This is a genomic window from Streptomyces sp. NPDC104367, assembly GCF_055583825.1.
Genome location: NZ_JBVJND010000006.1, coordinates 57,296 through 113,759 on the forward strand (window position 1 = coordinate 57,296; position 56,464 = coordinate 113,759).

Annotated in this window: 48 protein-coding genes (1 of these 48 only partly in view); 25 read left to right on the top strand and 23 right to left on the bottom strand. The window is 72.4% G+C overall.

The features are described from left to right. The first annotated feature begins 450 nt into the window (after positions 1-450). The 6 genes from ACZ619_RS10885 to ACZ619_RS10910 all read left to right on the top strand — a co-directional run bounded on the left by ACZ619_RS10885 (position 451) and on the right by ACZ619_RS10910 (position 9,578). Positions 451-1,353: a S1 family peptidase gene (locus ACZ619_RS10885; RefSeq protein WP_469596883.1), complete on the top strand. Its 903-nt coding sequence runs from the start codon at positions 451-453 to the stop codon at positions 1,351-1,353. 116 nt (positions 1,354-1,469) lie between these two features. Further along, entirely contained in the window at positions 1,470-2,297 is an 828-nt protein-coding gene (locus ACZ619_RS10890; RefSeq protein WP_469596885.1) for a slipin family protein, read from the top strand. Between the two features lie 225 nt (positions 2,298-2,522). After that, positions 2,523-3,602 (top strand): S1 family peptidase, encoded by a 1,080-nt coding sequence (locus ACZ619_RS10895; protein WP_469596887.1) that lies wholly within the window; start codon positions 2,523-2,525, stop codon positions 3,600-3,602. A 303-nt stretch (positions 3,603-3,905) separates the two neighbouring features. After that, the gene (locus ACZ619_RS10900) at positions 3,906-7,427 is read left to right on the top strand and encodes a DNA polymerase III subunit alpha (RefSeq protein WP_469596890.1); all 3,522 of its coding nucleotides are present in this window, start codon (positions 3,906-3,908) and stop codon (positions 7,425-7,427) included. Then, the gene (locus tag ACZ619_RS10905) at positions 7,424-8,398 is read left to right on the top strand and encodes a DNA polymerase Y family protein (RefSeq protein ID WP_469596892.1); all 975 of its coding nucleotides are present in this window, start codon (positions 7,424-7,426) and stop codon (positions 8,396-8,398) included. The genes ACZ619_RS10900 and ACZ619_RS10905 overlap by 4 nt, the downstream gene beginning before the upstream one ends. Before the next feature lie 319 nt (positions 8,399-8,717). Next, positions 8,718-9,578, top strand: coding sequence for an esterase/lipase family protein (locus tag ACZ619_RS10910; protein WP_469596895.1), 861 nt, complete (start codon positions 8,718-8,720; stop codon positions 9,576-9,578). Positions 9,579-9,666: 88 nt separating this feature from the next. Here the strand turns inward: ACZ619_RS10910 and ACZ619_RS10915 are convergent, their stop codons facing one another. Together ACZ619_RS10915 and ACZ619_RS10920 are read right to left on the bottom strand one after the other, a co-directional pair. Then, complete coding sequence (locus tag ACZ619_RS10915) at positions 9,667-10,656, bottom strand: lytic polysaccharide monooxygenase auxiliary activity family 9 protein (RefSeq protein WP_469596898.1); 990 nt, start codon at positions 10,654-10,656, stop codon at positions 9,667-9,669. A 251-nt stretch (positions 10,657-10,907) separates the two neighbouring features. Then, on the bottom strand, positions 10,908-11,042 hold the full coding sequence (locus tag ACZ619_RS10920; RefSeq protein ID WP_469596899.1) for a hypothetical protein: 135 nt from the start codon (positions 11,040-11,042) through the stop codon (positions 10,908-10,910). Between the two features lie 141 nt (positions 11,043-11,183). Here ACZ619_RS10920 and ACZ619_RS10925 point away from each other — a divergent pair, with 141 nt between their 5' ends. Continuing rightward, entirely contained in the window at positions 11,184-11,798 is a 615-nt protein-coding gene (locus ACZ619_RS10925) for a class I SAM-dependent methyltransferase (protein WP_469596902.1), read from the top strand. A 22-nt stretch (positions 11,799-11,820) separates the two neighbouring features. Here ACZ619_RS10925 and ACZ619_RS10930 read toward each other — a convergent pair whose 3' ends face one another. Continuing rightward, positions 11,821-12,324 carry a ribonuclease FAU-1 family protein gene (locus tag ACZ619_RS10930; protein ID WP_469596905.1) on the bottom strand — a complete coding sequence of 168 codons (504 nt, stop codon included), beginning with the start codon at positions 12,322-12,324 and terminating at the stop codon, positions 11,821-11,823. A 175-nt stretch (positions 12,325-12,499) separates the two neighbouring features. Here ACZ619_RS10930 and ACZ619_RS10935 point away from each other — a divergent pair, with 175 nt between their 5' ends. Further along, positions 12,500-12,868 (top strand): GntR family transcriptional regulator, encoded by a 369-nt coding sequence (locus ACZ619_RS10935; RefSeq protein WP_469596908.1) that lies wholly within the window; start codon positions 12,500-12,502, stop codon positions 12,866-12,868. A 285-nt stretch (positions 12,869-13,153) separates the two neighbouring features. Here the strand turns inward: ACZ619_RS10935 and ACZ619_RS10940 are convergent, their stop codons facing one another. Together ACZ619_RS10940 and ACZ619_RS10945 are read right to left on the bottom strand one after the other, a co-directional pair. Continuing rightward, a complete protein-coding gene (locus tag ACZ619_RS10940) occupies positions 13,154-13,924 on the bottom strand; it encodes a DUF72 domain-containing protein (RefSeq protein WP_469596909.1) in 771 nt (256 codons plus the stop codon). Between the two features lie 15 nt (positions 13,925-13,939). Next, positions 13,940-15,034: a DUF5925 domain-containing protein gene (locus ACZ619_RS10945; RefSeq protein ID WP_469596912.1), complete on the bottom strand. Its 1,095-nt coding sequence runs from the start codon at positions 15,032-15,034 to the stop codon at positions 13,940-13,942. 174 nt (positions 15,035-15,208) lie between these two features. On the opposite strand from ACZ619_RS10945, the gene ACZ619_RS10950 reads away from it, so the two are divergent. Continuing rightward, positions 15,209-16,630: a GH39 family glycosyl hydrolase gene (locus ACZ619_RS10950; protein ID WP_469596914.1), complete on the top strand. Its 1,422-nt coding sequence runs from the start codon at positions 15,209-15,211 to the stop codon at positions 16,628-16,630. An 18-nt stretch (positions 16,631-16,648) separates the two neighbouring features. Here ACZ619_RS10950 and ACZ619_RS10955 read toward each other — a convergent pair whose 3' ends face one another. The 6 genes from ACZ619_RS10955 to ACZ619_RS10980 form a co-directional block, all read right to left on the bottom strand. After that, the gene (locus tag ACZ619_RS10955) at positions 16,649-20,449 is read right to left on the bottom strand and encodes a lipopolysaccharide biosynthesis protein (RefSeq protein ID WP_469596917.1); all 3,801 of its coding nucleotides are present in this window, start codon (positions 20,447-20,449) and stop codon (positions 16,649-16,651) included. Continuing rightward, the gene (locus ACZ619_RS10960) at positions 20,442-21,242 is read right to left on the bottom strand and encodes a polysaccharide deacetylase family protein (RefSeq protein WP_469596920.1); all 801 of its coding nucleotides are present in this window, start codon (positions 21,240-21,242) and stop codon (positions 20,442-20,444) included. Before ACZ619_RS10960 ends, ACZ619_RS10955 begins: the two co-directional genes overlap by 8 nt. After that, positions 21,235-22,224, bottom strand: a complete 990-nt coding sequence (locus tag ACZ619_RS10965; RefSeq protein WP_469596922.1) for a glycosyltransferase family 2 protein — start codon at positions 22,222-22,224, stop codon at positions 21,235-21,237. Before ACZ619_RS10965 ends, ACZ619_RS10960 begins: the two co-directional genes overlap by 8 nt. Further along, a complete protein-coding gene (locus ACZ619_RS10970; RefSeq protein WP_469596924.1) occupies positions 22,221-23,042 on the bottom strand; it encodes a glycosyltransferase family 2 protein in 822 nt (273 codons plus the stop codon). Before ACZ619_RS10970 ends, ACZ619_RS10965 begins: the two co-directional genes overlap by 4 nt. A gap of 404 nt (positions 23,043-23,446) precedes the next feature. After that, on the bottom strand, positions 23,447-23,881 hold the full coding sequence (locus tag ACZ619_RS10975) for a hypothetical protein (RefSeq protein WP_469596927.1): 435 nt from the start codon (positions 23,879-23,881) through the stop codon (positions 23,447-23,449). 156 nt (positions 23,882-24,037) lie between these two features. Then, complete coding sequence (locus ACZ619_RS10980) at positions 24,038-25,246, bottom strand: S8 family peptidase (RefSeq protein WP_469596929.1); 1,209 nt, start codon at positions 25,244-25,246, stop codon at positions 24,038-24,040. Between the two features lie 327 nt (positions 25,247-25,573). On the opposite strand from ACZ619_RS10980, the gene ACZ619_RS10985 reads away from it, so the two are divergent. After that, on the top strand, positions 25,574-26,377 hold the full coding sequence (locus ACZ619_RS10985; protein ID WP_469596932.1) for an SGNH/GDSL hydrolase family protein: 804 nt from the start codon (positions 25,574-25,576) through the stop codon (positions 26,375-26,377). Between the two features lie 3 nt (positions 26,378-26,380). On the opposite strand, the gene ACZ619_RS10990 is transcribed toward ACZ619_RS10985, so the two are convergent. From ACZ619_RS10990 to ACZ619_RS11005, 4 genes are all read right to left on the bottom strand, one after another. Then, positions 26,381-27,961, bottom strand: a complete 1,581-nt coding sequence (locus ACZ619_RS10990) for a serine/threonine-protein kinase (protein ID WP_469596935.1) — start codon at positions 27,959-27,961, stop codon at positions 26,381-26,383. A 45-nt stretch (positions 27,962-28,006) separates the two neighbouring features. Beyond that, complete coding sequence (locus ACZ619_RS10995; RefSeq protein WP_469596938.1) at positions 28,007-29,740, bottom strand: urease accessory protein UreH domain-containing protein; 1,734 nt, start codon at positions 29,738-29,740, stop codon at positions 28,007-28,009. Next, positions 29,737-31,146, bottom strand: a complete 1,410-nt coding sequence (locus tag ACZ619_RS11000; RefSeq protein WP_469596941.1) for a tetratricopeptide repeat protein — start codon at positions 31,144-31,146, stop codon at positions 29,737-29,739. Before ACZ619_RS11000 ends, ACZ619_RS10995 begins: the two co-directional genes overlap by 4 nt. Before the next feature lie 108 nt (positions 31,147-31,254). Next, positions 31,255-32,781: a DUF4331 domain-containing protein gene (locus ACZ619_RS11005; RefSeq protein WP_469596944.1), complete on the bottom strand. Its 1,527-nt coding sequence runs from the start codon at positions 32,779-32,781 to the stop codon at positions 31,255-31,257. A gap of 207 nt (positions 32,782-32,988) precedes the next feature. Between ACZ619_RS11005 and ACZ619_RS11010 the strand changes: the two genes are divergently transcribed. The 3 genes from ACZ619_RS11010 (at position 32,989) to ACZ619_RS11020 (ending at position 34,742) form a co-directional block, all read left to right on the top strand. Further along, entirely contained in the window at positions 32,989-33,531 is a 543-nt protein-coding gene (locus ACZ619_RS11010; protein ID WP_469596946.1) for a sigma-70 family RNA polymerase sigma factor, read from the top strand. Continuing rightward, positions 33,528-34,346: an anti-sigma factor gene (locus ACZ619_RS11015; RefSeq protein ID WP_469596949.1), complete on the top strand. Its 819-nt coding sequence runs from the start codon at positions 33,528-33,530 to the stop codon at positions 34,344-34,346. Before ACZ619_RS11010 ends, ACZ619_RS11015 begins: the two co-directional genes overlap by 4 nt. A gap of 126 nt (positions 34,347-34,472) precedes the next feature. After that, positions 34,473-34,742, top strand: a complete 270-nt coding sequence (locus tag ACZ619_RS11020) for a hypothetical protein (RefSeq protein ID WP_469596952.1) — start codon at positions 34,473-34,475, stop codon at positions 34,740-34,742. Positions 34,743-34,765: 23 nt separating this feature from the next. Here the strand turns inward: ACZ619_RS11020 and ACZ619_RS11025 are convergent, their stop codons facing one another. The 4 genes from ACZ619_RS11025 to hmgA form a co-directional block, all read right to left on the bottom strand. Continuing rightward, a complete protein-coding gene (locus ACZ619_RS11025; protein ID WP_469596955.1) occupies positions 34,766-35,962 on the bottom strand; it encodes a CaiB/BaiF CoA transferase family protein in 1,197 nt (398 codons plus the stop codon). Positions 35,963-36,049: 87 nt separating this feature from the next. Then, positions 36,050-37,201 carry a type ISP restriction/modification enzyme gene (locus ACZ619_RS11030; RefSeq protein WP_469596958.1) on the bottom strand — a complete coding sequence of 384 codons (1,152 nt, stop codon included), beginning with the start codon at positions 37,199-37,201 and terminating at the stop codon, positions 36,050-36,052. Positions 37,202-37,213: 12 nt separating this feature from the next. Further along, on the bottom strand, positions 37,214-37,963 hold the full coding sequence (locus tag ACZ619_RS11035) for a GntR family transcriptional regulator (protein ID WP_469596960.1): 750 nt from the start codon (positions 37,961-37,963) through the stop codon (positions 37,214-37,216). Between the two features lie 26 nt (positions 37,964-37,989). Then, entirely contained in the window at positions 37,990-39,318 is a 1,329-nt protein-coding gene (hmgA, locus tag ACZ619_RS11040; protein WP_469596962.1) for a homogentisate 1,2-dioxygenase, read from the bottom strand. Between the two features lie 158 nt (positions 39,319-39,476). On the opposite strand from hmgA, the gene ACZ619_RS11045 reads away from it, so the two are divergent. From ACZ619_RS11045 to ACZ619_RS11075, 7 genes are all read left to right on the top strand, one after another. Then, positions 39,477-40,040 (top strand): hypothetical protein, encoded by a 564-nt coding sequence (locus ACZ619_RS11045; RefSeq protein ID WP_469596965.1) that lies wholly within the window; start codon positions 39,477-39,479, stop codon positions 40,038-40,040. 64 nt (positions 40,041-40,104) lie between these two features. Next, complete coding sequence (locus tag ACZ619_RS11050; protein WP_469596967.1) at positions 40,105-40,722, top strand: TetR/AcrR family transcriptional regulator; 618 nt, start codon at positions 40,105-40,107, stop codon at positions 40,720-40,722. Positions 40,723-40,882: 160 nt separating this feature from the next. Further along, complete coding sequence (locus tag ACZ619_RS11055; RefSeq protein WP_469596969.1) at positions 40,883-43,114, top strand: molybdopterin oxidoreductase family protein; 2,232 nt, start codon at positions 40,883-40,885, stop codon at positions 43,112-43,114. A 287-nt stretch (positions 43,115-43,401) separates the two neighbouring features. Continuing rightward, positions 43,402-44,733 carry an ABC transporter ATP-binding protein gene (locus ACZ619_RS11060; protein WP_469596971.1) on the top strand — a complete coding sequence of 444 codons (1,332 nt, stop codon included), beginning with the start codon at positions 43,402-43,404 and terminating at the stop codon, positions 44,731-44,733. Positions 44,734-44,784: 51 nt separating this feature from the next. Next, positions 44,785-45,237, top strand: coding sequence for a DUF3574 domain-containing protein (locus ACZ619_RS11065; RefSeq protein ID WP_469596973.1), 453 nt, complete (start codon positions 44,785-44,787; stop codon positions 45,235-45,237). 84 nt (positions 45,238-45,321) lie between these two features. Beyond that, positions 45,322-46,710 (top strand): aldehyde dehydrogenase family protein, encoded by a 1,389-nt coding sequence (locus ACZ619_RS11070; RefSeq protein WP_469596975.1) that lies wholly within the window; start codon positions 45,322-45,324, stop codon positions 46,708-46,710. Positions 46,711-46,723: 13 nt separating this feature from the next. Next, on the top strand, positions 46,724-47,812 hold the full coding sequence (locus ACZ619_RS11075; protein WP_469596977.1) for a zinc-binding dehydrogenase: 1,089 nt from the start codon (positions 46,724-46,726) through the stop codon (positions 47,810-47,812). 16 nt (positions 47,813-47,828) lie between these two features. Here ACZ619_RS11075 and ACZ619_RS11080 read toward each other — a convergent pair whose 3' ends face one another. Further along, positions 47,829-48,794 carry a DMT family transporter gene (locus tag ACZ619_RS11080; RefSeq protein ID WP_469596979.1) on the bottom strand — a complete coding sequence of 322 codons (966 nt, stop codon included), beginning with the start codon at positions 48,792-48,794 and terminating at the stop codon, positions 47,829-47,831. Positions 48,795-48,873: 79 nt separating this feature from the next. Next, complete coding sequence (locus ACZ619_RS11085) at positions 48,874-49,527, bottom strand: TetR/AcrR family transcriptional regulator (RefSeq protein ID WP_469596982.1); 654 nt, start codon at positions 49,525-49,527, stop codon at positions 48,874-48,876. A gap of 63 nt (positions 49,528-49,590) precedes the next feature. Between ACZ619_RS11085 and ACZ619_RS11090 the strand changes: the two genes are divergently transcribed. The 3 genes from ACZ619_RS11090 (at position 49,591) to ACZ619_RS11100 (ending at position 51,836) form a co-directional block, all read left to right on the top strand. Further along, positions 49,591-50,742 (top strand): acyl-CoA dehydrogenase family protein, encoded by a 1,152-nt coding sequence (locus ACZ619_RS11090; protein ID WP_469597506.1) that lies wholly within the window; start codon positions 49,591-49,593, stop codon positions 50,740-50,742. A gap of 81 nt (positions 50,743-50,823) precedes the next feature. Next, positions 50,824-51,111 (top strand): YiaA/YiaB family inner membrane protein, encoded by a 288-nt coding sequence (locus ACZ619_RS11095; RefSeq protein WP_469596985.1) that lies wholly within the window; start codon positions 50,824-50,826, stop codon positions 51,109-51,111. Between the two features lie 101 nt (positions 51,112-51,212). Beyond that, positions 51,213-51,836, top strand: a complete 624-nt coding sequence (locus ACZ619_RS11100) for a TetR/AcrR family transcriptional regulator (protein ID WP_469596988.1) — start codon at positions 51,213-51,215, stop codon at positions 51,834-51,836. Positions 51,837-51,849: 13 nt separating this feature from the next. On the opposite strand, the gene ACZ619_RS11105 is transcribed toward ACZ619_RS11100, so the two are convergent. Beyond that, positions 51,850-52,311: a MaoC family dehydratase gene (locus ACZ619_RS11105; RefSeq protein ID WP_469596991.1), complete on the bottom strand. Its 462-nt coding sequence runs from the start codon at positions 52,309-52,311 to the stop codon at positions 51,850-51,852. A gap of 114 nt (positions 52,312-52,425) precedes the next feature. Here ACZ619_RS11105 and soxR point away from each other — a divergent pair, with 114 nt between their 5' ends. After that, a complete protein-coding gene (gene soxR / locus ACZ619_RS11110) occupies positions 52,426-52,887 on the top strand; it encodes a redox-sensitive transcriptional activator SoxR (RefSeq protein ID WP_469596994.1) in 462 nt (153 codons plus the stop codon). Between the two features lie 118 nt (positions 52,888-53,005). Here soxR and ACZ619_RS11115 read toward each other — a convergent pair whose 3' ends face one another. Further along, positions 53,006-53,608 (bottom strand): hypothetical protein, encoded by a 603-nt coding sequence (locus ACZ619_RS11115; RefSeq protein ID WP_469596997.1) that lies wholly within the window; start codon positions 53,606-53,608, stop codon positions 53,006-53,008. Between the two features lie 267 nt (positions 53,609-53,875). On the opposite strand from ACZ619_RS11115, the gene ACZ619_RS11120 reads away from it, so the two are divergent. Beyond that, a protein-coding gene (locus tag ACZ619_RS11120) for a penicillin acylase family protein (RefSeq protein ID WP_469597000.1) crosses the window boundary here: on the top strand, positions 53,876-56,464 show its 5' portion. It continues 195 nt past the right edge of the window; 2,589 of the gene's 2,784 nt are visible here — the first part of the coding sequence; the start codon lies at positions 53,876-53,878; the stop codon falls past the right edge of the window.

Here is a 56,464-nt window from a genome sequence, read left to right on the forward strand (position 1 = left end):
AGTGCGACGCGGCTGGGCGGCCACGGTTCGGGGACCGACCGGAAGGACGGCTTCCGGCCACCCCCGGGGGCCGGGTGCCCGACGGCGCGGGGGCGCCTGGGGCGTAGGCCGACGGGCGGTTGCGGGCGACTGCCGCCGTACGCTTTCGCGGACCGCTTCAACTGCCCCTTCCCGCCGCCCGGGAACAGGCCGGACCACGCGGCCGGGGCGGGGGAGCGCCGGCCGGCCCGAGGGGCCCGACCGCGCCAGGATCGCACAAACTCGCCACAGTTCACACACAGTCGCACGGCCGAAAGGCGCCCTTGCGGCTACCTGTCGTTCGCCCGAATACTCCCCCACAGCGCTTGTCAGGGGCATTGCGTGTCCGGAATCCGGGCGCCACCCCCTGGCTGCGCCTCACGGGCCCCGACCCCACGCGGGCCCCCGACTTCCCCTGGGAGGGAACGACAAGTGAGGATCAAGCGCACGACCCCCCGCAGCGGTATCACGAGACGGACCCGGCTGATCGCCGTGGGCACCGGCTTCCTGGCCGCGGCAGCGTTCGCCGTCCCCACCGCGAGCGCGAGCAACGCGCACACCTTCAGCGCGACCCAGTTGAAGGCTGTGAACAGCTCCGTTCTGAAGGCGGACATCCCCGGCACCGCCTGGGCCGTCGACAGCAAGACCAACCGCGTCGTGGTCACCGTCGACTCGACGGTCTCCAAGGCCGAGATCGCCAAGATCAAGCGGCAGGCGGGCGCCGACGCCGAGGCGCTCACCATCAAGCACACCTCCGGCACGTTCAACAAGCTGATCGCCGGCGGCGACGCCATCTACGGCGGCTCCTACCGCTGCTCGCTCGGCTTCAACGTGGTCAGCGGCAGCACCTACTACTTCCTCACCGCGGGCCACTGCGGCGAGGTGGCCTCGACCTGGTACTCCAACTCGGGCCACACGACCACGCTGGGCACGAACGTCGGCTACAGCTTCCCGACCAACGACTACGCGCTGGTCAAGTACACCAACAGCTCGATCACCAAGTCCGGCACCGCGGGCAACACGGACATCACCAGCTCCGGCACACCCAGTGTCGGCGCCACGGTCTACCGTGACGGCTCGACCACCGGCATCCACAGCGGCACCGTCACCGCGCTCAACGCCACCGTCAACTACGGCAGCGGGGAGATCGTCTACGGCCTGATCCAGACCACGGTCTGCGCCGAGAGCGGTGACTCCGGCGGTCCGCTGTACTCCTCCGGCGGTGTCGCCTACGGTCTGACCTCCGGCGGCAGCGGCGACTGCACCTCCGGTGGCACGACCTTCTTCCAGCCGGTCGTGGAGGCCCTGAGCGCCTACGGCGTCAGCGTCTACTAGGGACCCCGGCCGCACTCGGGCGGGCCCCCGTACGCAACTCGCGTACGGGGGCTCGCCCTTGTACGGACGCGGGGTTACCGTCGAAGGACATCCGAAGTCACCCCTTGGGGGTCGGCATGGTCGAGGCGCTGGTGGCGGCCGGAGCCGCTCTCGTGTCCGTCGGGGCGGTCTACGCGCTGGCCGCGGCACGGGTCGTCAGACAGTACGAGCGAGGTGTGGTGTTCCGCCTCGGCCGGCTGCGACCGGCGGTGCGCGGACCGGGGTTCACCATGGTCGTGCCGTTCGTGGACCGGCTGCAGAAGGTCAACATGCAGATCGTCACGATGCCCGTGCCCGCGCAGGAGGGCATCACCCGGGACAACGTGACCGTGCGGGTCGACGCCGTCGTCTACTTCAGGGTGACCGCGCCCGCCGAGGCGGTGGTCCGGGTCGAGGACTACCGGTTCGCGGTCTCGCAGATGGCGCAGACCTCGCTGCGGTCCATCATCGGCAAGAGCGAGCTGGACGACCTGCTTTCGAACCGCGAGAAGCTCAACCAGGGGCTGGAGCTGATGATCGACAGTCCGGCCGTGGAGTGGGGCGTCACCATCGACCGCGTCGACATCAAGGACGTCTCGCTGCCCGAGACCATGAAGCGCTCCATGGCCCGGCAGGCCGAGGCCGACCGGGAGCGCCGGGCCCGGGTCATCAACGCCGACGCCGAACTCCAGGCCTCCAAGAAGCTCGCGGAGGCCGCCAAGGAGATGTCGGAGCAGCCCGCCGCGCTGCAACTGCGGCTGTTGCAGACGGTGGTGGCGGTCGCCGCGGAGAAGAACTCGACCCTGGTGCTGCCGTTCCCGGTGGAGCTCCTCAGGTTCCTGGAGCGGGCCCAGCAGCAACTGCCCCCGACGGCAGGGACCGATGGGGCCGGCGGGTCGGCAGGGACCGACTCCGGCCAGGGGTAGTCGCCACCGTCCGCCTCCCGCCACTCGCACGTGGTGTTTGCGGTGCGAATCCTCCGAGGGCGCCGCGAACGGCCCGGCGCAGGGGGCGCGCGGCAGCCGCGTACGCGCGTCCCGAAGTCGACCTTGTGTGCTCCCTGCGCGTCTCGGAATAGTGGGCGCCCGTCAACCGGCCTTCCGGCTCCCGAGATCCCCACAGTCCCGCGGGCCCCCACAGGAGGACAAGAGTTGAAGCACCGACGCATACCCCGGCGCCGGGCGGTGCTCGCGGGGGCGGGCGCCGTCGCGCTCGTCGTCGCCGGAGTGACCTTCCAGAGTGCGAACGCGAGCGAGCCCGCCGGGGCCGCCGCACCCCGGACCCTGTCCGCCCCGGCGGCCGGAAAGCTCGCCTCGACGCTCGTCGCCGGCCTCGGCGCCGACGCGGCGGGCGCGTACTACGACACCCGGTCGGGGAACCTCGTCGTCAACGTGGTCGACGACGCCTCCGCCAGGGCCGTCGAGGCGGCCGGGGCCAGGGCGAGACTCGTCGCCAACTCCCTCGCCCAACTCGACGGCGCGCGCACCACGCTGAAGCGGGACGCCGCCGTCCCCGGCACCTCGTGGTCGACCGACCCGGTCGGCGACAAGATCGTGGTCACCGCCGACAGAACCGTCACCGGGGCGGGGCTCGCCAGACTCGCCAAGGTCGTCGACGGGCTCGGCGGGAAGGCCGAACTGCGGCACTCGAAGGGAGAGTTCAAGACCTTCATCGCGGGCGGCGACGCCATCGGCGGCTCGGGCGGGCGCTGTTCGCTCGGCTTCAACGTGGTCAAGGACGGCGAGCCGTACTTCCTGACCGCCGGCCACTGCACCGCTGCCATCTCCACCTGGTCGGACTCCTCCGGTGCGGTGATCGGCCGCAACGCCCGGTCCAGTTTCCCGGGCGACGACTTCGGGCTCGTCAGGTACAGCTCCGGCGTCCCCCGCCCGAGCGAGGTCGACCTCTACGACGGCTCCACCCGGGAGATCACGGGCGCGGCCGAGGCCACCGTGGGCATGAAGGTCACCCGCAGCGGCTCCACCACCCACGTCCACGACGGCACGGTCACCGGTCTCGACGCCACCGTGAACTACTCCGAGGGCACGGTGAGCGGGCTCATCCAGACCGACGTGTGCGCCGAGCCGGGCGACAGCGGCGGCTCGCTCTTCTCGGGCGGCGAGGCGATCGGCCTCACCTCCGGCGGCAGCGGCGACTGCGCCTCCGGCGGCGAGACGTTCTTCCAGCCGGTGACGGAGGCGCTGTCGGCCACGGGCACCCGGATCGGCTGACACCCCGAGGCGCCCCCGCCGCCTTCCGGCGCGGGCGTGCCCCGCCGCCCCCGCCGTCTCTCGCCGTCCCCGCCGTCCCTCGTCATCCCCGTCGTCCCTCGTCATCCCCGTCGCCCTCGCCGCCCCTCGCGATCCGTGCCCCGAGGCCTGGGCTTCGGGTGTTTGCGCAGGTGGGAGGTGCTCCGGTGGTTGTCGTACGCATGTTCGAAAATGGAGGTATGGTGGGGGTGAGGAAGTTGGGAACTGATGTTCGATAACTCTGTTCGGGCAGCCCCGCGGGGCTCATGAGTGCGGGAGGTGCGGATGCCGGGCTTCACGCATCTGCACACCGTCTCCGGCTACTCCCTGCGCTACGGCGCCTCGCACCCGGAGCGGCTCGCCGAGCGCGCCTTTGAGCGGGGCATGGACGCCCTCGCCCTCACGGACCGCGACACCCTGGCCGGCACCGTCCGCTTCGCCAAGGCCGCCGCCGGTGCCGGGGTCCGCCCCCTCTTCGGGGTGAACCTCGCGGCGGCCCCGGTGGAGGCGGCGCGACGCGAGAAGCGCCGTGTCCCGGTCCGCGGCGGCGCCTTCGTCGACGAGTCGACACCCCGGGTCACCTACCTCGCCCGCGACGGCGCCCGGGGCTGGGCCGACCTGTGCCGGCTGGTCACCGCCGCCCACCGGGCGGCGGGCCCGCCGCTGCTGTCCTGGCCCGACAACCACGGCGACGGCCTGACCGTGCTGCTCGGCCCCGCCTCCGACGTCGGCCGCGCCCTGGCCGCGGGCCGCCCCGACCGCGCCGCGAGACTCCTCGCCCCCTGGCGCGAGGTCTACGGCGACGCCCTGCGTCTGGAAGCCGTCTGGCACGGCCGCACGGGTACGGGGTCCGGCTCCCTGCGGCTCGCCGCCCGCACCGTCGGCTTCGCCGCCGAACAGCGGGTCCGCCCGGTGCTCAGCAACGCCGTCCGGTACGCCGACCCCGGCCAGGGCCCGGTCGCCGACGTGCTGGACGCGGCCCGCCGCCTGGTCCCGATCGACCCCGCGAAGGAACTCGACTCGGGGGAGGCCTGGCTCAAGGACGCGGCCGCCATGCTCCGGGCGGCCGAGCGGATCGTGGAGGCCGCGGGCTACCGGCGCGACACCGCCCACCGGCTGCTGGAGCGGACCCGGGCGACGGCCGCCGAGTGCCTGGTCGACCCCGAGGACGACCTCGGCATCGGCACCGTCCACTTCCCCGAACCGCACCTCGTCGGCGCCGGCCGCCGCACCGCCCAGCGGGCGCTGGCCTCGCGGGCGGCGGCCGGGATGGTGCTGCGCGGCCACGCCGGGAAGCGCGCGTACTGGGAGCGGATGCACCGCGAGCTGGACATCATCGCCCACCACGGCTTCGCCTCCTACTTCCTGACGGTCGCTCAGGTGGTGGACGACGTCAGGGAGATGGGTATCCGGGTGGCGGCGCGCGGCTCCGGCGCGGGCTCGCTGGTCAACCACCTCCTCGGCATCGCGAACGCCGACCCCGTCGAGCACGGGCTGCTGATGGAGCGCTTCCTGTCCAAGGAGCGGGTCGTGCTGCCCGACATCGACATCGACGTGGAGTCCGCGCGCCGCCTGGAGGTCTACCGGGCGATCATCGGCCGGTTCGGCGAGGAACGGGTCGCGACCGTCTCCATGCCGGAGACCTACCGGGTCCGGCACGCCGTCCGCGACGTGGGCGCGGCCCTGTCCATGGACCCGGCCGACATCGACCGCATCGCCAAGTCCTTCCCGCACATCCGGGCCCGGGACGCCCGCGCGGCCCTGGCGGAACTGCCCGAACTCCGCGAACTGGCGGGGGAGTCCCGGCGCGAAGGGAAGAGGTACGGCCGGCTCTGGGAACTGGTCGAGCAACTGGACGCCCTCCCGCGCGGCACCGCCATGCACCCGTGCGGGGTGCTGCTCTCCGACGCCTCCCTGCTCTCCCGTACGCCGGTCGTGCCGACCAGCGGCGAAGGGCTGCCCATGTCGCAGTTCGACAAGGAGGACGTGGAGGACCTCGGGCTGCTCAAGCTGGACGTGCTCGGGGTGCGGATGCAGTCGGCGATGGCGCACGCGGTCGCCGAGGTGGAGCGGGCCACGGGCACCAGGGTCGACCTGGACTCCGTACCGCCGGGCGATCCGTCGACGTACCGGCTCATCCGGTCCGCCGAGACGCTGGGCTGCTTCCAGATCGAGTCGCCGGGCCAGCGGGACCTGGTGGGGCGGTTGCAGCCGGCCACCTTCCACGACCTCGTCGTCGACATCTCGCTGTTCCGGCCGGGGCCGGTCGCCGCCGACATGGTGCGGCCGTTCATCGAGGCGCGGCACGGGCGCGCGCCCGTCAGGTACCCCCATCCCGACCTGGCGGAACCGCTGAAGGGGACGTACGGGGTCGTCGTCTTCCACGAGCAGGTCATCGACATCGTCGCCGTCATGACCGGCTGCGGACGGGGCGAGGCGGACCGGGTGCGGCGCGGGCTGTCCGACCCGGAGTCGCAGGGGCGGATCAGGGTGTGGTTCGCGCAGCACGCGGCGGCCCGCGGCTATGACGCGGAAACCATCGGGCGGACCTGGGAGATCGTCGAGGCCTTCGGTTCGTACGGCTTCTGCAAGGCGCACGCGGTGGCGTTCGCCGTGCCCACCTACCAGTCGGCGTGGCTGAAGGCGCACCACCCGGCCGCCTTCTACGCCGGGCTGCTCACCCACGACCCCGGGATGTATCCGAAGCGGCTGCTGCTGGCGGACGCGCGGCGGCGCGGGGTGCCGATCCTGCCGCTGGACGTGAACCGGTCGGCGGTCGCCCATCGGATCGAACTGGTGTCTGATTCAGGGGTCTGGGGGCTGCGGCTGGCCCTCTCCGACGTGCACGGCATCAGCGAGGCCGAGGCGGCGCGGATCGCGGACGGGCAGCCGTACGCCTCGCTGCTCGACTTCTGGGAGCGGGCCCGGCCGAGCCGCCCATTGGCCGGACGCCTCGCGCAGGTCGGCGCGTTGGACGCGTTCGGCGCCAACCGCCGTGATCTGCAACTGCACCTGGCCGAGCTGCACCGGGGTGCCCGGGGCGCGGGCGGCGGCCAACTTCCCCTGGCGGGCGGCCGGAAGACGGCGCCGGCCGGACTCCCCGACCTGTCCTCCGCGGAGAGGCTGAGCGCCGAGCTCGGCGTGCTGTCGATGGACGCCTCCCGCAACCTGATGGACGACCACCAGGTGTTCCTCAAGGAGCTGGGCGTGGTGTCGGCGCGGCGGCTGCGCGAGACCCGGCACGGGGAGACGGTGCTGGTGGCCGGGGCCAAGGCGGCCACCCAGACCCCGCCGATCCGCTCCGGCAAGCGGGTCGTCTTCACCACCCTGGACGACGGCACCGGCCTGGTCGACCTGGCCTTCTTCGACGACTCGCACGACGCCTGCGCCCACACCGTCTTCCACTCCTGGCTGCTGCTGGTGCGCGGGGTGGTGCAGCGGCGCGGCCCGCGCAGCCTCAGCGTGGTCGGCTCGGCCGCCTGGAACCTCGCCGAACTCGTCGAACTGCGCGCCGAGGGCGGCCTGGACGAGGTCGCGGCACGGCTGGCGGAGCCGGCGCGGAGGCCGGCGGGGACACCGGCGGGGCCGCGGGACGGGGCACCGGAGGAGACGCCGGAAGGGACGTCGGAGGAGGCGCCGGGCGGGGATCCTGCGCACGGGGATCCGACGCACGGTCGCCGTATCCGGCTGTCGACCGGCTACGAACTGCACCCGTGGGCCGATCTGCGCCCCGCGGGTGGGGAGGTCTCGCAAGGGCCCTCCGTGAAAAGGAAGTTGTGGCACCAGAGTCCGGGGAGTGCGGGATGACCATCCTCTGCGTACGTTTCCAGCTGCCGCCGATGCGCGAGGCCGCGTTCCCCGCGCTGCTCGGCCTCGTCGAGGAGTTCACCCCGGTGGTCGAGGCCCTGCCGCCGGACGGGGTGCTGGCCGATCTGCGGGCCGCCGAGCGCTACTTCGGGCGCGGCGCGGTCGAGCTGGCGTCGGTGATCCGGGTCCGCGCCCTCGCCCTGCACGGCGTCGACTGCGTGATCGGCGCCGGGCCCGGCCCGATGCTGGCCCGGATGGCGCTGGCGGCGGCCCGGCCCGGGGTGACCTGCGAGGTCCCGGCCGGCCCGGAGGGCGGCGCGGCCTTCCTCGCGGACCGGCCGGTGACCGCGCTGCCCGGCGTCGGTACGGCGACCGCCCGCGTCCTGTGCGAGTACGGCCTGGACACCCTCGGTCTGGTCGCCGCCGCACCGCTCGCCACGCTCCAGCGGCTGATCGGCGCCAGGGCGGGCCGCGAGCTGCGCGAGAAGGCGAACGGCGTCGACCGCGGCCGGGTCGTGCCGAACGCGGTCTCCCGCTCCCTCGCCACGGAACGGCCCTTCGAGCGGGACGAGCTGGACCCGGACCGGCACCGCCGCGCGCTGCTCTCCGCCGCCGAGGAACTGGGCGCCCGGCTGCGCGCCCTGGAGAAGGTCTGCGGCACCCTGACCCTCACCGTCCGCTACGCCGACCGCTCGTCCACGACCCGCAGCCGCACCCTCAGGGAGCCGACCGCGCACTCGTCCGCGCTGGCCAGGACGGCGTACGGCATGTACGACGCGCTGGGGCTGCAACGCGCCCGGGTCCGCGCGTTCGTACTGCGCGCCGAAGGGCTCACGCCCGCCGAACAGGCCGCGTACCAGCTCACCTTCGACCCCGCCGAGGACAAGGTCCGCCGGATCGAGGAGGTGGCGGACCGCGCGCGTGCGAAGTTCGGCCCCCGCGCGGTGATGCCGGGCACGCTGGCCGCGTGACACCTCTTTCGTATACGTGACTCCCCGTCGTATACGCGTATGCGCCTGTACGCGGCCCCTCGAACTGATGGGGGAGGGTGGCAAGCGCGTGTCGGGGGACCGTTCGGCGCGGGCCGTTCCCTACCGTCCGATCAGGTCTGCCTGGTGATGGTCCGTCAGGGGTTGCCGGGGCGCTGGATATTACTGGAAAGTTTTACTGACGCGTAACTTCACGCTTGCACTACCCGTCCGTAACTTGATGAGTGAACAGCATCCTCGTGATCCGGATCACAGGGCGTAAGGCCGTCGCAACTCCCTTGAGCCGCAAGGAGATCACACGATGCTGCCCTGGAAGCGAGCACTCAGACCCCTGACCGCGCTGCTCGTCGCCGCCGCCGTCGCCACCGTTCCCGCCGCCACCGCCCATGCGTCCAGCGCCCCCAGCACCGGCTGGAACGACTACTCCTGCCGCCCCTCCGCCGCCCACCCCCGCCCGGTGATCCTCGTCCACGGCACCCTGGGCAACTCCGTCGACAACTGGCTCTCGCTCGCCCCCTACCTGGAGGACCGCGGCTACTGCGTCTTCTCCCTCGACTACGGCCAGCTGGACGGCGTCCCCGTCTTCTACGGCCTCGGCCCGATCGACGAGTCGGCCGCGCAGCTCTCCGCCTTCGTCGACAAGGTGCTCTCCGCGACCGGCGCCGCCAAGGCCGACCTCGTCGGACACTCCCAGGGCGGCATGATGCCCCGCTACTACCTCAGGTTCCTCGGTGGCGCGGCCAAGGTGAACGCCCTCGTGGGCCTCGCCCCCGACAACCACGGCGCCACCCTCAGCGGCCTCACCAACCTGCTGCCGTACTTCCCCGGCGCCGGCGACCTGATCAAGGCCACCACCCCCGGCCTCGCCGACCAGATCCCCGGCTCCGCCTTCCTCACCAAGCTCAACGCGGACGGCGACACCGTCCCCGGAGTGCACTACACGGTCATCGCCACCAAGTACGACGAGGTGGCCACGCCGTGGAAGAGCCAGTACCTGAGCGGCTCCGACGTCGACAACATCCTGCTCCAGGACCTCTGCCCGCTCGACCTCTCCGAGCACGTGGCGATCGCGCTCCTCGACCGGATCGCCTTCCACGAGGTCGCCAACGCGCTCGACCCGGCGCACGCCACCGCCACCACCTGCGCGTCGGCGTTCAGCTGAGCGGCCGACGGGTGACCGGGTGACCGGGTGAGCGCCGCCGGGGCCTGTCCGGCCTGAGCCGCCGGTCAGGCCCCGGAGCCGGGAGGGATCAGCGCTGCTGCGCCCGCCGCCGTACGGACAGGAACAGCGCGCCGGAGCCCAGCGCCAGGGCGGCCGCACCGCCGACCGCGAGATACGGCGTGCTTCCGTCCCCGCCGGTCTCCGCGAGGGCGCGCTCCGAACTCCCCGCCGCCTCGGGCGCGTTGGCCTCGCTGGTGCTGGTGCTGGTGCTGGTGCTGGTGCTGGTGCTCGGCTCGGCCGACGTACTGGCGTCGTCGTCGCCGTGCCCGTGGTGCTCGACGGTCGACTTGTCGGCGCCGGCCGCGATCTGCTCGTCGGTGGGAGCGGAGGCGGTCGCGGTGGCGGAGGCGGTCGCGGCCGGGGCGGAGCCGCCGGCGGCGGTGGCGCTGCCGCCGAAGTCCACGTCCGAGCAGGAGTAGAAGGCCTCCGGACTGTCCGAGCGCTGCCAGATCGCGTACAGCAGCTGGCGTCCGGACCGCTCGGGCAGGGTGCCGGAGAACGTGTAGAAGCCGTCCGCGGCGACCGGGTCGGTGGCGGTCGCGACCGGGTGGTCGAGATCGAGGTCCGCCCAGGCCAGCGGCTTCGTCGGGTCGTAACCGGCCTTGGTGAGGTACACCTTGAACGTGCCCTTGTGCTGCGCGGTCACCCGGTACTTGAAGGTGTACGACCCGCTGCTCACGTTCGTCGCCGGCCAGTCGGCGCGGGCCAGGTCGAGGCCCTTGAACTCGTCGCTGTTCGCGCTGCACAGCCTGCCGTCCGGGATCAGCGCCTGGTGCTGCCCGTCGGCGTCGCCGATCCGGATGCCGTTCCAGTCGTACAGCGCCTGTGTGCCGCCGGCCGCGACCGCCGCCTTGCACGCGTCCGACTTCGGGCTCTCCGGGTTCTCCGCGTAGCACTGCGCGACCCGGCTGACCGGGTCCCCCATCGTGCCGTGCGCGGACGCGGGCGCGGCGGCGAAGGCGACCGCCCCCACTCCCGACGCGACGGCGACGGCGGTCCTGCGGCGTACTGCGAACATGCGGAAACTCCTCGGAACGGTGCTCGGGGCGGGCGGTCCCGCCGGGGCGGATCCCGTGGGGGCGCTCCGAAACTAGACCCGTGACACCGGGAAATCGCCTGCTGAGGGCGCTGGGAGGAGATCCTTATGCTCGCGTTAAGGGAGTGCTGAGACTGGGATCAGGTAGGTGGCGTGGGGAACCGGGGCCGCGAGCGGCTGGACCGACGCGGCTGGACCGAAGGGGGTGGGAGGGTGCCGGCGGACCGGCGTGGTCAGCCGTCCGGCCACCAGGTGCGTGCGATGTCCTTGCGCACCTCGGGGCGTCCGGCGGGGCGCTCGTCCGCCTCCTCGCGGATCCGGCGGCGGTCCGTCTTCTTCAGGGGCTTCTGCACGGTCGTGCGGCGCATGGCTGCCTCCTTCGGTGCCTACCGAGTTTCCGCGCAGTCACGGAGGTAGACCCTTTTGGCGAGAGTTCCTCATCGGTGCCGGTCTGTCAGTGGTCGCTGTCACATGGACCGAGTGTCAGTGGCGGGTGTCACTCTTGGGGCATGACGAACGAGAGTGACCAAAGTGTTGCGGTGCGTATCGACTGGGACGCGGAAGCAGTCGCCTTCGATGACGAACCGGATCATGGCCTGCGTGATCCCGAGGTACGCCTGGCCTGGGCGGGACGGCTGCGGGCGTGGCTGCCCGGACACCCCTGTGACGTCCTCGACCTCGGCTGCGGCACCGGCAGCCTGGCCCTCCTCGCCGCCGAGCAGGGCCACCGCGTCACCGGGGTCGACAGCGCCCCGGCGATGGTGGAGCGGGCCCGCGCCAGGCTGGCCGGCCGTGACGCGGTGTTCCTGACCGGCAACGCGGCGGCACCACCGGTCGGCGAGCTGCTCCACGACGTCGTCCTCGTACGGCATGTGCTGTGGGCACTGCCCGACCCCGGGCGCGTGCTGCGGCACTGGCGCGGGCTGCTGCGGCCCGGAGGCCGGTTCGTGCTGGTGGAGGGCGTGTGGGGGACCGTGACGCCGGTCGGTGTGCCCGCCGACCGCCTCGCCCGCCTCCTGGCACCGCTCGCCCGGGACGTGCGCGTGGAGCGGCTCTCCGGCGAGGCGGCGCTGTGGGGGAAGGAGGTGAGCGACGAGCGGTACGCGGTGGTGGCCACGGTGTGACGCGCGACGCGCGACGGCGCCGTCAGGACAGCAGGGCCTCGAAGCCGCCGCCCTCGTGGGCCAGGGCCTCCAGCGTGTCCAGCGCGGCCTCGGCGGCCCGGGCGGCCTCCGGGTCCCGTTCCGCCAGCCCGCTCCCGGCGAACTCGTCCTCGTCCAGACGCCGTACGTCCGTGCCGTCGGCGGAGCGCCACAGGTCCAGGTCGAGGTCCTCGACGACGAGCCGCGTGCCGGAGAGCGTCGCCGGGCGGGTGACGTCGCAGTACCAGCCCTTCAGCGTGCCGTCGGCGGTGCGCACCTCCTTCACCGCGTACCAGCGGTCGCGCCAGTAGAACTCGGTGAAGACATCGCCCTGCTCGAAGCGGACGAAGCCGAAGTCGCGGGTCACGTCACCGGCCCACGGCGCGCGTACGGCGATCCGGGTGCCGTCGTCGTGCAGCAGCTCGGCGGGGTAACGGATCTTCGTACGGCCCGCCTTGACCAGGACGACGTCCACCGTCGCCGTGGGCTCAGCCGAGTTCGCGGACATACCTGACCTCCGTTGCGCGGACTTCGTACCCGAACCACTTGTTGATCGTCGGCATCGGCCCGTTGCCGCTGTGTCCGGGCGCAGGTCGTGCACGATCACCGTCATGGGGCGCACGCTATGCGGGACGTCCACGGGGTGCCTCTCATTTTCCGGCGCGTACGGGAGAATCGGGGCCGTGACCTTGAAGATCCACATCGATGACAGCGCGCCGCCGTACGAGCAGGTGCGGGCGCAGATTTCCGGGCTGGCGCGGAGCGGGGCGCTGCCGGTGGGCTACCGGCTGCCGACGGTCAGAGGGCTCGCCGAGTCGCTGGGACTGGCCGTGAACACGGTGGCCAAGGCGTACCGGGCGCTGGAGACGGACGGGGTGATCGAGACACGGGGGCGCAACGGGACGTTCGTCGCGGCGGCGGGCTCGGCCGCGGAACGCGAGGCGGCGGCTGCCGCGCAGGCCTACGCCGACCGGGTCCGACGGCTGGGACTGGCGGAGGAGGAAGCCCTGGCCGCCGTGCGGGACGCCCTGCGGGCGGCTTACGGGGAATAGCCGGCTCCGAGTCCGGCCGAGCGGGCCAGCCACCGCCGGCCCGCGCCGCGTCGGCTGACCGCCGGCCCGTGCCGCGTCGGCTGACCGCTGTCGCGGCGGAAGTGTCTCGGCGTGACCGCGTTCGGCCACGGCGGTGGAGGAAAGCCGGCGGTGGACGTGCCTCACCGCCGTCCATGGGTTTCCCTTTCCCGCCGCGACGGTGTTGAGCCGACGCGGCGCGATCCGGCGGTGCCGGGCCCCGCTCGGCCAGGCCTGCGGTCGGCCGGTGGGGGGAGTCGCCGGCGGTCAGTCGCTCGGGGTCGGTTCTGGTGTCCTCGGTGCCGTCAGGCCCGCACGCTCCGCCGCCCTTCCGAAGGCCGCCGCGTCCCGTACCGCCGCTCCGCCCGGGTCGTTGTTGAAGTACACGTAGACGTCGGCGCTCCGGGGGCAGGCCGCGGTGATGCGGCCGAGCCAGGTCTCCAGGGAGCGGCGGCCGTAGCGGGGCCACGGGGCGGCCCGGCCCTCGTGCAGGCGGAGGTAGGCCCAGTCGGCGGTGCGCCACAGGGGCGTCATGGGGCGGGCCCGGATGTCGGCCCAGCACAGCGCGGCGCCCCGGGACTCCAGGACCCGGCGGGTCCCGGGCGTCCACCAGGAGTCGTGGCGGGGCTCCACGGCCACCCTCGTACCGCGCGGGAAGCGGGCCAGGCAGGCGTCCAGGAGCGGCGGGTCCGCCCGGAGCGTCGGCGGGAGCTGGAGGAGGACCGGACCCAGCCGGTCGCCCAGGCCCGCCGCGTGGGACATCAGGCGGTCCACCGGCTCGGCGGGGTCGCGCAGACGCCTGATGTGCGTGAGGTACCGGCTCGCCTTGACCGCGATCACGAAGTCCGCGGGGACCCGGTCCCGCCAGGACTCGAAGTTCTCACGGGTCGGCAGACGGTAGAACGCGTTGTTCAGCTCCACCGTCGTGAAGCGCGCCGCGTACTCCTCCAGCCACCGGCGCACCGGCACGTCGGCCGGGTACAGGACGCCTCGCCAGTCCCGGTACTGCCAGCCCGACGTTCCGACGAAGAGGGGCACATCCCCATCAAAGCACTACAGGTACAGCCCCGCGTCCGCGTCCTCCCGGGCACCCGGCACCGACGCCGGTGACGTGCCCCGGCGCAGCGCGTACAGCTCCGCCAGGGTCGCCCCCTCGCGGCCCACGCCCTCTTCCGTGCCGAGCCAGTTCACCGCCTCGCCACGGGTCAGCGGGCCCACCTCGATACGGGCCAGGCAGCGGCCGGGCCGGACCACGGCGGGGTGCAGCCGCTCCAGGTCCTCGTTGGTGGTGACCCCGACCAGGACGTTGCGGCCCTGGCCGAGCAGCCCGTCGGTGAGGTTCAGCAGCCTCGACAGCGCCTGCCCCGCCGTGTGCTTGGCCTCGCCGCGGATCAGCTCGTCGCAGTCCTCCAGCAGCAGCAGCCGCCAGCGGCCCTTGCCCGCCCCGTCCTCCTCGCCGATCGCGATGTCCATCAGATAGCCGACGTCGGAGAAGAGGCGCTCCGGGTCCAGCACGCAGTCCACCTGGCACCAGTCCCGCCAGGACCGCGCGAGGGTGCGCAGCGCGGAGGTCTTGCCGGTGCCCGGCGGGCCGTGCAGCAGCAGGAGACGGCCCGCGATGTCCTCCGGGGTCGTCTTCATCAGGCGGTCCATCGCGTCCGCCACCGGCGCCGTGTAGTTGGGGCGCACCTCGTCCCAGGTGCCCGCGGAGATCTGCCGGGTGGTGCGGTGCGGGCCGCGGCGCGGCGAGACGTACCAGAACCCCATCGTCACGTTGTCCGGCTGCGGCTCCGGCTCGTCCGCCGCGCCGTCCGTCGCCTCGTTCAGCACCTTCGCGGCCAGCTCGGCGGTGGTCGCGGTGACCGTGACGTCGGCGCCCCGGTTCCAGCGGGAGACCAGCAGCGTCCAGCCCTCGCCCTCCGCCAGGGTCGCGCTGCGGTCGTCGTCCCGCGCCACCCGCAGTACCCGCGCCTCCTTCGGCAGCAGGGTCGCGCCGGAGCGCACCCGGTCGATGTTGGCCGCGTGCGAGTACGGCTGCTCACCCGTCGCGAAGCGGCCGAGGAACAGCGCGTCGACGACGTCGGACGGGGAGTCGGAGTCGTCGACGTTGAGCCGGATCGGCAGCGTCTCGTGAGGCTTGGCAGACATGCCGCCATGATCCGTCACCGGGGCCCGCGGCGCACCCGTTTTCCGAAGTGGGCGGGGAGTGTCGGTTGTGCGCCGAGCGTCCGGAGTATCCGGAGTGCCCCCTGTTCCTGTCACCCGGCTGTCGATCCCCGATACCTGCCCCCGGGGCGATTCCCGCCGTTACTGTTGCCCTTGATGGGACGTCATGGGTGGAATTCGGGGGCTCGGCGGTGGCGGCTCACCGCCCTGCTCGGGGTGGGCGTGGCCGCTCTCGCCCTGATCGTGACACTGGCCGGCACCCGGTCCGGGGGCGGCGGCACCGCGGGCACCACCCGCGACGGCGACAAGGTGCACGGCACCCCCGCCACCCCGCCTGCCACCACCGAGCCGTACGTCGGCTGGGGCTTCACCCACACCCAGTACAGCGCCGACGAGGGCAGCGCGGCCGCCACCGACCGCGTCGAGGGGCTGCTGGCCAAGGACGCCGGGCTGCCCCAGGACCAGGCGATCATGGGCTGGGGCGCCGACAACCCCGAGCCGGTGAAGGGGCGTTACGACTTCGGCGCCCTGGACCGCCGCGTCGACTTCATGCGCAGGTCCGGCGGCACCCCGGTGATCACCCTGTGCTGCTCCCCGGACTGGATGAAGGGGGGAAAGGCCGGCGCCGGCAACACGGACTGGAGCCAGGCCGCCCTGGAGACCGCGCCGACCCCCGACCACTACCAGGACTACGCGAACCTCGCCGCGACCGTCGCCAGGCGCTATCCGGACGTACGCCACTTCATCGTCTGGAACGAGTTCAAGGGCTTCTGGAACGACGCGAAGGGCCGCTGGGACTACGAGGGTTACACCGAGCTCTACAACCTCGTCTACAAGGCGTTGAAGGCGGTCGACAAGGACATCATGGTCGGCGGGCCGTACCTCGTCATGGACAGCTTCGACCCGCGCCGGACCGAGAACGCCTCGCCCTCCCTCAAGGGCGACTGGGGCGTCATGGACCAGCGGGTGATCGACGCCTTCGAGTACTGGAACACCCACAAGGCGGGCGCCGACTTCGTGGTCGTCGACGGGTCCAGCTACACCAACGACGACGACATGCTCCCGGACGAGTTCGCGGCCACCGAGAAGCTGACGGCCGTCAGCCGGTGGGTGCGCGCACAGACCCACGACCTGCCGCTGTGGTGGGCGGAGTACTACGTCGAACCCGCCGACGGCGACGACGAACGCGACGGCTGGACCGAGGAGCACCGGGTCGCCGTCCAGGCCGCCGGCCTGATCGCCCTGGTCGAGGGCGGCGCCGACTCCGGCTTCTACTGGAACCCGGAGGATGAGACCGGCGGCGACTGTCCGGGCTGCCTGTGGTCGACGACCGACAGCGCGGCCGGCGGGCGGGCACTGCCCATGTACGACCTGGTGTCCCGGTTCGGACGGGCCTTCCCGCCGGGGACCGGGTACGAGCAGGTCTCCGTCGCCGGGGACGACGCGTCCGACGTACGCGTCCTCGCCGACGACCGGACCGTCCTCGTCGTCAACACCCTCGACCGGCCCGTCAGCGCCCGGGTCGACGGCAGGCGGCTCGACCTGGCGGCCTACGAGGTCAAGTGGCTCACCAGGTGAGCCACTTGACCCCCCTCCTCAGTCGAGCGTCAGGAACCGCTGCACCAGCGAGGCCAGCAGCACCGCGAGCAGCGGCAGCGAGAACCAGAAACTGCCCTGGAGCCGGCGCAGCTGACGCACCCCCGGCCGGGTCGCGACCCGGACCAGCTCGCGTGCCGTCAGCAGCAGGATCAGCACCACGGCCGCGAGAGCGCCGATCACCGACCACGGCGTCCAGGTGACCCGCGGCCCGATCGGCCCCGGATCCGGCCGGGCCACCGCGCCCGCGGGCTGCCTGCGCAGCGCGTACAGGGTGACGTCGTCGTTGACCAGGACCTTCGTCAGCTCCTGCCGGTCGTCCAGGGCGCGGATCAGCCGGCTCTCCCAGGCCGCCGGGTAGCCGGCGTCCATCCGGAGATAGGTCGTCTGACCCCGGTTGACCATCAGATACGAGTTCGGGCCGGCGTCCCCCAGCGCCTTGACCAGCCCCGACACCAGGACCGGGTCGGCCGGCGCGAGCGTCGGCACGTAGTCGACCCGCTCCATGTCCTTCGCGCCCCACGGCAGCGCCGGGGTCACGTCGTCGACCGTGTCGTTGCTCAGCCACAGCAGCCGTACCGTCGGCCTGTCGTGGGCGTAGACGTAGTCCATGGCGGCGACCTCGCCGGGCCGCACCCGCTCGAAGGACTCGTTGCCCCAACGGGCCACCAGGAAGCCGCCCATGAGCAGCAGGCCCGCCAGCAGCGCGGCCACCGGGGCCAGGGCGCCCCGGTCCCTCGCACGCTCCTCGCCGGTGGCCCCGGTGCGCGGGAACAGGGCGAGACCCGCGAGCAGGGCCGCCCCCGGCAGCGCGAACATGAAGACGCGCAGCGCCATCTCGCCGCCGTACGACTGCATGCCGAAGCCCAGGAACGGGACGAAGGCCAGGACCAGCAGGGAACGCTCGCGGTACCGGTGCGAGCGGCGGCGCCACCAGCCCCAGACCGCGAACACCATCGTGCCGCCGGCCAGCAGGACCCGGACGTACAGGACCAGCTTGTGCGTCGAACTGCCGCCCTGGATACGGCCGGAGACGGACGTGGTGACATTGCTGCCGACCCCGCCGACCCCGCCGAACAGCTCGTCGAAGTGACCGGACCAGTACGGCTCGGCCATGAAGCCCAGCCAGGCCGCCGCCATCACCCCGAACAGCAGGGGCAGACCGCGCGGTTCGGACCTGCCGGTCAGCACCAGGGCCGCCAGCACGCCCAGCATCACGAACGGGGTGAGCTGGTGGGCCGGGACGGTCGCCGCGTACAGACCGATCAACACCATGAGCAGCACGGCCTGCTGGCGCCGGTTCGCCGGTTCGACCTCCGCCTCGCCGGGGCGGAACCTGGTCCAGATCACGTGCGGGGCGCGGAACCAGACCAGCAGGACCGCCACGAACATCAGGTAGAGCAGATAGGTGAAGCCCTGCGGGGAGAAGTAGTCCTGGCCGACCCAGCCGCACAGCACGAAGATCCAGATGCCGGTCCACTTCGCCCGCCAGCTCGCCCGCAGCGACCGTACGAGCAGGAACATCGGTGCCAGGTAGGCGAGTTGGATGAACGTCGGCCACCAGCGGATGACCTCGGTGAAGTCCGTGACCCCGCAGGCCCTGCCGATGAACGCGGCCGCCGCGAAGAAGCCCGGCCAGCTCCAGCGCGCGTCCAGGTCGGGCACGGCCGAACCGGTGCGGTCGATGTAGTCGATGAACCCGAGGTGCTGCCAGGCGGTCGGGAAGCGGGGTTCCGACTCGATCACGGCGGGCAGGGCGTGCAGCGAGACGACCGTCGCCAGCAGGGTGACGAGGAGCAGCGCCTTGTGCTCCCGGCGCAGCCACAGCAGCGCGGCGAACACCGTGACCAGCAGGGCCGCCCCGGCCAGCGTGGGCAGCGGCAGCACCGAGACCAGCCCGAGCCCGCCCGCCCGGTCCAGGTCGGAGTCGTCGAGCCGGGCCGCCGGCACCCAGTACAGGAGGAGGGCGGCGGCGAGCAGGCAGCCGAGGACGACGCCCGGACGGGTCGGTGCCGGCCGCTCCCGAAGCCGGAGCGGCGCCGCGGGCTCCTCCGGCGCCTCGGCCCGTGCCGGTGCCTTCCGGGCCGCGGCGGCTTCCCCGGACGGCGCGTCGGCCCCCGCCTCCCTCAGCAGCGAGGCCTCGGCCGGGCCGAGCGAGGCCTCCGCCCCCGGCTCGTGCTCCTCCACCGGCGGTCCCGGGTTCCGCGGCGGCCGCAGGGCCCGGGTGGGCCGGTCGTCCGGTCGTACGACGGACGTACCCGTGGGCGGGGTGCCCGGTCCCGGCCGTACGTCGGGCCGGCGCTCCACGTGGTCGAAGTCGACGTGGATGCCGAGGGCGAGGGTGTCGGAGTCCAGCGCCCAGGCCGGGCTCCGCCTGCGCGGTGCGGCGGCCGGCGGCACCTCGCGGGTCCCCAGGTCGGCGAGGTCGCCGTCCGGTGCCGCGTCCTCGGGGACCTCGGCCGAGGCCGCCCGGAGCGTGCGCCACAGTCTCGGCGCGGTGATCGTCACGATCACCGCGAGGCTGGAGATCTCGGCCACGCCCGCGCCGGTCAGCCCCATCCGGGGCAGGAGCAGCAGCGTCAGACCGAGCACCAGCACGCAGAGCAGGCCCTGCAGCCAGGCCAGTCCGGCGGTGCGGCTCTGCGCGCGCAGCACCGCGAAGTACGTCTCCATCACGACCCTGAGCAGCGCGCCGACCGCGAACCAGCGCAGCAGCGGGGTCGCCGCGGCCGCGTAGCCGGGACCGAACACGCCGAGGATCCAGGGCGCCCCGAAGAACAGCAGCGCGCAGAGGGGGATCATGATCCGGCCCATCCGCCTGAGCGCGGCCCGGGTGTTGGCGGCCAGGCGGGCCGGGTCGTGCGAGCCCTCCACGGTGAGCGAGGCGCCCATGTTGATGGCGAGCAGGTTGGTGGTGCCGCCGATGGTGGTGGTGATGTAGAAGTACGCGTTGTCCTCGGAGCTGACCTGCGCGGCGATGATCACCGGCACCAGGTAGACCACGGCGAGCGAGAACAGCGAGCCGGTGTAGTCGCCGGCCAGGAACCTGCCGATCTCCTTCAGCGTGGGCGGTCTCGCGTGGTCCGCGGTCGCCCTGATGTGCCGGGGCACCAGGCGCCGGAACACCAGCCAGCCCAGCGGCACGAACGAGGTGGCGATGGCCGCGACCCAGGAGACGAAGACTCCGGCCAGCGGGACCGCCGCCGCGAAGACGACCAGGAGCGCCAGCTTGACCGCGGAGAACACGGTGTTGCCGACGGGCACCCAGGGCGCGCTGCGCAGCCCGGTGAGCACCCCGTCCTGGAGCGTGAGCAGGTTCCAGGCGATCACCGCCCCGACGAACCCGAGCCCCGGCAGCGGCCCGTGCAGGAAGCGGTACGACGGTCCCCACACGCCCAGCGTCAGCAGGAAGACGCCGGCGGCCAGTGCCACGATCAGCGAACTGCCCGTGTAGGTGCGGAAGATGAGCCGTCCGGTGGCCTTGCCCGCCACCGGTATGAAGCGGGCCAGGGCGCCGGTCAGGGTCACCGCGGTCAGGCCCGCGAGCAGTTTCATGGCGGCGATCGCGGCGGAGCCCTGGCCGACCGCGGACTCGGAGTAGTAGCGGGCCGCGGCCAGCCAGAACCCGAGGCCGAGGACGGCGGAGATGCCGGTGTTGAGCATCAGCGCGTAGGCGTTGCGGAAGAGCGGGCTGCCGCCGGACGCACCGACGCGTCCGGGCAGGCGAAGACGGCGCCCCGACTGCTCGGGCGCCGACGTCTCGGGTGTCGCGGTCTCGGTCGTGGTGGTCGTGTCAGACACGGGAACGGCCGGCCTTCCGGCGGACCTGGCCTGCTCTGCGGAGGACCGCGTATCCCTTGGTGAGGGCACGGTCCCTGGCGAAGGCGCGGGCGATCGCACGGCCTTCGAGCAGCCGTGTGAACTCCTCGGCGTCCGTGTTGCGGCGTACGGTGACGCGTTGCAGCGCGAACGGACCCTGGCGGCGGCGGGCGAGGCCGTTGCCGACGGCGAGCGCCTGGGTGAACCCGGACTCCCGCACGGCCGTGCGGACCCGGCGGCTGGAGTAGCCGTACGGGTAGGCGAACGAGGCCGGGGCGGCGCCGAGTTCGTCGGTGACGATCTCCCGGCAGCGCACCAGCTCGGCCCGGAGCGGGTCGTCGGCGAGCTGGTCGAGCTGCGGATGCGTGTGGCTGTGGCCGCCGATCTCGCAGCCGGCGCCCGCGAGTTCACGCACCTGGTCCCAGTCGAGCATGGCGTCCAGGCCGCCCCCGGTGTCGTACGCGCCCCTGATCCAGCCCGTGGAGACGAACAGGGTGGACACGAAGCCGTGCTTGGCGAGGACGGGCAGGGCGTGCCGGTGCACGCCCTCGTATCCGTCGTCGAAGGTGATCAGGACGGGCCGGGCGGGCAGCGGGCCGCCGGAGCGCCAGGCCGCGGCCAGTTCGGCGGTGCCGACCGGGGTCAGGCCCAGGTCGCCGACGAGCGCCATCTGCTCGGCGAAGGCCTCCGGCGCCACCGACAGCACCCGGGTGGCGTCGTTCGGCGAGGTGGCCACCGAGTGGTACATGAGGATCGGTACCGGTGCCTCAGTCATCGAACGCCCCCTCGATCGCCGCGACGGAGAAGTCGGCCCCGCTCCGCCGTGCCCGTACGCTGCCCACCACATAGCCGCCGGCCGCCGTGAGCACCCCGGCGACGATGGCGCCCGCCCGGCCCGCGCCGCCCGGCCGGGCCAGCAGTGCGTCCCGCAGGCCACGAGCGACCCCGGCGGGCAGCACCCGTGTGGTGTACCGGCGTTCGGACTCCAGTCCCTTGCCGGCGCCCACACTGCGGGCGACCAGGGCCTTGGAGAGGCCCTCGGCGTAGGCGCGGGTGCGGAAGTAGCCGAAGTGCTCGCGGACCTTTGGCACCCGGTGGTGGATCACCGCGCGGTCGTCGATCAGCAGCACGGCGTCCGGGCGGGCCCGGGTGAGGCGGATGCACAGCTCCGTCTCCTCGCAGCCCAGCGGGCGCCTGTCGCCGTCGCGGCCGATGCCGGTGGCGAAGCCGCCCGCCGCGTCGAAGGCCGTGCGCCGGAAAGAAGCGTTTCCCCCGAGGACGTTCCTGACCCGGACGCGGCCGGCCGGCAACCCCCGGTAGGTGCAGCCGACGACCCAGTCGAACTCCTCCGGGAACCAGTCCGGGCGGCGGCCCGAGGCCCAGACGGGCATGGTCCGGCCGCCGACCGCCATCACCTCCGGGTCGGCGTACCCCTCGGCGAAGCGGCGCAGCCAGTCCCGTTCGGCGACGGCGTCGTCGTCGAGGAAGGCGATCACCTCGCCGTAGGAGGCGGCGATGCCCGTGTTGCGGCCGGCGGACAGGCCGCGGGGACCCGCGTTGGCGAGCACCCGCACCCCCGTGGCCTCCTTGTACTCCTTCGTGAGCCGTTCCAGGAGCGCCGGGTTGTGGTCGACGACCAGCAGGGTCTCCAGCGCCGGATACGACTGGGCGCGCACCGAGGAGACCGCCGCTAGGATGTCCTCCCAGCGGTCCTCGGTGTAGACGCAGATCACGACGGAGATGTCGGGACCGCTCAAGACGACTCTCCCCGGCCCGTGGTGAGCAGGGGGGAGTGCCGCACCCGCCGGCGCAGGTCACGCCGGTTGGAGCGCTCCTTGAGGATCACCTTGAGCACCCGCAGCCCGTCGCGGACGGCGCGCAGGTTGCTGGTGCCGTGGATGCGGAGGTACTCGTAACTGGGAATCTCCTGCACCTTCAGGCCCGCCTTGACGACCCGGATGTTGATCAGGGTCTCGATCTCGAAGCCGGTGCAGTCGAGGTCGATCTTGTCGAGGCAGTGCCGCCAGAACGCGTTGTATCCGTAGCAGAGGTCCGTGTAGCGGGCGCCGAACTTGCGGTTGACGACCGTGCACAGGGCCCAGTTGCCGAGCTTGCGGATGAAGGTCATGTCGTCCGTGCCGCCGCCGTTGGCGAAGCGCGAGCCCTTGGCGAAGTCGGCGCCCGAGACCAGGGCGGAGACGTACGACACGATCTCGTGGCCGTCGGCCGAGCCGTCCGCGTCCACCATGACGATGATGTCGCCGGTGCACGCCTCGAATCCGGTGATCAGGGCATCCCCCTTGCCCTTGCCACGTTGCTCGACGACTTTCACTCCGGGCCACAACTCCCGCGCGACTTCCACGGTGTTGTCGGTGGAATTGCCGTCGACAAGAACCACTTCGTGTATCCAGTCCGGAAGTGTCTTGAAGACGTAGGGTAGATTCTCCGCCTCATTCATGGCGGGGATCACCACGCTCACCGGCGGTGTGATCGCCAGGTGAGAGGAGATCGGCCGGTATTCGGCCGCCATTAAGGGATCTTGGCCCGATGTCGGCGGGCGCAGAACAGAACTCATGAGTCTTGTCCCTCTCGTCCGGTGGGCCGCCCGCCCCTGGGCGGCCCGGCTTGGTATCCGGTTCGAAAGGGGGGTTCTCACCCGTGGCACGGCGAACGGATCTCCGTACCCGTAGGTGAGCTGGCAAAGCTAACCGGGCCGCCGGAAAACGGCAGCCGGTCGCGCGGCACGACTCGGAGAACGACAACGCTCATACGTATTGCCGTCACCGAGCACGGCACCCCCCCTACCGCGCCCCGCACGGAACATCGCGGTCCTTGAGCCCTCCCCTTGAGCCGCGTAGTGACGATCCGATGCGGGTGAGATGTACGACGGTATTGACGATTGGGCCGGTATGGCAAGTCCTGGAAGTGGCCCTCACGTTTTTGTTGGTTTGGCCGTTACAGAACTTTGGCCGACCTTGTTCATTGCCTCGAACGGATTTTCCTGATCAGTTCGAGAATTCGCTCCACCGGTCGCATTCGCACCAGCAGAAGCAGCAGAAGACTGATCGCGGTCACCGCGACGATTCCGCCGCGCCACGACCAGCGGTGGGTGGCGAGCATGCCCTGCGCCACCAGCATGTCCAGCGCGACGGCGCCCGCGAGGGCGGTGAGCACGCGCGCGAACGGGTCGAACCCGCGCAGCGCCGACGCGATCGCCGCGGTCGGCGCGCCGAGCAGGAGGAACAGCGCGAACGGCCCGCGCAACGGCGAGCCGGAGTCGGTCAGGGCGAGCAGTGCGCCGGCCGCACCGACGGCCGTCGCGACTCCCGCGAGCAGCGGTCCCAGGTCCCTCCCCGGTCCTGGCCGCGCCCGTTCCTCCGCTGTTGATGATGTCTTGAGTCGTATCACCTGCATGGCCGACTTTGCCCCCCAAGGCGCCGGATGCCGGGTTTCAATGTCGCGCAGCCGAACGGGGGGCGTCAAGCGGGTCTCCGGACATGACCGTTCCCCGGAGACAAGGGGTGTCTCCGGGGAACAAGTCGCTCGTTTTCGGTCCGTACCGCTGATCGTTTACGACACGAGCCTCAGGAGCTTGTTCGGCGAGCCGGTGCCCACGCTGGTGAGCGCGTTGGACGTCGCCCCGTTGACCAGTGCCGTGGCGACCTGGGCCGGGGTGGCCGAGGTGTGGCCCGCGAGGTAGACCGCGGCGGCGCCGGCCACGTGCGGGGTCGCCATCGAGGTGCCGGACAGGGTGGCGGTGGCGGTGTCGCTGGTGTTGTAGCCGGCGACGATGGACGAGCCGGGCGCGAAGATGTCCAGCACCGAGCCGTAGTTGGAGTAGCTGGCCTTGGCGTCGGAGCTGGTGGTGGCGCCGACGGTGATCGCGGCCGCGACCCGGGCGGGCGAGTACGAGGAGGCGTTGGCGCTGCTGTTGCCGGCCGCGATCGCGTAGGTCACCCCACTGGCTATGGAGTTGGAGACCGCGGTGTCGAGCGAGGTGGAGGCCGAGCCGCCGAGCGACAGGTTGGCGACCGCCGGGGTGGTGTGGTTCGACGTCACCCAGTCGATGCCCGCGATCACGCCGGCGGTCGTGCCCGAGCCGCTGTTGTCCAGCACCCGCACCGCCACGATGTTCGCCTTCTTGGCCACGCCGTAGGTCGATCCGGCGATGGTCGTCGCCACGTGGGTGCCGTGGCCGTTGCCGTCGGAGGCGGTGGTGTCGCCGTCGACCGCGTCGTAGCCGTAGGAGGCGCGGCCGCTGATCTGGGTGTGGGTGATGCGGACGCCGGTGTCGATGACGTACACGGTCACGCCGCTGCCCGCGGTGTCCGGGTAGGTGTAGGTGCCGGACAGCGGGAGGCTCGCCTGGTCGATGCGGTCCAGGCCCCAGGGGGCGCTGGACTGGGTGGTGTCGGTGAGGCTGACCTTCTGGTCCTGCTCGACCGTGGCCACCGCGGGGTCGGCGGCGAGTCTGGCGGCCTCGCGCGCCGAGAGGGCGGCCGAGTAGCCGTTCAGCACCTTGCCGAAGGTCTTCCGGACCGTGCCGCCGTACGACTTGATCAGGCCCTTGCCCTCGGTGGAGGAGGCCTTGAAGCCGGCGCCGGACTTCAGGGTGACGAGGTAACTGCCCTTGACGGCCGTGGGGGAGCCGGCGTGCAGCACCTTGCCGGTGGCGGGTGCGGCCTGGGCGGGGAGCGCGGTGAGTCCGCCGACGAGGGCGGCTGCCGCCGCGGTGGTGACGGCGGCGAACCGCAGCTTCTGGGTACGCAGATGTGCCATTACGAGGGTTTCCTCCTCAAGGCGGCGCGCGTCCGGGTCCGGCGCGCGCGTGTGGGGATGTGCGCGCCGCTTCGCGCACACGGCCCGGGAGCGTCGCGTTCCGCTCCAGGGCCGAGTAAAGAATCGGTTTTCCGCGGGCAAAGGACAAGGGAGTTGACGTCCTGTCACAGGGTTGACATGGGCACGTAATTAAACGTGCCGGAAACGCACAGGATCGGTCTGGTTAGGACTGGTTGAGACCCTGAAAAGTTTTGGCATGAACACTTCCCGTCAACACGCGTAGTTGGTACGAAAGTTGTGGCAGAGATCCTGCTAAACGGAGGTTCCATGAGACGTTCCCGAATTACGGCATACGTGACTTCACTCCTCCTCGCCACCGGCCTCGCCCTCACCGGCGCCGCCGCGACGGACGCGCAGGCCGCGACCGGGGGCTACGTGGCGCTCGGCGACTCGTACTCCTCCGGCGTCGGCGCCGGCAGCTACATCAGCTCCAGCGGCAGCTGCGACCGCAGCACGAACGCCTACCCCTACCTGTGGAACGCCGCCCACAGCCCGTCCTCGTTCTCGTTCCTCGCCTGCTCGGGCGCCACCACCGCCGACGTGCTCTCCGGCCAGCTCGGCACGCTCAGCTCCTCGACCGCCCTGGTCTCCCTCACCATCGGCGGCAACGACGCCGGCTTCGCCGACGTCATGACGACCTGTGTGACCAGCTCCGACAGCACCTGCCTGTCCCGGATCAGCACCGCCGAGGCCTACGTCGACTCCACGCTCCCCGGCAAGCTCGACAACGTGTACGACGCGATCACCGCCAAGGCCCCCAACGCCAAGGTCGTGGTCCTCAGCTACCCCCGCTTCTACCAGCTGGGCACCACCTGCCTCGGCCTCTCCGCGACCAAGCGCTCCGCCATCAACGACGCCTCCGACTACATCGACGCCGCGATCGCCAAGCGCGTCGCCGACCACGGCTTCGTCTTCGCTGACGTGCGCAGCGCGTTCTCCAGCCACGAGATCTGCTCCGGCAGCTCCTGGCTGCACAGTGTCAACTGGCTGAACATCAGCGAGTCCTACCACCCCACCGCGGCCGGCCAGTCCGGCGGCTATCTGCCGGTGCTGACCAGCAACGCCTCCTGAACCTCACTGCGAGTCCGTGGGCGAAGGCGATGCGGAGGCCCCGCCGGTCGGGGTCTCCGTCGTCTGCGTGCAGGTGACCGAGAACGGCACGGAGTCCGACGTGGCCTTCACCGGACCGCTCACCTCGACGGCGATCGCGTCGTTCAGCGTGCCGCTGTCGGACCAGGTCGTCACGGTCACCCTGGTCTGCCGGGTCTTCCCGCCGCCGGCCGGGAAGGACAGCGTCTTCCAGCCCTGGTCCTGCAACTGCCCGTTCCTGAGCACCCACCGGTACCGCACGTCGGCCGGCACGCTCCCGACCGTGAACGTCGCCGTGAACGAGGGCGCCCGGGAGGTCGGCGGCGGACACGTCCCCGAGTAGTCCGTGCGCGACCCGGTCACGCTCACCCGCACGCTCTGCGCGGGCGCGCTGCTGCTCCGGGAGGCCGACGCGGAAGCGGACTTGGGGCTCTCGTCCTGGCTCGCCGCCGACGATTCGGGGCTGCCGGCCGTCCGGCTCGCGCCGGTGTCGTCACCGCCGCCGCCGTCGTTCCGGTCGAGCAGGATGTACGCCACCCCGCCCAGCAGGAGCGCGAGCACCACCAGGCCCACCGCCACGAGGACACCGGCGCCGCGGTTGCCGCCGCGGCCGGGTGCGGGCGGCAGGGCGTCCGCCGGGGTGGGGAACGGGGGCGTGGGGGAGTCGGGCCGGGGCCGGTGGGCGATCAGGGTCGGGGCCGGCGCCGGCACCACCACGGTGGCGGCCGTCGGGGACGTGCCTCCGGCCGCGACCAGCCGCAGGTCGTGCTCCGCCTGTGCGACGGGCAGCCGCGCGGCCGGGTCCTTGCGCAGCAGCCCCTCGATGACCGGGGCGAGCGGGCCCGCCCGGTACGGCGGCGGCAACTCCTCGTCCACCACGGCACGCAGGGTGCTCAGCGGGGTGTTCTGCCGGAACGGTGAGGCGCCCTCCACCGCGGTGTAGAGCAGCACGCCGAGGGACCACAGGTCGGACTCCGGGCCGAACGCCCGTCCGAGCGCCCGTTCCGGAGCCAGGTACTCGGGCGAGCCGATCACCTCGCCGGTCATGGTCAGCGCCGAACTGCCCTCGACGGTGGCGATCCCGAAGTCGGTGAGCACCACCCGGCCGTCGTTCGACAGCAGCACGTTGCCCGGCTTCACGTCCCGGTGCAGCACGCCCGCCTCGTGCGCGGCCCGCAGCGCGGAGAGCACCTCGGCGCCGATGCCGGCGGCCCGCTGCGGGGACATCGGCCCCTCCGCCTCCAGCACGTCCGCGAGGGACACGCCCCGGATCAACTCCATGACGACCCAGGGGCGTCCGCCCTCCATCGCCACGTCGTACACCGTCACCACGTTGCGGTTGGCGACCCGGGCCGCGGCCCACGCCTCGCGCTCCAGACGGGCGTACATCCGCTCGACGTCGGAACGGGGCAGGCCGGCCGGCGCGCGCACCTCCTTGACGGCGACCTCACGGCCCAGTACCTCGTCCCGGGCCCGCCACACGGTGCCCATGCCGCCCTCGCCCAGCGGGGACAGCAGTCGGTAGCGGCCTGCGATCACTCGCTCCTGGCCCGGCTCTTCGGTCACGGGTGCCCCCCACGGCAGCTCGCGCGAACTCGTCCCCAACGTAACTCAGAGCAGTGCGGACGCGGCCCCCTTGAGCACCAGTCCGGCTCCCAGGGCCACGACCACGAGCGCCGAGGCGAGCGGGGTGGTCCTGCGGACCAGGGTGGCCATGGGGTGGGCGGTCCAGCGCGGGCGCCTGTCCAGTACCCGGTTCATTCCCGTACCCAGCTTGACGACCGCGAATCCGGCGGCGGTCAACGTCAGGGCGAGGCCGACGCCGTAGGCGACGACGAGCAGCAGGCCGAACCAGGCCTGGCCGAGGGCGGCGGCGCCGACGAGCACGACGACGGCGGAGGGGCTGGGGACGAGGCCTCCGGCGAAACCGAGGAGGAGGGTGCCGCGGAGGGTGGGGGCGGTGGGGTGGGTGTGGGTGTGACCGCCGTGGGTGTGGGTGTGACCGCCGTGAGTGTGGTTGTGGCCGCCATGGGTGTGGCTGTGGTCGTCGGTATGCGTGTGGCCGTGGGTGTGGCCGCCGTGACCGGGGGCTGCGCCACCGGACCCCCCTTCGGCCCGAACGGCCTCGTCCTCGGACGCCGGACGGGCTGAGAGCGGTGCGGGCCGGCCTTCGTCCCCGGGTGTCGGGTGGGGTGTGGAGTGGCCTTCGTGGGCGTGGCCATGTGCTGCGACCAGAACCAGTTGCCGGCCCTTGTCGTGCGCGTGTTCGTGATCGTGTTCGTGTTCGTGGTGATGGGGGTGGGGGTGGGGGTGTCGGTGGGGTCTGCTGGGCCAGGCCCTGCGGGTCAGGTTGATGCCTGCCGCCAGGACCATGAGGCCGCTCGCGATGCCCAGCCAGGCGATCACCGAGGGGGTGGCGGCGGAGCCGGCGGTGACCAGGAGGCCGAGGGCGACCACGCCCAGGGTGTGGGTGACGGTGACGGACGCGGCGAGGGGGAGCACGTCGCGCAGACGGGCGCGGCCGCCGCGGGCCGCCGCGGTCGCCGCCATCAGGGTCTTGCCGTGGCCCGGGGCCAGCGCGTGCATCGCGCCGAGGGCGACGGCGATGAACAGGGCCAGCGTGGCGAAGCCGACGGTGAGGTGGTTGCGGGCGACCAGGTCGGTGAGGGCCTGGGTCCAGCGGTCGACGCCGCGGGGGAGGATCCCGGCGCCCGGGGTGTCCTGGCTCTCCTCGGCGAGGGCCGGTCCGCCCGGCCGTACGCGGACGGCCGCGGTGGTGACGTCGGCGGGGGAGGAGAGCAGGTCCTTGGGATAGCTGGTGAGTTCGTGGGAGACGGACGTCTTCGGCACGTCCGACTTCGCCAGCGTCATCCGGTCGCCGCGCGCCGTGATCTCCCGCCAGCCGGGGCCGGTGTCCGCGCCCGCGCTGTGGAAGGCGACGGTGGCCGCGGCGCCCTCGGGGAGCGGCGCGGTGAACCGGCACTCCACCCGCAGGGTGTTGAGGCCGGCCTGGCCCGGGCGGAGCTCGGCGTGGCTGGTCCGCACGGTCAGCGGGGTGGTACGGCCGTCGACCGTGAGCCTGCTGCCGTCGGCCGCCTCGGTGCAGCGCCGCTCGGCCCACGCGGCCCGGCCCAGCCGCTTCAGGTCGGGCTTGGCCTGGGTCGCGGGGATCTCGGCGAGGTCCTCGAAGTGGTCGACGCGCAGCTGCCCCGGGGCGGCGACCAGACCGTCGTACTTGTTGACGGTGAAGTTGCCGAGCGGATGCGCGCTCGCGGCCGTGGCGGGCAGGAGGGTGAGGCCGCAGGCCATGAGGAGGAGCACCGCGGCGCGGCGGCGGGGGTTCACTTGGTGGCCTCCAGCGCCTTGCGGGCCGCGCGGGCGCCCAGCGGGGAGAAACCGGGGTTCAGGTCGAGGGCCTTGGTGAGCGCGGCCCGGCCTGCCTTCGTGTCGCCGTCGGCCAGCTCGATCATGCCCAGGTGGTAGGAGAAGGACGCGTTGCGGAAGCCGGTGGCGACGGCCCGACGGGCGTACGGCAGCGCCTCCTCGTCCTTGCCGTTGACGTGCAGCGCCCAGGCCAGCGCGTCGGCCGTGTGCACGGTGTGCCGGCGGGCCCACTCGGCGCGGGCGGCGCGCAGCGCCTCCGCCTTGTCACCGTGGTCGGCGGCGGCGAGCGCGGTGTCGAGGTCGGCGTTGACGCCGTTGGCGCGGGCGAGCGCGATCCAGGCCTCGACGAGCGCGTACTGGTCGGCGGCCTTCTCCTTGTCGCCCTCGGCGCCCCGCTCCTCGTACAGCTCGCCCAGTTCGACCAGTGGCTGGGGCAGCGGGTAGCGGGAGACGACCAGTTCCATGCCCTTGATGGCGTCGGCGCGGTCGCCGCTCGCCGCCTGGGCGCGGGCCCGGCCCTCCAGCGCGGGGAGGTAGTTCTCGTCGGCGGCCAGTGCGCGGGCGTAGTAGGTGAGCGCGCTCTTGTAGTCGCCCTGGTTCCAGGCGAGCAGGCCGAGCTGGGCGGAGACGTAGGCGATGTCGCCCTTGGCGGTGGCCGTGGACAGCGCCTGCTCCAGCACGCGCCGCGCGGACTTCACGTCGCCCCGCAGCTCCCGTACGTACGCGTAACGGGTGAACACCGGTACGCCCGGCTTGCGTCGGTCGGCGAGGTCGGCGGCCTCGGACGCCTCGGCGTAGCGGCCGAGTTCGACCAGGGCGTCGATCCGGGAGGACAGGGCGCCCGCGTTGTAGGGGTTCTGCTTCAGGGCCCGGTCGGCGTAGGTGAGCGCCCGCGCGAACTCGTGCCGGGCGGCGGCGAGCGCGGCCTCGGCGGCGAGCGCCTGGTCGTTGTCCGGGGTGATCCGCAGCGCGCGCTCCAGGGCCTTGGCGGCCTGCGGGTAGCGGGACGGGTCGCCCTTGGTGCGCGCCTGCTCGACATAGGCGAGGCCCAGGGTGGCCCAGCTGTCGGAGTCCTTCGGCTGGGCCTTGAGGTGGGTCTGGAGAGAGGCGATGGCCGAGTCGAGGTCCCCGCTCGCCAGTAGCGCCGGTGACACGTCGCTGGACGTGGCCACCGGTGCCGCGCCGCTGTCCCGGGCGGCTCCGACGGCGATCGCCCCGCCGGTGAGGGCGATGGCCAGCAGGACGGCTGAACCGGCGAGTTGGGCCCGCCGCCAGTTCCGGCCCGCGGCGGCGAACCGCCGGAGCGCGGTGACGCGTTCGTCGTCCTCGGTGTCGGCGGGCTGCTTGTCGTTCGTACCCGGGGCCATGCCCTCTCCTAGTGGCTGTCGCATGGGGCGGCGCGGCCCGCTGCCGTGGGGGATTGGGTGGGAGCGGGCCGCGCCAGTCTGTGATGTGTGGGGGGAGGGGGCAGCGTTCTAGTAGGGCCGCTGCATCCGTCGCCGCCACCGGCCGAAGACCGTGCCGAGCACCAGCACACCGGCCGCGCCCGCGGCCGCCGACCCGGCGATCAGCATCGTGTTGTTCGTGCCGGAGCCGGACAGGGCGTCACCCAGCGCGCTCTTCGTGCTGCTCCCGGCGGACGTGCCCTTGGCGAGGGCGCCGCGCGAACCGGCCGTCGGCTCGGCCACGTACGGGAAGTACTTCTCGAAGGTCTTGTCGTTCTTGTCGACCGCGTCGCCCAGGTCGTTCTTGGAACCGACCAGTTCGCCCTCCACGACCTGGAGCGCCTCGTCGATCACGTCGTCGGTGAGCCGGCGGCCGTTCGGGAAGCCCGCGTTGTCACCGTCCAGGACGCCGAGCCGCTTCGGCTTGGCGGTCGGCTTGATGGACGTGTTCAGGCGCAGCATCTCCGAAGGAGTCACGTACGAGACCTGGTTGAGGCCCTTGACGCCCTTGAGGAACACGTCGACCAGGTCGTCGCGCGGTTCCTTCGGCGCCTTGATGTTGTAGATCTGCTCGATGAGCTTGGGCAGTTCGGGGTTGGTGACGTTCTTCAGGAACTGCGCGTCGTCCTTGGGCTGGGACGCGTTGAACTTGTCCTTGTCCTTCTGCGGGTTGACGACCTCGTTGACCAGCGGGTTGCCGAGGCGCGAGACCTGCGTGAAGTAGCCCTGCGCGTTCTTGCGCTGGGTCGTCGCGTAGATGCCGACGATCGGCTGCTTCGACGACTCCTGGATCAGGTCGTTGGGCACCTGGAGGGCGATCGTGTTGACGTTGTAGCCCTTGAGGGTGTCCCGGCCGACCTCGCTCAGGTTGCCGCCGTACAGCAGGTCGAAGACGCGCAGGTCGGCGAAGAACGGGTCGTCGGCCTGGCCGGCGAAGGTCGCGCCGCCGCCGGCCGTCTTGTAGATGGCCTGGGAGCGCAGCTTCGCGTAGTCCGGCATGGACGCCTTGCCGACGTTCGACGGAGCGACCGGGATGTCGTCGGCGATCTTCGTCCGGTACTGCTCCTTCCCCTTCTTCAGCTTGATGAGGTCGACGTCGTACGACTGCGTGACGTTCAGGTCCGGGTCGGTCAGGTTGTTGACCACCCCCGTGTTGTAGAGGAACGTCTTCTTGTTCTTGATCTGGGTGTCGAAGGTGTAGCGGAAGATCAGGTCGTCCTTCGCGTCACCGTCGTTGTCTATGTGGATGTCGTACTGGGCGTCGTCGGCGAACTGGTAGAAGTTCGGGCCGCCGGCCGGGTCCTCGAAGGGGATGTAGTCCGACACGATCGTCGTGGTGTCGGGCTTGTCCGGGCTGACGAACGCGTACAGGTCCGTGTTGTCGTACTGCGGAGTGCCCGAGATGAGCGGGGCCTCCCGGTGGGAGGAGGCGGAGGCCGCCCCCGGTTCCAGCACGGCGACGCTGGCGGCTGTGATTCCGCCGGTCGCCAGTGCCCCGCAGATGAGCGTGACAAGGCCCTTGCGCCCCATACCGCTCCTGGAGATTAGAGGTGTCATGCCGTCCGTCCCTCGGTCCCAACTTGCTTGACGGACGGGTATACGGAGCGGGGCGGCCGTTTGGATTGGTCGAAAGAAAAAAATCTTTTCTTCCTGCTCGACCCGCGTTTTTGCCTTCCGCATACGTACTTCTGCCGGAGGTGCGTCCAGTTGCGAATGCCTGGTGTGGGAGGACGGGCCGGGTGCGGCCGGATAGGGAGGGACGGAGTGGAGGCGGACGAACTGCTGGTGCTCGTCGCGGGTGGCGACCAGAGGGCGTTCGAGGACCTCTACGGACTGGTGTCCGGTCCGGTGTTCGGACTCGTGCGGCGCGTGGTCCGCGACCCCGCCCAGTCCGAGGAGGTCTCCCAGGAGGTGCTCCTCGAACTCTGGCGCTCCGCACCCAAGTTCGACCCCGGCCGGGGCAGTGCCCTCTCCTGGATCCTGACCCTCGCCCACCGCCGCGCCGTCGACCGCGTGCGCAGCGCCCGTGCGGCCGTCGACCGTGAGCAGCGCGAGGCGCTGCGCGCGAACGAACCCGCTTTCGACCAGGTCGCCGAGACGGTGGAGGCGGGCCTGGAGCGCGAATGGGTCCGCCGCTGCCTGGACCGGCTCACCGCCCTCCAGCGCCAGTCCGTCACCCTCGCCTACTACGACGGCTACACGTACCGTGAGGTGGCCGAGCGGCTCAAACTGCCGCTGGGCACGGTCAAGACGCGGATGCGCGACGGACTCACCCGGCTGCGTGACTGCCTGGGGGGTGTCGCATGAGCCTGGCCGGCCGGCTGCTGCGCCGCGAGGACCTGCACTCCCTGGCCGCGCCCTATGCCCTGGACGCCCTGGAGCCCGGTGAGCGGCGCCGCTTCGAGAAGCACCTCGGCGGCTGCGACCGGTGCGCCGCCGAGGTCCGGGCGCTGTCCGAGGACGCGGTGCGGCTCGCCTGGTCCACCGCCGCCCCGCCGCCCCTCGCCATGCGCGACCGGGTGCTGGCCGCGGTGCGGGCCACCCCGCAGGAACCGGCCCCCATCCCGGAGCACACGCCCCAGCTGCCGCCGCACGTCTGGGGCGGCCAGCCCCCGCCGGGCCGCGCCCGTGAGCGGGTGCGGATACGGCGTCCGCTGTTCGTGCCGTTCGCCACCGCCACCGCGGCCGCCGCGCTCGTCGTCGCCTCGCTCTTCGGGGTCCAGGCCGGCCGCACCCAGGACCAGCTCGACGCCGAGCGGGCGCAGTCGCGTGAGATCGCCCACGTTCTCGCCGCCCCCGACGCCCGCGCCACCAGTGCCGAGGACGCCCAGGGCCGAATTATCGGAGCAATTGCTTCCGTATCGGAGGGGCAGGCCGTCGTCACGCTCAGCGGATACGGCTCCCCGTCCCACGGACGGGTGCATCAGCTCTGGCTCATGCGCCCCCGTGTGCAACCGCGCTCCCTCGGGCTTTTCGAGGCCGACACGCCCCTGGTCGCGACCGGCCTGGGCAAGTCGGCGACGTCACTCGCTGTGACCGTCGAGCCCGAAGGCGGGTCAGAGCAGCCCACCAGCCAGCCAGTTGTCCAACTCGCCCTGAAATCGGTTGGATTCGGAGAGTAATCGAAGGAGGGTTGTCAACACCCTTGCGGGGAAGGTGAATCCTGTGACCTCGATACACGAGTGCCCCATCGGGGCGATAGGGTTACCCTGCCCGGGCCGGGTGGACTCGTACGGGTGGGGAGTGACATGGAGCAGATAACACGCAGCAGGGCGAGGGTCCCTGCGATCACCTGCGGGAGCAGCGCGACCAGTTCGCGCCTCGACCGCCATCTGTCGGTGCTGGCGGGCCCCGCCATACCGCAGCAGCAGGCGATCGAGGCGACGTCTCTGATGCGTGAACTGACCGCGCGTGAGCCGGCGCAGCGCAGCGACCGGGTCGCCCGGGTGGGCCGCGTCTCCCTCTTCGCGCCACTGCGCCGACTGCGTCGTTCGCTGTTCGGCGCCAACAAGCACTGACCGTCTGACCGTCAGGCTCGCGCTCAGGCGACCACACCGTCCCGGCGCAGCGCTGCTGCATCCGCGTCCGTCATCCCCACGGCACGCAGCAGCGCCTCGGTGTGCTGTCCGAGCGCGGGCACGTCCCCCATCCGTGCCTCGTCCCCGCCCGGCAACGTGATGGGCGGCAGCAACGCGCGCAGCGGCCCGACCGGCGACCCCACCTGACGCCACCGCTCCCGGGCCGCCAGCTGCGGATGCCCCGCCAGTTCGTGCAGATCCCGCAGCCGCGCGCAGGCGATGCCCGCGGCCTCCAGGCGCGCCACCGCCTCGTCGGCGCCGAGCGCCCCGAGGGCCGCTCCGACCAGGCCGTCGGTCCGCTCCCGGTTCGCCACCCGCGCCGGGTTCGTCGCGAACGCCGGGTCCGATCCCAACTCCGGGCGGCCGAGCACCTGTTCGGCCAGCCGTCGCCACTCCCGGTCGTTCTGCACCGACAGCAGCACCCGCCCGCCGTCCGCGGTCGGATAGGCGTCGTACGGCGCGATCACCGCGTGCCCCAGTCCGGTGCGCTCCGGAGGTTTACCGCCGTGCATGGTGTGGTGCAGGGGATGCCCCAGCCACTCGGCGAGCGCGTCCAGCATCGACACCTCCACCGGCCCGCCCCGCCCGGTCGTGCCGCGCCGCACCAGCGCCGCGAGGACGCCCGAGAAGGCGTACATGGCCGCCGCGATGTCCGCCGCCGGGACACCGGCCTTCACCGGCCGCTCCGGCGTCCCGGTCACCGACACCAGCCCCGCCTCGCACTGCACGAGCATGTCGTACGCGCGTCTGCCGGCGTACGGGCCCGACGCCCCGTAACCGGAGATGTCCACGGCGACCAGCCGGGGATGCGCGGCGCACAGCGTCGCCGCGTCCAGGCCCAGCCGGGCGGCGGCGCCGTGGGCGAGGTTCTGCACGAACACGTCCGCGTCCGCGACGAGCCGCCGCACGATCTCCAGGCCGCGCGGGTCCTTCAGGTCCAGGGCGATGGACTCCTTGCCCCGGTTGCACCACACGAAGTGGGAGGCGAGACCGCCGGCCGCGGTGTCGTAGCCGCGCGCGAAGTCGCCGCCGTCGATCCGCTCGACCTTCACGACCCGGGCGCCGAGATCGGCCAGCTGCCGGGTGGCGAAGGGCGCGGCCACGGCCTGTTCGACGGCGACGACGGTGATGCCCTCCAGGGGCAGCGGGAGACGGTCCATGAGCGGGATCATGTCCCGCGGCCGGCGGGTTTGTCAGTACCACCGGTGGCACCGCGGCGGGCGCCGTGGCAGCGGGTTCGCGCCGCGTCAGAGCAGTGTCAGCTGACCCGCCGGGCCCTCCTCGGTGTGCTCCAGGATCGACGCCGGCCTGCGGGCCGCCGCCGGGGGCGGGAGCACGCCCGCCGCCGTCAGGTCCGCCGCGGTGATCCGGGACGTGACGTCGAGGCCGGCCCACCGGGAGCGCACGTCCGCCAGCAGGGTCAGGACCGTGATCAGTTCCAGCAGTTCCGAGGTCCACTGCTGCGGCCATACCGCGGGGGCGAGGGCCGCCAGGGTTCCCGGTTCCGCCGGGCTCGTCCGGGCCGCGAACCACGCCTGGAGAATCCGCACGTCGCCCAGCGCGAACTCCCACGCCTGCGGCGGTACCGGTGAGACGCGGCCCTCGTCGAGGTGGAGGGCCTCCTCCCCGGGGTCGTAGAGGATCGTGCGGGGCCGGGCCGGGAGCGGCGCCCGGACGTAGGGGCGGCGGCCGCCCGGGAGCCTCGGCCGTTCGCCGTCCCGGCGCAGCAGCCACAGGGCCCGGTGGCCCAGTTCCACGCCCCGGGCCCAGAGTTCGGGGTCCGCGGTGAGCGGGACGGTGCGGTCGGCGCGGATCGTCGCCAGGGTCCAGGCCAGCAGGTCCGGGGGAGTGGCGGTGCGGCCCAGCCGCCCGGTCAGGTGCTCCAGCAGGCCCGGGGCCACGTTCGGTTCCGCGCCCCCCGGCCTGCGGTACAGCGGGCGGACGCGGCCCGTGCGCAGGGTGGGCAGGAGGGAGGTGGCCAGCAGGGGCATGCCCTCCGCCGACTCCACCGCGAAGACCTGCCGTTCGTCCGCCACCCGCCACAGCTCCGGACGGGCCGTGTCGATCAGACGGTGGTCCGGGATGAGCCACCGTTCGTCGAACGGGGCGGCGAGGACGCGGACCGGTTCCGCGTGCGGGCCCGAGGCCTCTGCCAGCCGCTCGGTGCCGGTCGGCCGGCCCGGGAGCTGGGGCACCGCCGAGTGGGTCGTGCGGGCGCGGGTGGGCTCGAACAGGGCCTCGCGATCGGGGCCCTCGGCCCTGAGTAGCGCGTTCCAGCGGGATTTGAGGGTCGCCGGGTCGGGGGCCGTCGGCCACTCCCGGCCGAGCCGAAGTGGTGCGACGGACCACGGCATGAGGTCCGCCAGCGGCGGAGCGTCGTCGTGCGTCACGCCCGGCATCGTACGACGAGTTCAGGTGGCGTCGAGGGTGACCGTGAAGGAGAAGCGGTCGCCCCGGTAGTGGATGACCGCCAGGTCCAGCACCCGGCCGGCGGTGTCGTAGGTGACGCCCGTGTAGTGCAGGATCGGGCTGAGCAGCGGGACCCGGAGCAGCCGGGCCGTCTCCGGGTCGGCCAGCCGGGCCTCGACCGTGTCCGTGATCCGGCTGATGTCCGCCCCGACGATGTCCCGCAGCACCTTGGTCATAGGCCGCCGGACCAGGTCCTCCGGGTCGATGCGCTCGGCCAGTTCGGGGCGCACGTGGTTGCGGGCGTGGTTGGTGGGCTCGCCCGTCTGCTCGTCGCTGCGCAGGCGGTGGTACGTCGCCACCTCGGCCAGGTCCGGGAAGAACTCGGTGAGTTCACCGGCCACGGGGGCCGTGCCGTGGTCCAGCAGCCGTGCCGTCATCCCCGACTGCTGGGCGACGATCGCGTCCACCGAGCCGAGCAGCCGCACCGGGGTGCCCCGGCGGACGTCCGGCTCGATGAAGGTGCCCCGGCGGCGGTGCCGGCTGATCAGCCCCTCGTCCTCCAGCTCCTTGAGCGCCTGCCGCATGGTCAGCACGCTCACGCCGTAGTGCTCGGCGAGCTGTTCCTCGGTGGGCAGCCGGAGCGGGTCCCGGGGGGAGCGGCCGAGTATGGAGGCGCGCAGCGACTGCGAGACCTGGTACCAGAGCGGCAGCTTGCGGTTCAGGACGATCGAGTCGGGGGCGAAGGAGGTCACGGGCCATCCGTACCGTCGGGGGATCTTCAGTGCAAGGGGCGGAAGTGGCGTTCCAGGCCCCGCCACACGTCGTCGTAGTCCTGCTGGAGGTGTTCGGCGGTGGCCGCCTGCGGGGTGAGCGTCACCGGCCAGCGGGTCTCGAACATGAACGCCAGGCCGTCGTCCACCTTCTGGGGCTTCAGCTCGGCCGCGCTCGCCCGGTCGAAGGTCTCCCGGTCCGGGCCGTGCGCCGACATCATGTTGTGCAGCGAGCCGCCGCCCGGCACGAAGCCCCCTTCCCCGGCGGCCTTGGCGTCGTAGGCCCCCTCGATCAGGCCCATGTACTCGCTCATCACGTTCCGGTGGAAGTACGGCGGCCGGAAGGTGTCCTCGCCGACCAGCCAGCGCGGTGCGAAGACCACGAAGTCGACGCCGGCCAGGCCCGGGGTGTCCGACGGGGACGTCAGCACCGTGAAGATCGACGGGTCGGGGTGGTCGTAGGAGAGGCTGCCGATCACGTTGAAACGGCGGAGGTCGTAGACGTAGGGCACATGGGTGCCGTGCCAGGCGACCACGTCCAGCGGGGAGTGGTCGTACGTCGCGGTCCACAGGTTGCCGCAGAACTTGACGACCACCTCGACCGGAGCCTCGACGTCCTCGTAGGCGGCGACAGGGGCCCGGAAGTCCCGGGCGTTGGCGAGGCCGTTGGCGCCGATCGGGCCGAGGTCGGGGAGGCGGAAGGGCGCGCCGTAGTTCTCGCACACATAGCCCCGTACCGAGGCGTCCAGCAGCTCCACCCGGAAGCGGACACCGCGGGGGACCAGCGCCACATGGCCCGGTTCCACGCGCAGGAGGCCGAACTCGGTGCGCAGCAGCAGACCGCCGCGCTCCGGGACGATCAGCAGCTCGCCGTCCGCGTCGGAGAAGACCCGCTCCATCGAGGAGTCGGCGTGGTAGAGGTGCACGGCCATGCCGGTGCGCCGCGTCGCGTCGCCGTTGCCGCCGAGGGTCCACAGGCCGGCGAGGAAGTCCGTGCCCGGCGGCGGCTCCGGGAGCGGGTTCCAGCGCAGCCGGTTCGGGTCCGGGGCGATGTCGGTGAAGGGCGCGGTGCGCAGCCCCCCGTTGTCGGGGGCGCGCAGGAACGCCGGGTGGGCGGCGGAGGGACGGACGCGGTAGAGCCAGGAGCGGCGGTTGTGGGACCGGGGCTCGGTGAAGGCCGAACCGCTGAGCTGCTCCGCGTACAGCCCGAGGGGGGCGCGCTGCGGGGAGTTGCGGCCCTCGGGCAGCGCCCCGGGCACCGCCTCGGAGGCGTGCTCGTTGCCGAACCCCGAGAGGTACGCCGGCCCCTCGGTGGTCTTGCGCGTGTCCCCGTGCATCTTCGCTCCCTGAAACCCGCGGGCCGTCGATTCCTATGCATCACCGTAGGATTGCGCGGGGGCGGGTGCAAGGGGGCCGGGATCATCCCCGCGGGGCAGCGGGAGAACCCGACTCCAGGGGGATCCGGACGGTGCCGCGCTGTTCTACGCTCCCGGGCATGTCGTGGACGCGTGGACTGCCGGGCGCGCTCGGTGCCTGCGCGCTGCTGCTGGTCGCGGCGGCGGGCTGCGGGACGGGGGAGGCGCACGAGCGCAGGGATACGGGGACGCCCGCGCCGGTGGGCAAGATCCTCGACGAGACGGACGAGGACGGGCGCCACTACCGGGAGATCGACAGGAAGCAGGCGCCCGAGGTCGGCACCGAGGTCACCCCCGACGCGGCCGGCGGCTGGGACGTACGGCTCGACCTGCACCGCTTCCGGTTCTCCCCGGCCGGCACCGCGGCGAAGGCGGTCGCCGGGCACGGCACCGCCTGCCTCTACGTGGACGGCGACCTGGTGACCCGGCTGCGCACCCCCGCGTACCACCTCCCGGCCGCGCTCGTCCCGCACGGCACCCACCACATCACCGCCCGGCTGTACGCGGACGACGGCACGGTCTGGGCGGTGCGCGGCGAGCCGGTGGAGAGCACGGCGGACGTCACGGCGTCGGGTGCGGAGACGGGTGCGGAGACGGCGAACCCGTCCGGGTCCGCCGCCGCGGGCGGTGCGGCGGCAGGATGAGTGTAGGGGCCATCCGTCACCGTACCGGGGGGCGAGGTTCACTTGATCCCCGCGGAAAGGCATCATGAAGCCCGTGCCCCAAGCGACCCCGCTCCGCAAAGCGCCCGTACAGCGGCGCAGTGCCGAACGCCTGACCAGGATCCTCGACGCCTGCGCCGCCCTCCTCGACGAGGTGGGCTACGACGAGCTGAGCACCCGGGCGGTCGCCCTGCGGGCCGGGGTGCCCATCGGCTCGGTCTACCGCTTCTTCGGCAACAAACGGCAGATGGCCGACGCCCTCGCCCAGCGCAACCTGGAGCACTACACCGAGCGGGTCACCGAGCGGCTGAAGGACGCGCCGAAGGGCGACTGGCGGGCGGCGATGGACGCGGTGCTGGACGAGTACCTCGCCATGAAGCGCACCGCGCCCGGCTTCTCGCTCGTGGACTTCGGCAACCAGATACCGGTCGGCGCCCGCCACGCCGAACCCAACCGCAGGGTCGCCGACCGCCTGACCGACCTGCTCTCCGACTACATCGGCCGCGCCCCCGACGAGGACCTGCGCCGCACGTTCCTGGTGGCCGTGGAGACCGCCGACACCCTGGTCCACCTCTCCTTCCGGATGGACCCGGAGGGCGACGAGTCGATCATCACCGAGGCCAGGGAACTGCTGCGGGCCTACCTGGCGCGGGTCCTGGACTGACTCGGGCCGACCCGGCCTCATTCGCACCGGCTTGCACCGACTCGCGCCGACCCGGGCGAGGCGCCGGGGAGGGATCGCGGTGGGGCTCCCCCCTCGACATACCGAGCGGTATGCTCACCCGGGTCCGGCCGCACCCGTCGCCGCACCCCGGGAGGCACCCATGCCCCGCACAGCCCTGCGCATCTGCCCGCTCTGCGAGGCCACCTGCGGGTTGACCCTCACCATCGAGGGCACCCGTGTCACCGGCGCCCGCGGTGACCGTGACGACGTCTTCAGCAAGGGGTTCATCTGCCCGAAGGGCGCCTCCTTCGGCGCCGTCGACGGCGACCCCGACCGGCTGCGCACCCCCCTCGTCCGCACGGACGGCGAACTGCGCGAGGCCACCTGGGCCGAGGCCTTCGACGCGGTCGCCGCCGGGATCCGGGGCGTCGTCGAGCGGCACGGCGCCCACTCCGTCGGCGTCGTCCTCGGCAACCCCAACGTCCACACCATGGCCGGTGCCCTCTACCCGCAGGTCCTGCTCGGCGTCCTCGGCACCCGCAGCGTCTTCACCGCGTCCACGGTCGACCAGATGCCCAAGCACGTCTCCAGCGGACTGCTCTTCGGCGACGCCAACGCGATACCCGTGCCCGACCTCGACCGCACCGACCACCTCCTCCTCATCGGCGCCAACCCTCTGGAGTCCAACGGGAGTCTGTGCACCGCCCCCGACTTCCCCGGCAGGCTCAAGGCGCTCAGGGCCCGCGGCGGCACCCTCACCGTCATCGACCCGCGCCGCACCCGCACCGCGAAGCTCGCCGACCGGCACATCGCCATCCGGCCCGGCGCGGACGCCCTGCTGCTCGCCGCGATGGCCCAGGTCCTCTTCGAGGAGGACCTGGTGGACCTCGGACAGCTCGCCCCGCACCTCGAAGGGCTCACCGAACTCCGCGCCGAACTGGGTGACTTCACCCCGGACGCGGTCGCGCACGCCACCGACGTCGACGCCGCCACGATCCGGGTCCTCGCCCGTGAACTCGCCGCCGCGCCGACCGCCGCCGTCTACGGCCGCATCGGCAGCTGCACCGTCCTGCACGGCACCCTCGCCAGCTGGCTGGTCGACGTCCTCAACATCCTCACCGGCAACCTCGACCGGCCCGGCGGCGCGCTCTTCCCGCAGGCCGCCACCGACCGGACCCCGCGACCCGCCGGCCCCGGCCGCGGCTTCGCGCTCGGGCGCTGGCACTCCCGGGTCGGCCGGCATCCCGAGGCCAAGGGCGAACTGCCGCTCTCCGCGCTCGCCGAGGAGATCGACACCGCGACCGCCGAGGGCGAACCGGTCCGCGCCCTGATCGCCGTCGCCACCAACCCCGTGCTCTCCGCTCCCGACGGCGCCCGCCTCGACAAGGCCCTGGACTCGCTCGACTTCATGGTCAGCGTCGACCCCTACCTCAACGAGACCGCGCGCCACGCCGACGTCGTACTGCCCCCGCCGCCGCCCTCCCAGAGCCCGCACCACGACTTCGCCTTCAACACCCTCGCCGTACGCAACCAGGTCCGCTACACCCGTCCCGCCGTCCCGCTGGAGCCCGGCAGGATGGCGGAGACCGAGATCCTGTCCCGGCTGGTCCTGGCGGCCGGCGGCATGCACGGCGCCGAACCGTCCGCCGTCGACGACATGGTCGTCGGGCAGACCCTCGGCAAGGCCGTCACCGAGTCCCACTCGCCCGTGCGCGGCCGCGACCCGGAGGAACTCGCCGGCCTGCTCACCGGCGACACCGGCCCCGAGCGCCGGCTCGACCTGATGCTGCGCCTCGGCCCCTACGGCGACGGCTTCGGCGCCCGCCCCGACGGGCTCACCCTGGAGCGGCTGCTCGCCCACCCGCACGGCATCGACCTCGGCCCCCTCACCTCCCGTCTCCCGCAGCCGCTGAGGACCAGGAGCGGCAAGGTCGAGCTGCTTCCCCGGCCGATCGCCGACGACCTGCCCCGGCTGCGCGCGGCCCTCGCCGGCCGGCCGGACGGTCTGGTCCTGGTCGGCCGCCGCCATCTGCGCTCCAACAACAGCTGGATGCACAACGTGCCCGCCCTCACCGGCGGCACCAACCGCTGCACCCTGCACATCCACCCCGAGGACGCCGAACGCCTCGGCGTGCGCGACGGCGCCGACGTCCGTGTCAGGGGCGCCGGGGGAGAGGTGGTCACCCCCGCCGAGGTCACCGACGGCGTCCGGCCCGGAGTCGTCAGCCTCCCGCACGGCTGGGGCCACGACCGCCCGGGCACCCGTCTGAGCCACGCCGCGACCGCGCCCGGCGTCAACGTCAACCAGCTCCTCGACGGCACCCTGCTCGACCCGCTGTCCGGCAACGCCGTCCTCAACGGCATCCCCATCGAAGTGACCGCAACCCCGTGACCCGGAACCGCGCGCACACCGCTCACCCGCCCGCGTCGCCCCGCCCGCGTCGCCCCGCCCGCGTCGCCTCGCCTACGGCGTCCCACGGCGTCCCACGGCGTCCGACGGCGTCCGGCGGTCTCCCGGTCGCGCGTCCGGTGCGCCGGTGCGGGTGAGCGCGGTGCACCGGGCCGCTTCGGGACGCGTCGCCACTTGCTGAGTATTTCGGCACATGTCTTCCCCCTCGCCCGCACATTCCGTTAACTTCCGTGACCCAAAGGCCCGTACCGCCCCCGGGGACGACAGTCATGACACGCGCCATCTCCCTGCACGACGTGAGCAAGGCCTACACGCGAGGTGCCCGCGTGGTCGACCGGCTCTCGCTGGACATCCGCGCCGGCGAGTTCCTCGTGCTGCTCGGGCCCTCGGGCTGCGGCAAGTCGACCGTGCTGCGGATGATCGCCGGGCTGGAGGAGATCGACGAGGGCGAGTTACTCCTCGACGGCGAGTACGCCAACGACCTGATGCCCGCCGCCCGGGACATCGCGATGGTCTTCCAGAACTTCGCCCTCTACCCGAGCATGACCAGCCGCGACAACATCGGCTTCCCGCTCCGGATCGAGGCCCGCGGCGCCGACCCGCGCCCCCGGGTGGACGCCACCGCCCGCATGCTGGGTATCGAGGACCTCCTCGACCGCTTCCCCAGCCAGCTCTCCGGCGGCGAACGCCAGCGGGTGGCGATGGGGCGGGCGATCGCCCGGCACCCCTCGGCCTTCCTGATGGACGAGCCGCTCTCCAACCTCGACGCCAAGCTCCGCAACCACCTGCGGGCCGAGATCGCGCGGCTGACCCGCGAACTGGGCGTCACCACGGTCTACGTCACCCACGACCAGGCCGAGGCGATGTCGCTCGGCGACCGGGTCGCCGTGCTGCGCGGCGGGGTCCTGCAACAGGTCGACAGCCCGCGCGCGGTCTACGCGCTGCCCCGCAACGTCTTCGTCGCCGCCTTCATCGGCACCCCGCGCATCAACCTGCTGCGCGGGGTGGTCCGGGCCCCGCTCGACGGCGCGATGACCGTCGGCCTGGGCAAGCAGGCGCTGCGGCTGCCCGAACCCCTGTCCCCGGACCACAGGTTGCTGCGGGTGCAGCAGGGGCGGGAGGTGATCGTCGGGCTGCGCTCGGAGGCGGTGCGGATCGCCAGGCACTCCACCGCCCGGCCCGGTGAGGTGCCGCTGACCGGTCTGGTCGAGCACGTCGAGTTCCAGGGGCACGAGGTGCTCGTCCACCTCGACACCGGCTCCCGGCCCGCCGTCGTACCGGAGCTGGAGGCCCCGCGCCCGTCCGGCCGGCCGTCCCGGCGGCGCAGGGAGGGGGCGGGGGTGCTGGACCGCTTCCGGGACCGGGCCGTTTCGAGGCGGGCCGGGCCGGTCGTCGTACTGGAGGACCCGCCCGCGGCCGAGCCGGCGCCGCCGGAGGGGCGGCTGCCCGGTGACCTGGTGGTGCGCACCACGCCCGACCTCCAGCTCCGGCACGGCGCGCAGATCCCCCTTCTCGTCGACCTCGCCCACCTGTTCGTCTTCGACCGGAACGGCGAACGGATCTGCCCGTCCCCCGCGCGGCTGCCGGATCTGGACGAGTGAAACACTCCGGGAATCGCGGAACGGAAGGGGGCGATGCCCTAGGAATGGGGCATGCGCACTCAATCCCTCCGTAACCGCTCGGCCCTCGCGGTCGCCGGCATCCTGCTCGCGGGCGCCCCGACCGCGTACACGGCACTGGCCGACGACCGGCCGCCCGCCGCGCCGGCCCGCGGAAAGCCGTACGTCGAGACGCGGCTGTTCTTCGGCACCGCCCGCCCGGACGGCGGACCCGCCGTCACCGACCGGCAGTTCATGGCCTTCGTCGACCGGGAGGTCACCCCGGACTTCCCCGACGGGCTCACCGTGCAGAGCGGGCGCGGGCAGTGGCGGGACGCCCACGGGGCGATCGAGAAGGAGCGGTCGTACGAACTGCTCCTGCTGTACCCGGAATCGGCGGCGAAGGACGCCGACCGGAAGGTGGAGGAGATCCGGCGGGCCTACGAGAAGGCCTTCGCGCAGGAGAGCGTGGGCAGGGTGGACGAGCGGGCCCGGGTGGACTTCTGATCGTGACGGGTCATCTCTGGCGCGCTAAAACTATCGCCGCTAGTTTGTGACTCGGACGACGCAGCCCCGCCGGGAGGAAGCAGCATGAAGGCACATGACGGCCTGTACATCGACGGCGCCTGGCGCGCCGCCGAGAGCCGGGACGTGATCGAGGTCGTGAACCCGGTCGACGAGCAGGTCGTCGGCCGGGTCCCGGCGGGCGGCGCGCTGGACGTCGACACCGCCGTACGCGCCGCCCGTGCCGCCCTCCCGGCCTGGGCCGCCACCCCGCCCGCCGGGCGCGCCGCCCGGCTCGCCGCGCTGCGCGACGTGCTGGTGGCCCGCAAGGACGAGATCGCCGGGACGGTGAGCACCGAACTGGGCGCGCCGCTCGCGTTCTCGCAGGCCGTGCACGCGGGCGTGCCGATCGCGGTCGCGGGCTCGTACGCCGAGCTGGCGGCCGTCCACCCCTTCGAGGAGAAGGTCGGCAACTCGACCGTCTACCAGGAGCCGGTCGGCGTGGTCGGCGCGATCACGCCCTGGAACTATCCGCTGCACCAGATCGTCGCCAAGGCCGCCCCGGCGCTCGCGGCCGGCTGCACCGTGGTGCTCAAGCCCGCCGAGGACACCCCGCTCACCGCCCAGCTGTTCGCCGAGGCGGTGCACGAAGCGGGCCTGCCCGCCGGGGTGTTCAACCTCGTCACCGGCCTCGGACCGATCGCCGGCCAGGCCCTCGCCGAGCACCCGGGGGTCGACCTGGTCTCCTTCACCGGCTCCACGGCGGTCGGCCGACGGATCGGCGCGACGGCCGGCGCGGCCGTGAAGAAGGTGGCGCTGGAACTGGGCGGCAAGTCCGCCAACGTCATCCTGCCGAGCGCCGACCTCGCCAGGGCCGTGAACGTCGGCGTGGCCAACGTGATGTCCAACTCCGGCCAGACGTGCAGCGCCTGGACCCGGATGCTGGTGCACGCCGACCGCTACGAGGAGGCGGTGGAGCTGGCCGCGGCCGCGGCCGCCAGGTACGCGGACCGGATCGGGCCGGTCGTCAGCGCCGGACAGCGCGATCGGGTGCGCGGTTACATCGAGAAGGGCATCGCCGAGGGCGCCCGGCTGGTCGCGGGCGGGCCCGCATCCCCGCACGAGCGCGGCTACTTCGTCAGCCCGACGGTCTTCGCCGACGTCACCCCCGGGATGACGATCGCCCAGGAGGAGATCTTCGGCCCGGTCCTGTCGGTCCTGCGCTACACGGACGAGGAGGACGCCCTGCGCATCGCCAACGGCACGGTCTACGGGCTCGCCGGCGCCGTCTGGGCCGGGGACGAGGAGGAGGCGGTGGCGTTCGCCCGGCGCATGGAGACCGGGCAGGTCGACATCAACGGGGGCCGTTTCAACCCGCTGGCCCCGTTCGGCGGTTACAAGCAGTCGGGGGTCGGGCGGGAGCTCGGCGCGCACGGGCTCGCCGAGTACCTCCAGACCAAGTCCCTGCAGTTCTGAGGAGATCGCCGCGATGACTTTCACGGTCCGAGCCGCCGTACTCCCCGCCGTGGGCGCCCCGCTGGCGGTCACCGACATCGAGCTGCCCGAACCCGGGCCCGGCCGGGTCCGGGTCCGGCTCGCCGCCGCCGGTGTCTGCCACTCCGACCTCTCGCTCTCCGACGGCACCATGCGGGTGCCGGTCCCGGCGGTCCTCGGTCACGAGGGCGCGGGCACCGTGGTGGCCGTGGGGGAGGGCGTCACCCGGGTCGCCCCCGGCTCCCGGGTCGTCCTCAACTGGGCACCCTCCTGCGGCAGCTGCCACGCCTGCGCGCTCGGCGAGGTCTGGCTCTGCGCCGACGCGCTGAGCGGCGCCGGCGCCGTCCACGCCCGTACGGCGGACGGCACCGAACTCCACCCCGGCCTCAACGTGGCGGCGTTCGCCGAGGAGACGGTGGTCGCCGAGTCCTGTCTCCTGCCCCTGCCCGAGGGCATCCCGCTCACCGACGCGGCCCTGCTCGGCTGCGCGGTGCTCACCGGCTACGGCGCCGTCCACAACTCGGCCCGGGTCCGGCCCGGGGAGACGGTGGCGGTGTTCGGCGTCGGCGGGGTCGGGCTGGCCGCGTTGCAGGCGGCGCGGATCGCCGGGGCGGCGAGGATCGTGGCCGTCGACGTCTCCCCGCTGAAGGAGGAGCTGGCACGGGCCGCGGGCGCCACCGACTACGTCGTCGCCTCCGGGACCACCGCCCGCGAGATCCGCGCCCTCACCGGCAGGCAGGGCGTCGACGTGGCCGTGGAGTGCGTGGGCCGCGCGGTCACCATCCGCGCCGCCTGGGAGTCCACCCGCCGGGGCGGCCGTACCACGGTCGTCGGCATCGGCGGCAAGAGCGAACAGGTCACCTTCAACGCCCTGGAGCTCTTCCACTGGGGCCGCACCCTCGCCGGCTGCGTCTACGGCGACTCGGACCCGGCCCGCGACCTGCCGCTGCTCGCCGAGCACGTCCGGGCGGGCCGCCTGGACCTGAGCGCGCTGGTCACGGAACGCATCGCCCTGGACGGCATCCCGGCCGCCTTCGAGAACATGCTCGCGGGCAAGGGCGGCCGGGCGCTGGTGGTGTTCTGACCGGCGCGCCGAGCGCTCAGACGGAGTCCGGGGCGGGGGCGGACTCCGGGGCGGGCTCCGGAGCCGTCGCGGGTGACGGCGCCGGAGCCGCGGCCCGCCCGCTCCGCGACCGGGACACCGCCACACCGGCCAGACACAGCACCCCGCCCACGAGCGTCAGCGCGCCGGGCACCTCGCCGAGCGCCAGCCACGACATCAGCACGACCAGCGCGGGCACCGCGTACGTGGTCGCGCCCATCCGGCTCGCCGTCGTCCGCGCCAGCGCGTACGCCCACGTGGTGAACGCCAGCGCCAGCGGGAACACGCCCAGGTACAGCATGTTGAGGGTCGCGGAGAGCGGGGCGTGTGCCGCCTCGCCGACCAGCTGCCCGGAGAACGGCAGGCAGAGCACGGCGCCGACCAGGCACCCGAACGTCGTCACCTGGAGCGCGCTCGCCCGGGCCAGCGCCGGCTTCTGCGCGACCACACCGCCCGCGTAGGAGACGGCCGCGAGCAGGCACAGCACCACGCCGAGCACCGAGGAACCGCCCTCGCCGGACATCGAAAGACCGACGGTCACCGCGCCCGCGAACGACACCGCCATCCCCGCGAGCAGCCGCGGCGGCATCGGATCGCCGAGCAGCCGGGCGCCGAGCAGCGCGATGAGGATCGGGCCGATGTTCACGACGAGCGCCGCGGTGCCCGCGTCCACCTGCTGCTCGCCCCAGTTCAGGACGACGCTGTAGAAGCCGAACCAGAGCAGCCCGGATATCACGATCCCGCGCCACGCGGACCTCGGCGGCAGCCCCTCGCGCCGTACGGCGCACAGCAGCCCGAGCACGAGGCACCCGGAGACCAGCCGCCCGAGCGCGAGCGCCCCCGGGGAGTAGGAGCCCCCCGCGCTCCGGATCGACACGAACGCCGACGCCCAGAGCACGACGGTGACGGCGGCCGCGGCGGCGGGCAGGAGGTGGCGGGGAACGCGAGCGGTGAACTTCTTCATGGGGTCGAGGGTAAGGAGCGGAGGCGGGATGCGGCTGGCGGATTTCGGACGGGGCTCAGGGCGGCGCCCCGCCGGCCCGCTACGCGTGCTCCGTCACCCGTGCGAACTGCTCGGCGAGCCCGTCCAGCAGCGCCCGCAACCCCGTCTCGAACGCGCGCTCGTCGATCTTCTCCTGCTGTTCCGCGAGGAGGTGGGCCTGGCCGAGGTGGGGGTAGTCGGCCGGGTCGTACGCGCTCTCGTCGTCGACGAAGCCGCCCGCGAACGAACCCAGCGCCGAGCCCATGATGAAGTACCGCATCAGCGCCCCGATCGACGTCGCCTGCGCCGGCGGCCACCCCGCGTCCACCATCGCCCCGTAGACCGCGTCGGCCAGCCGCAGGCCCGCCGGGCGGCGGCCGGGTCCCCGCGCGAGGACCGGGACGATGTTCGGATGGTCGCGGAGCGCGGCCCGGTAGGACACCGCCCAGTCGTGCAGCGCGGTCCGCCAGTCCCGGCCGCGCTCCCCGCCGTTGTCGAACATCGACAGGTCGACCTGCGCGCTCACGGAGTCGGCGACCGCCTCCAGGATCTCGTCCTTGGTGCGGAAGTGGTTGTAGAGCGAGGGCCCGCTCACCCCCAGCTCGGCCGCGAGCCGCCGGGTGGAGAGGGCCGCGAGACCGTCCGCGTCCACGAGTTCCCGTGCCGTCGTGACGATCCGGTCGGTGCTGAGGAGGGGCTTGCGCGGTCGGGCCATGGCGCACATAGTAGGGCTGCGCGAAGAAACTAGCAGTGCTAATTTAAATGGGGTGATCGCATGGTGAACCTGGGGCTCGGCGAGGAGCAGGCCGCCGTACGGCAGCTGGCCCGGGACTTCGTCGAGCGCGAGATCACCCCGCACGTGATCGCCTGGGACCGCGCCGAGGAGGTCGACCGGGGCATCGTGAAGAAGCTCGGCGACGTCGGGTTCCTGGGGCTGACCGTCGACGAGGAGTACGGCGGCTCGGGCGGCGACCACCTGTCGTACTGCCTGGTCACGGAGGAACTCGGCCGCGGCGACTCCTCCGTGCGCGGCATCGTCTCCGTCTCCCTGGGGCTCGTCGCCAAGACCGTCGCCGCCTGGGGGACCGAGGGGCAGAAACGGCACTGGCTGCCGGGGCTCACCTCCGGGGAGTACGTCGGCTGCTTCGGCCTCACCGAACCCGGCACCGGGTCCGACGCGGGCAGCCTGACCACCCGGGCCGTTCGCGAAGGCGACGAGTACGTCGTCAACGGCGGCAAGATGTTCATCACCAACGGCACCTGGGCCGACGTGGTCCTGCTCTTCGCCCGCTCCACCGACGCCCCCGGTCACAAGGGCGTCTCCGCGTTCCTCGTGCCGGCCGACACCCCCGGCCTCACCCGCCGCGCGGTCCACGGCAAGCTCGGGCTGCGCGGCCAGGCCACCGCCGAACTCGTCCTCAGGGACGTCCGGGTGCCCGCGTCCGCGATGCTCGGGCCCGAGGGCAAGGGGTTCTCCGTCGCCATGTCGGCGCTGGCCAAGGGGCGGATGTCGGTCGCGGCCGGATGCGTCGGGATAGCCCAGGCCGCCCTGGACGCGGCCGTGCGCTACGCCGGGGAGCGCGAGCAGTTCGGGACGCCGATCGCCGGGCACCAGCTGGTCCAGGAGCTGATCAGCGACATCGCCGTCGACGTGGACGCGGCCCGCCTGCTGACCTGGCGGGTCGCCGACCTGGTCGACCGCGGGCTGCCGTTCGCCACCGAGTCCTCCAAGGCCAAGCTCTTCGCCTCCGAGGCCGCGGTGCGCGCCGCCAACAACGCCCTCCAGGTCTTCGGCGGCTACGGCTACATCGACGAGTACCCGGTCGGCAAACTCCTGCGCGACGCCCGGGTGATGACCCTCTACGAGGGCACCAGCCAGATCCAGAAACTGCTCATCGGGCGGGCCCTGACGGGGGTTTCCGCGTTCTGAGCGCCCGCGGGACGCACGGTTGAGTACGTCCTGAGTACTTCGGCGGATGTGACGCGGCGCGCGGTCGCCGATGCTCTTCCCATGAGTGACACACCGGTCAGACACCAGAACACGGCCGCCTTCTACGGCCAGGCCGTCGCCTCCTTCGGCATCGCGATGGCGGCCACCGTCCTCGGCATCCTCCGGCTGGACGCCGACGCGTGGGTGCGCGGCTTCCTCGGCATCGCCGTGCTCTACCTCGTCACCTCCGCCTTCACGCTCGCGAAGGTGATCCGGGACCGCCAGGAGGCCGGCCAGATCGTCAGCCGGGTCGACCAGGCGAGGCTGGAGAAGCTGCTCGCCGATCACGACCCCTTCGAGAAGCTCTGACCGCCGCCGGCCGCCGGGGAAAGCTCTGAGCGGGCACACTAAGCGCTCGCTCAGCTTCGGCGGTATGGTGGAGCTCCTGTACCGAGAGGGGCGAACGAGCGATGAGTACGGCGGAGGAGACGGCCGGCGGCGAGATCGAGCCGTGGGAAGAGGTCACCCCTGACGCGGCACGGCGCCTGCTGGTCGCCGCCGTGGAAGCCTTCGCCGAGCGCGGCTACCACGCCACCACCACCCGCGACATCGCGGGCCGCGCCGGCATGAGCCCCGCCGCGCTCTACATCCACTACAAGACCAAGGAAGAGCTGCTCCACCGGATCAGCCGCATCGGCCACGACAAGGCCCTGGAGATCCTGCGGACGGCCGCGCGCCGTGAGGGCACCGCCGCCGAGCGGCTCGCCGACGCCGTCAGCTCCTTCGTCCGCTGGCACGCCGGGCGGCGCACCACCGCGCGGGTCGTCCAGTACGAGCTGGAGGCACTCGGGCCCGACGCCCGCGCCGAGATCCTCGCGCTGCGCCGCCAGGTCGACGCGGAGGTGCGCGGGATCATCGAGGAGGGCGTCGCGGCCGGTGAGTTCGACGTCCTCGACCCGCACGGCACCACCCTCGCGGTGCTCTCGCTGTGCATCGACGTCGCCCGCTGGTTCAACGTGAACGGCCCCCGCACGCCCGAGCAGGTCGGCGAGCTCTACGCCGACCTCGTGCTGCGGATGGTGGGGGCCGGATGACCGGCCGCCCGGCTCAGAGGTAGTACCGGGAGACCGACTCCGCGACGCAGACCGGCTTGTCGCCGCCCTCGCGCTCGACGGTGAAGGCGACGGTCACCTGCACACCGCCGGTGACGTCCTGTGCGCCGGTGATCCTCGCGGTGGCGCGCAGCCGGGAGCCGACCGGGACGGGGGCGGGGAAACGGACCTTGTTGGTGCCGTAGTTCACGCCCATCTTCACGCCCTCGACCCGGATCAGCTGGGGGCCGAAGAGGGGCAGCAGCGACAGGGTCAGATAGCCGTGCGCGATCGTCGTGCCGAACGGTCCCGCGGCCGCCTTCTCCGGGTCGACGTGGATCCACTGGTGGTCGCCCGTCGCCTCCGCGAACAGGTCGATGCGCTTCTGGTCCACCTCCAGCCAGTCGGTGTGGCCCAGCTGTTCGCCCACGGCGGCCTTCAGCTCGTCGGGGGAAGTGAAGGTCCTCGGTTCTGCCATGTCGCCGGCCCTCTCGCAGTCACACGTGCCATGTCTAAGCAACTGCTTAGCATGGTCGGGCTCGGGCCCGCTGTCAACGGACCGCGAGCGGCGCGGGTCGGTAGGGTCTGCGGGGTGCCGCAGATTCCCGAGAAGATCCACGAGCTGAGCGTCGGCCAGCTGTCCGCACGCAGCGGCGCGGCCGTGTCCGCGCTGCACTTCTACGAGGCCAAGGGCCTCATCAGCAGCCGGCGAACCTCCGGCAACCAGCGCCGCTACAGCCGTGACACGCTGCGCCGGGTGGCCTTCGTCCGGGCGGCACAACGGGTCGGCATCCCGCTGGCCACGATCCGCGAGGCGCTGCTGCGGCTCCCCGAGGAACGCACCCCGACCCGGGAGGACTGGGCGCGGCTCTCGCAGGCGTGGCGCGCGGAACTCGACGAGCGCATCCGGCAGCTGAACCGGTTGCGGGACCATCTGACGGACTGCATCGGCTGCGGGTGCCTGTCGCTGGACACCTGCGTCCTGTCCAACCCGGACGACGCGTTCGGCGAACGCCGCGCCGGGTCCCGGCTCCTGCCGGAGGGCGGGCGGTAGTCCGGGCTCTCGAACGGCGCCGGAGCCAGGGGGAGTCCGGTCCCCGGGGGCTTCGCCGGCACGTCGAACACCGCGTGTCCAGCAGGGGGTGCGGCATCCCCGCCGCACCCCCACGTGATCAGGCCGACATGAGCAGCCGCCCGCGCCTGGCGTAGGCCAGGGCCTCGGGGGTGAGCACCGGACGCGGTACCAGGATCCCGCAGTCGGCGCAGACCGGACCGGCCGAAGGCTCGTGGTCCAGGTCGTACTTCCAGATGAGGCGCTCCCCTTCGCACACCGGGCACACCGTGCCCGGCTCGCGCTCCAGGGCGGCGATCAGCCGTCGCAGCACCTCGGCCAGCGGTTCGTCGGGATGGACACGTGGGTCGTCGCACCAGGCCACTCCGAATCCGCCCCAGGTCAGCCGGTGCCAGTCGTCCACGCTGCCCGGGCGGCGCAGCCCGTCGTGCTTCTCCTTCTTGCGGCGCTCGGCGAACTCGACCTCATAGGCGAGCCAGACCGCCCGCGCCTCCTCCAGTTCCTCCAGTGCGCCCACGAGACGCACCGGATCGGGGGACCGGTCCTCGGGACCGAACCCGGCCCGCGCGCACAGATGGTCCCAGGTCGCACGGTGCCCGTAAGGAGCGAACCGCTCCAGGCACTTGCGCAGCGAGTAACGCCGTAGCGCCAGATCGCACCGTGGGTCTCGCGCCTGTCTCGCCAGACTCCGGAAACCGGCCATCGCCCTGCACCTCCGTCACACCTGCACCTGTACTTCGGTCACTTCGGCGTCGCCGCACGGACTGCGCACGGCGTTGCCGTATAGACGTATCGACACTCGAATCGGCTCCATCCGATTTCCGATGCCGTCCATAAGGCCGCCCGCCTTGACCGACGGCAGGTGAGACCGCCGACGCGCGCGACCCTTCCAAAACTTGACGCATGTTCATCTTCAATCTCGGGGATACCGGCGGTAACGTCCGGCCCACCCCCGTCGTGAGGAGCAGCCATGCCACGGCGCACCAGACACCACGCGTTGTTCGACAAACTGAGAACTCCCCGCAAGCTTCCCGGGTTCCTGAAAGCCGCATCCGTATGCGCGCTGATCGCCGGGCTGCTCTCCCCGCTCGCCCAGGCGCCGGCCGCGGCGGCGGCGTCCAACGACTACTGCGGCGGACAGTGTTCCGACATCCTGCCGCCCGGCGAGAACGGCAACGCCACCCTCGCCCAGATCCTGCTCAACCAGGCCTTCGGCACCCAGCCCAGCCACGCCGAGGACCAGCTCGGCCCCTACGCCAACCTGGCCACCGGCTACTCCACCCTCACCGACGCGAAGATCAACACGTTCTTCAACGACGCGTCGTTCGGGGTCGCATCGAGTCAAGTCGCCTCCACGGAGAGCCCGGCCGGACGCAGCGACGTCACCATCGTCCGCGACAAGGCGACCGGTGTGCCGCACATCACCGGTACCACCAGATACGGCACCGAGTTCGGGGCGGGGTATGCCGCCGCTGAGGACCGGCTGTGGCTCATGGACGTGTTCCGCCACGTCGGGCGCGGCCAGCTGACCACCTTCGCCGGCGGCGCCGCCTCCAACCAGGGGCTGGAGCAGGAGTTCTACCGCAACGCCCCCTACACCGAGGCCGACCTCCAGGCGCAGATCGACCGGGCCGTCGCCAACAACGGCACCCGCGGCCAGCAGGCCCTCACGGACGCCAACGCCTACCTCGACGGCATCAACTCCTACATAGACGCCTCCGACAGCGGCCGATACTTCCCCGGTGAGTACGTGCTGACCGGGCACAAGGACTCGGTCACCAACGCCGGCACCATCGACCACTTCAAGATCACCGACCTGGTCGCGCTGGCCTCCGTGATCGGCTCGCTGTTCGGCTCCGGCGGCGGTGGCGAGGTCAACAACGCCATCTCGCTGCTCGCCGCGCAGCAGAAGTACGGCGTGACCGAGGGCACCAAGGTCTGGGAGTCGTTCCGGGAACGCAACGACGCCGAGGCCGTGGTCACCGTCCACAACGGCGAGAGCTTCCCGTACGGGACCAAGCCGGACAGCCCGCAGGGCGAGGCGCTGCCCGACGCCGGATCGGTGACGACCGAGCCGCTGGTCTACGACGCCACCGGCACCGGCGCCGACCAGAGCGCCGACGCCGCCTCCGCCGCGGCGACCGCGACCGCGCTCAGCTCGGCCAGACGCGGCATGTCCAACGCCCTGGTCGTCAGCGGCAAGTACACGTCGAGCGGGCACCCCGTCGCCGTGTTCGGACCGCAGACCGGCTACTTCGCCCCGCAGCTGCTCATGCTCCAGGAGATCCAGGGCCCGGGCATCAGCGCCCGCGGCGCCTCCTTCGCCGGCCTGAGCATGTACGTCGAACTCGGCCGCGGCCAGGACTACGCGTGGTCCGCCACCACCTCCGGCCAGGACATCATCGACTCCTACGCCGTCGAACTCTGCCAGGACGACTACCACTACCTCTACCACGGCACCTGCACGGCCATGGACGAGGTCGAGCAGAAGAACTCCTGGGCCCCGACCACGGCCGACAGCACGGCCGCGGGCTCGTACACGATGAAGGTCTACAAGACCAAGTACGGACCCGTGGAGTACCGGGCCACCGTCGGCGGCACGAAGGTCGCCTACACCACCCTGCGCTCCTCCTACATGCACGAGGTCGACTCGATCATCGGCTTCCAGATGCTCAACGATCCCGACTACGTGACCAGCCCGCAGACCTTCCAGAGCGCCGCGCAGCACATCAACTTCACCTTCAACTGGTTCTACGCCGACTCCTCGCACACCGCGTACTACAACAGCGGTGACAACCCGGTGCGCGCGAGCGGGGTCGACCCCGAGTTCCCGGTCTGGGGCCGGGCCGCCTACGAGTGGCAGAACTGGAACCCGACCACCAACACGGCCGACTACACCCCGGCCTCCCAGCACCCCAACTCCGTCGACCAGGACTACTACATCTCCTGGAACAACAAACAGGCGCTCAACTACACGACCGCCAGCTGGGGCGACGGGTCCGTCCATCGCGGCAACCTCCTGGAGGACCGGGTGAAGAAACTCGTCGCGGCCGGCGGCGTCACCCGCTCCGCGCTGGTCAAGGCCATGTCGGACGCGTCACTCACCGACCTGCGGGCCGAGGACGTGCTGCCCGACCTGCTGAAGGTGATCAACAGCAGCACGGTCACCGACTCCACCGCGGCCGCGGCCGTCACCAAGCTCCAGACCTGGCTCACGGCGGGCGGCAAGCGCACCGAGACCTCGTCCGGCTCGAAGACGTACGCCAACGCCGACGCCATCCGGATCCTGGACGCCTGGTGGCCGCTGCTGGTGAAGGCCGAGTTCCAGCCCGGCCTCGGTGACGACCTGTACACCGCGTTCACCGCCAACCTGCCCATCGACGAGACCCCCTCGGCCGCGCACGGGCCCACCGGCTCGCACGCGGGCAGCTCCTACCAGTACGGCTGGTGGAGCTACGTCGACAAGGACATCCGCTCGGTGCTCGGGCAGACCGTCTCGGGGCCGCTGGCCGAGCAGTACTGCGGCGGCGGCAGCCTCAGCTCCTGCCGGGACATCCTC

What these genes read in the sequence shown, in the direction of transcription:
- ACZ619_RS10920 (WP_469596899.1), bottom strand. Translation starts at nt 11,042, where the DNA reads ATGCGCCGCACGACCGTGCAGAAGCCCCTGAAGAAGACGGACCGCCGC.
- ACZ619_RS11070 (WP_469596975.1), top strand. Translation starts at nt 45,322, where the DNA reads ATGAAGGCACATGACGGCCTGTACATCGACGGCGCCTGGCGCGCCGCC.
- ACZ619_RS10960 (WP_469596920.1), bottom strand. Translation starts at nt 21,242, where the DNA reads ATGACTGAGGCACCGGTACCGATCCTCATGTACCACTCGGTGGCCACC.
- ACZ619_RS11065 (WP_469596973.1), top strand. Translation starts at nt 44,785, where the DNA reads ATGCGCACTCAATCCCTCCGTAACCGCTCGGCCCTCGCGGTCGCCGGC.
- ACZ619_RS10890 (WP_469596885.1), top strand. Translation starts at nt 1,470, where the DNA reads ATGGTCGAGGCGCTGGTGGCGGCCGGAGCCGCTCTCGTGTCCGTCGGG.
- ACZ619_RS11000 (WP_469596941.1), bottom strand. Translation starts at nt 31,146, where the DNA reads ATGGCCCCGGGTACGAACGACAAGCAGCCCGCCGACACCGAGGACGAC.
- ACZ619_RS10925 (WP_469596902.1), top strand. Translation starts at nt 11,184, where the DNA reads ATGACGAACGAGAGTGACCAAAGTGTTGCGGTGCGTATCGACTGGGAC.
- ACZ619_RS10930 (WP_469596905.1), bottom strand. Translation starts at nt 12,324, where the DNA reads ATGTCCGCGAACTCGGCTGAGCCCACGGCGACGGTGGACGTCGTCCTG.
- ACZ619_RS11095 (WP_469596985.1), top strand. Translation starts at nt 50,824, where the DNA reads ATGAGTGACACACCGGTCAGACACCAGAACACGGCCGCCTTCTACGGC.
- ACZ619_RS11020 (WP_469596952.1), top strand. Translation starts at nt 34,473, where the DNA reads ATGGAGCAGATAACACGCAGCAGGGCGAGGGTCCCTGCGATCACCTGC.
- ACZ619_RS10970 (WP_469596924.1), bottom strand. Translation starts at nt 23,042, where the DNA reads ATGAGTTCTGTTCTGCGCCCGCCGACATCGGGCCAAGATCCCTTAATG.
- ACZ619_RS10905 (WP_469596892.1), top strand. Translation starts at nt 7,424, where the DNA reads ATGACCATCCTCTGCGTACGTTTCCAGCTGCCGCCGATGCGCGAGGCC.
- ACZ619_RS11080 (WP_469596979.1), bottom strand. Translation starts at nt 48,794, where the DNA reads ATGAAGAAGTTCACCGCTCGCGTTCCCCGCCACCTCCTGCCCGCCGCC.
- ACZ619_RS10985 (WP_469596932.1), top strand. Translation starts at nt 25,574, where the DNA reads ATGAGACGTTCCCGAATTACGGCATACGTGACTTCACTCCTCCTCGCC.
- ACZ619_RS11085 (WP_469596982.1), bottom strand. Translation starts at nt 49,527, where the DNA reads ATGGCCCGACCGCGCAAGCCCCTCCTCAGCACCGACCGGATCGTCACG.
- ACZ619_RS11015 (WP_469596949.1), top strand. Translation starts at nt 33,528, where the DNA reads ATGAGCCTGGCCGGCCGGCTGCTGCGCCGCGAGGACCTGCACTCCCTG.
- ACZ619_RS11100 (WP_469596988.1), top strand. Translation starts at nt 51,213, where the DNA reads ATGAGTACGGCGGAGGAGACGGCCGGCGGCGAGATCGAGCCGTGGGAA.
- ACZ619_RS11025 (WP_469596955.1), bottom strand. Translation starts at nt 35,962, where the DNA reads ATGGACCGTCTCCCGCTGCCCCTGGAGGGCATCACCGTCGTCGCCGTC.
- ACZ619_RS11115 (WP_469596997.1), bottom strand. Translation starts at nt 53,608, where the DNA reads ATGGCCGGTTTCCGGAGTCTGGCGAGACAGGCGCGAGACCCACGGTGC.
- ACZ619_RS11055 (WP_469596969.1), top strand. Translation starts at nt 40,883, where the DNA reads ATGCCCCGCACAGCCCTGCGCATCTGCCCGCTCTGCGAGGCCACCTGC.
- ACZ619_RS11060 (WP_469596971.1), top strand. Translation starts at nt 43,402, where the DNA reads ATGACACGCGCCATCTCCCTGCACGACGTGAGCAAGGCCTACACGCGA.
- ACZ619_RS11105 (WP_469596991.1), bottom strand. Translation starts at nt 52,311, where the DNA reads ATGGCAGAACCGAGGACCTTCACTTCCCCCGACGAGCTGAAGGCCGCC.
- ACZ619_RS10945 (WP_469596912.1), bottom strand. Translation starts at nt 15,034, where the DNA reads ATGTCTGCCAAGCCTCACGAGACGCTGCCGATCCGGCTCAACGTCGAC.
- ACZ619_RS10910 (WP_469596895.1), top strand. Translation starts at nt 8,718, where the DNA reads ATGCTGCCCTGGAAGCGAGCACTCAGACCCCTGACCGCGCTGCTCGTC.
- ACZ619_RS10950 (WP_469596914.1), top strand. Translation starts at nt 15,209, where the DNA reads ATGGGACGTCATGGGTGGAATTCGGGGGCTCGGCGGTGGCGGCTCACC.
- ACZ619_RS11005 (WP_469596944.1), bottom strand. Translation starts at nt 32,781, where the DNA reads ATGACACCTCTAATCTCCAGGAGCGGTATGGGGCGCAAGGGCCTTGTC.
- ACZ619_RS11030 (WP_469596958.1), bottom strand. Translation starts at nt 37,201, where the DNA reads ATGCCGGGCGTGACGCACGACGACGCTCCGCCGCTGGCGGACCTCATG.
- ACZ619_RS10915 (WP_469596898.1), bottom strand. Translation starts at nt 10,656, where the DNA reads ATGTTCGCAGTACGCCGCAGGACCGCCGTCGCCGTCGCGTCGGGAGTG.
- hmgA (WP_469596962.1), bottom strand. Translation starts at nt 39,318, where the DNA reads ATGCACGGGGACACGCGCAAGACCACCGAGGGGCCGGCGTACCTCTCG.
- ACZ619_RS10900 (WP_469596890.1), top strand. Translation starts at nt 3,906, where the DNA reads ATGCCGGGCTTCACGCATCTGCACACCGTCTCCGGCTACTCCCTGCGC.
- ACZ619_RS10975 (WP_469596927.1), bottom strand. Translation starts at nt 23,881, where the DNA reads ATGCAGGTGATACGACTCAAGACATCATCAACAGCGGAGGAACGGGCG.
- ACZ619_RS10980 (WP_469596929.1), bottom strand. Translation starts at nt 25,246, where the DNA reads ATGGCACATCTGCGTACCCAGAAGCTGCGGTTCGCCGCCGTCACCACC.
- ACZ619_RS11050 (WP_469596967.1), top strand. Translation starts at nt 40,105, where the DNA reads ATGAAGCCCGTGCCCCAAGCGACCCCGCTCCGCAAAGCGCCCGTACAG.
- ACZ619_RS11045 (WP_469596965.1), top strand. Translation starts at nt 39,477, where the DNA reads ATGTCGTGGACGCGTGGACTGCCGGGCGCGCTCGGTGCCTGCGCGCTG.
- ACZ619_RS11075 (WP_469596977.1), top strand. Translation starts at nt 46,724, where the DNA reads ATGACTTTCACGGTCCGAGCCGCCGTACTCCCCGCCGTGGGCGCCCCG.